The following is a 57,671-nucleotide window of genomic DNA, read 5'->3' as shown; positions in this document are numbered from 1 at the left end:
CTTCTGGAGGCGGATCTTGCTTCCCGCCGGGACGGTCTCGCCGAGCAGGATGTGCGCCTCGTCGTAGATGTGGCGCGGGCCGCCGGCCGAGGGGGCGTTCTCGGGGAGGTTCTCGGCGCCGTACAGCCACGCGTACTTCGAGGTCAGTGGCATGGCCTTCTTGAAGACGCCGTCGACGTACACGTTGATCGTGGAGTCGATGCCGCCACCGCCCGGGGCGTCCGGGATCGAGAAGCGGGTGACCAGGGTGTTCGTGGACGCCCGGGTGGTGAACTCGACGTACTCGCCGGTCGCGTCCAGGTTCACCGCCTTGCGGCCGGATGCCTCGCCGGCGATGTCGCCGACCGTCCGGTTCGGGCCGACGACCTGGGCCCCGCCACCGGCCGTGCCGTCCTCCGCCTCGTACATGTCGTACGGCATGTTCGCACCGCGGCCGACGAACAGCGCCTGAGAGGCGGTGTTGTTAGCGCGCTTGACCGGCAGTTCGCCGGCGTCGTCGGCGAGGACCGTCCTCACCGTGTACGACCCGTTGGCGGCGGTCCACGGGCCGAGGGTCACCACTGTGGAGGCGCCTGCGGCGAGGCTGCCGCTGTAGGAGCCGGTCAGGGTCTTGACTGTGGCGCCCTGCTTGTCGAGCAGGTTCAGGGTGATGCCGTGGCTGCCCGCCGAGGTGGCCTGGTTGCCCTGGTTCTTCACCGTCGCCTTGAAGGAGACGGTGTCCCCGGCGGACGGGCTGGACGGGGTGGTCGTGACCGAGGTGGTGACCACGTCGGCGCTGGTGACCGGCTTGACCACCAGGGCGGTGGGGCTGGTGTGGGTGTTGTTGGTCTCGTTCTGCTCGACGACCGCGTTCGCCTCGTCCGTGACCGCGCTCAGCTCGTAGGATCCGGCCTCCCGCGCTCCGATGGAGGCGCTGACGGTGGTCTGGGCCCCGGCGGCGAGGGCGCCGACCTGTGCGGTGGCGACCTTCGTGCCGCCCAGGCGCAGTGCGACGGCGCTGGCGGGCGCGGCGGCCGGGCCGCTGTTACGGACCGTGGCGCTGACCGTGATCTGGTCCGACTCGACCGGGGCGGCCGGCGACGTGGTCAGGCCGGTCACCTCCAGGTCCGGGTTGGGCGCGGGCACTCCCATGACCTGGAACTCGGCGAGCTGGCCCGCCGAGGAGCCGGAGTTGGCGGTGAACTTCAGCTGTACGTCGGCGACACGTGCGGTGACCGGGACGGTCACGGTGTTGCCGCCGGCCGGGTCGAAGGTGTAGCTCTTCGCGGTGACCAGGCTCGTGAAGCCCGACGCGTTCTGCTCGCGGCCGAGGACCTCGATGGTCTGGTTGCGCGCGCCCCAGGCGGTGTCGGGGTTCAGCTTGAGGACGAGGCGGTCGAGGTCGGCGTTGGAGCCGAGCTTGACGGTGAGGGTCTGGGGGTAACTGCCGCCGGCGCCCTCCCAGTAGGTGCTCGTGTTGTTGTCGTTGGCGTTCGCCGCGACGAAGCTGTGGACCGTGGAGGAAGCGCTGATCGCCTTGCCGACGGCCAGGTTCGAGCCCGTGGAGCCGGTGCCGTTGCGGGTGACGGTGTTGCTGTTCACGGACTGGTTCCCGGCCGCGTCCCTGGCCCTGACGTGGTACGTCACGGTCTGGTTCGCCGGTCGGTTGTCCGTATACGTGGTGACGTTGCCCGCCACGCTCGTCAGCAGCGCGCCGTTCGCGTAGACGTCGTAACCGGTGACACCCGTGTTGTCGATGGAGGCGCTCCAGACCAGCTTCACCTGACCGGTCACCGGCTCGGTGAACGCCAGGTTCGCCGGAGCCGTCGGCGCCTGCGTGTCACCGGAGTCGGCCCGCCGGGTGACGGTGTTGCTGTCGGCGGACTGGTTGCCGGCCGCGTCCTTGGCCCGCACGTAGTACGTCACGGTCTGGTTCGCCGGGCGGTTGTCCGTGTACGTGGTGACGTTGCCCGCCACGCTCGTCAGCAGCGTGTTGTTCGCGTAGACGTCATAGCCGGTGACACCCGTGTTGTCCGACGAGGCGGTCCACGTCAGCTTCACCTGACCGGTCGCCGGCTCGGTGAACGCCAGGTTCGCCGGAACCGACGGCGCCTGCGTGTCACCGGTGGCCGGTCCGTAGACCTCCAGCTCGGAGAGCTGAGCGGCAGGCTGCGTGGTGTTCGCCGTGACCAGGATCCGGATGTACCGTGCCGTCGTCTCGCCGAAGGGGATCGTCACGGAGTTCTGGCCGGAGGGGGTGAACTCGTACGCCTTGGAGGCGGTGAGGTCGGTGAAGTCCGTGCCGTTCGCGCTGCTCTGGACCTTCAGGGTCTGGCTGCGCGCGCCCCAGCCGTCGGGCAGGCGCAGGACGACGCGGTCGACGCGGACGGAGGAGCCGAGGTCGGCCCGGAGCCACTGGGGCAGCTCGTTGTTGCGGCTCTCCCAGTACGTGGCCTTGTTGCCGTCGTTGGCGTTGCCCGCCGCGTACACCTCGGTGTGGCTGCTCGCGGTCAGGGTCTTGCCGGCCGCCAGGTTGGCAGAGGTGCCGTCGGCGGCGTGGACCTCCAGCTCGGAGAGCTGGGCGGCCTGCCAGCCGGTGTTGGCGGTGATGTCGACGCGCACGAAGCGCGCCTGGACAGCGGGGAAGCCCACCGTGACGGTGTTGCCGGAGCCGGGACTGAAGGAGTACGTGGCCGAACTCTTGAGGGTGGTGAAGCTGGTGCCGTCGGCGCTGCCCTGGACGGAGAGCGTCTGGTTGCGGCTCTCCCAGCCCGCCGGGAGCTTGAGGACGACCTCGTCGACGCGGGTGCTCGTACCGAGGTCGGCCTGGACCCACTGGGGAAGGTTCGAGCCGGAGCTCTGCCAGTACGTCCCCTGGTTGCCGTCGGTGATGTGCGCGGCCCTGTACTCCGGCAGTGCGCTGCTGGCCGCAGCGGGGTCGCCCACCGCGATGTTGGGGCCTCCGGCGGCCTGTGCGGTCATCAGGGGACCGCCCAGCGCCAGCAGGCTCGTCGCGATCACGGCGCTCATGCTCCGCGATCTCCAGTTGTGCAGTGTCATCTGTCCTCGATCTCGGCCTCGCAGACGGGGCTGCGTGGCGCGGCTCGTCGGGTCGACCTCACACCCACGGCCACGGGTCGGGGTGAGGGTCGGGGCGGGGGGCCGGCCACCGCCGTGGCCGACCCCCTGGTGACGACGCCTCGGGCGCCGTCACCGGTGTCACGGGTTGTTGATGACGAACTGGGATCCGGGCTCGACCAGGATGTTGCCCTGGGCCGAGTTGGTGATCGTCACGTTCGACAGGGTGGCGCTGCCTCGGGCGCCGCTCATGGCGAGGATGCCGGAGCCGTTGTTCGACTTGTCGATGCGGACGTTGGTGATCTTGACGTTCGGCATCTCGCCGCCACCGGTCTTGAACTGGATGCCGTCGTACGTCGAGTCGACGATGTCCGTGTCCTTGATGGTGACGCCGGGGATGGGCTGGCCCTGCGCGAACAGGGTGATGGCGCCGAACTCCTGGTCCTCGTTCCAGAACGCGCCGCCCGTGCGGTACAGGGCGTTGTTGGAGATGAGGGTCTGCCCGGAGAAGGGCAGCGGGTCGTGGTCGGTCGCCAGCATGATGCCGGGATAGTTCATGGTGTCGGCGATGATGTTGTTCTCGATGGTGTTGCCGAAGCCGCCGTACACCGCGATGCCGTTGGCCCGCCAGGGCAACTGGATCGTGTTGTTGCGGAAGTGGTTGTTGGAGCCGATGTCCACCGAGGTGTCCTTGACGTACTTGCTCGCCCAGACGGCCAGCGCGTCGTCACCGTTGTTGCGGAAGGACGAGTTGAAGACGGTGGAGTTACGGGTGCCGTTGGCGAAGTTGATGCCATCGGCGTAGGTGTTGCGGACCCGCATGCCGCTGAACTCGACGCCGTCACCGGGCCCCCACAGCTCGGGGATGTTGGAGTAGTCGCGGCCGGCCCAGACGCCGACGTTGGCGTGCTCGATCCAGACGTTGCTGATCTTCGTGCCCTTGCCGAAGCGGCCGTTGAGACCGACGCCGCCCTCCTGGTTGCCGTCGCCGCCCCGGATGGTGCCGGAGCCGAAGATGGCGATGTCGGAGATCTGGGTGTTGTGGTCGATGTCGAAGCCGAAGTTGCCCTCGTGCGGGTGGTTGATGCCGCCCGCCTGGTGCGGCGGGGTCAGGGTGTAGAGCTGCGAGTGCCACATGCCGGCGCCTCGGATGGTCACGTCACGGATGCCGACCGTGTTGTAGACCCCGCGGTTCAGCGGGTCGTCGGTCAGGATCTTCTGCTCCTGGCGCCACTGGCCCGCCGGGATCCACACGCACGGGATCTCGCCCTTCTGGTCGGCGGTCACCGCGCGCTGGATCGCGTCGGTGTCGTCGAGACCGTCGTTGGGCACCGCACCGTAGGTGGTGATCGAGACGCAGCCGGCCGGCTGGGCCGCCGGGGGCGCGACCTGCTCCAGGTCGATCAGGTCGATGATGTAGAAGGAGGCCGTGTCACCGGCGTCCCGCTGGAGGCGGAACTTCGTGCCGGCCGGGTAGGACTGGGCCAGCAGGGCGTGGGACTCGTCGAACAACCGGCGCGCGTCGGCTCCGGGCGTGTTCGTCAGGCCCTCGGGGTCGTCGGTCGTCCCGTAGAGCCAGCTGTGCTTGGACGACAGGGTCAGCTTGCGGACGAAGACGTCGTTCGCGTAGAGGCTGATCGTCGCCTGGGTGCCGCCGCCGGACGGGGCGTCCGGGATGGAGTTGCGTACGACGATGGAGTTGGACGCGTTGGTGGAGGTGAACTCGACAAACTCGCCGGTGGAGTTCAGGCGGACCGACTCGCGGCCCGAGGACTCGGTGGCGAAGTTGGTGTGGCCGAAGGTCCGCTTGGCGTCGGCGGTGAGCAGGGTGCCCTGGTAGCGGGCGTCCTCCGCCTCGTACTCCGTGTACGGCACCGCGGCGCCCCGCCCCACGACCAGCGAGCGGGTGAAGACGTTGTTGTTCTCGTTCGTCTCGGCCACGGCCGCGGTGGCGTCGGCCGTCGCGGTGAGGTTGACCCCTCCGCCGGCCGCGGTCCAGGTACCGGAGATCGCCACGGTGACCGACTGCCCTGCGGCGACCGCCGGGGTGGTGCCGTTCAGGGTGGTCGTTCCGGCGGCCAGCCGGGTGACGGTGCCGGCGGCGACACCGGTGGTGCCCCGGTTCTGGACCGTGGCGGTGAAGGAGACCTGGGCGCCGACCGCCGGGGAGGACGGGTTCGGGGTGATCGCGGTGACCGTGAGGTCGGGGCCCGGCGCCTGGCCGACGACCAGCTTGGAGGAACCGGTCCGGCTGTTGTTGGTGTCGTCCTGCTCCACGACGGTGTTGGCCGGGTCGACGACCGCCGACACGGTGTAGCTGCCCATGGCCCGCTTGCCGACCGGGATCTTGACGGTCGTGGAGGCGCCCGCCGCGAGCGCGCCGACCTGCGCGCTGCCCGCCACGGCGCCTTCGAGGCTCACGTTGAGGGAGGTGGCCGGCGAGGCGGCGGTGCCGGCGTTGCGGACGGTCGCGCTGACCTCGACGGGGTCCGTCTCCGAGGGGGAGGAGGGAGTCCACACGAGGTCGGTGACGGTGAGGTCCGGGTTGGGGGCGGCGGCGCCCACCACCTCGAACTCGGCGACCTGGGCGCCGTAGCCGCTGGAGTTGGCGAAGAACTTCAGCTGCACGTCGGCGTACCGGCCGGTCACCGGGATGGTGATCGTGTTGCCGCCGGACGGGCTGAAGGCGTAGTCGGCGCGGGCCTTGAGGCTCGTGAAACCGGTCGCGGACTGCTCGCGTCCGAGCACCTCGACGGCCTGGGTCCGCGGACCCCACGCCTGGTCGGGATTGAGCTTGATCCGGACCGCCTCGATGTCGGCGTTGGCGCCCAGCTTCGCCGTCAGGGTCGCGGGGAAGCCCGCCGACTCCCAGTAGGTGGCGGTGTTCCCGTCGTTGGCGTTGGCCGCCACGTACGACTGGGTGAACGAGGAGGCCTCGATCGGCTTGTTCCGCGCCAGGTTGGTGCCGGTTGGCGGCGGATCGACCGGGCCGCCGCCGTCGTCCTCGCCGAAGACCTCTAGCTCGGACAGCTGGGCCGCGTTCCAACCGGTGTTCGCCGCCACCTGCACACGGATGAAGCGCGCCGTGGTCGCGGTGACGGGAATGCTGACCGTATTGGCCTGGGCCGGGTCGAAGGTACGTGCCCCGGATCCGGCGAGCGCGGCGAACGAGGACCCGTCCGTGCTGCCCAGCACGCTCAGCGTCTGGACGCGTGAACCCCACGAGGCCGGCAGCTTCAGCGCGACCCGGTCGACCTCGGTGCCGGCCCCCAGGTCGACCTGCACCCACTGCGGGAACGCCCCGTTGGGGCCCTCCCAGTAGGACGCCTGACTTCCGTCCGTCACATTACCCGCGACGTAACTGCCGTTCGTGCCACCCGCGGTCGCGGGCTTGCCCAGGGCGAGGTTGGGGCCCTCGGCGGCGTGGGCGGGAGCGGGGAGCATCCCCACACCTATCAGCCCTGCCATCACCGAGCCGACGATCACTCGCCGCCCGTGGTTTCTCGATCGCATGAAGTCCTCTTGATTCCTCACCCGGACAGCCGACCGTGACGCGCCACGCCCGCGGCACGAACAGCACCGGGAAGGAGGCGAGCTGGGGGGCGGATACACCAGGGCGAATGTCGACAGAGCCCTCGCACAACACCTTCCACCCTCAAAGAGGGAACATCCAGGTGTCAGCAAGTATTTTTGAGTTGTTCAGTCAATCTTTTGCGATGACCAGGTGACAGGTTTCCGCCAGGTCACCACTTTGTCAACGGGGCCGACACAACTGGCCTGTTGGAGAGGACGCGCGCCTGGTCAGCGCTTTGGACGGTCGGCCACCGCGGACACGGCGGATCCCCCGCAGCCTCGCCTAGTACTGCAACGGTCTTTAGCCTGATGGTGGGCAGGTTCGGGTGGCGTGTGGCCGCGTCGTTGGTAGTGGCTGATGCGGGCTTGGTGCTGTCGTCGACGACATCGGTGGGACCAGTGCAGGACGTGATCGATCGAGGCCGGCCGGCGGTGGGTGAGGCGGTGGATCAGGCGTCGCAGTTCGGGAAGGCTCAACGGGACGAGGCCGGAGGATCCGTCTGCTTCGCCGGTGTCGAGCTCGCGTGCCCGCAGGACGGCCAGGCAGGCGTGGGCAGCCATAGCCAGGGTGATGTGGCGATGCCAGCCGGGGTAGTGGCGGGACCTGGTAGTCGTCCAGGCCGCACTCCTGCTTTGCCGTCTGAAAGCATTCCTCGACCGCCCATCGGGCGCCGGCGACATGGATCAACTGGTCGAGCGTGGTGTCGGTGGGGCAGTAGGCGATGTAGTAGGAGATCTCCTCCGGGCGGCTCACGCTGCGGCGGGCGATCACCCAGTGCCGGCGGTCCTCCCAGTGCCAGTGCCAAACCTCGACCCGGGCCCAGTCGAAGGCACGGGGCCCGGGGGAGCCGTTGCCGCAGGAGCGGCATTTCCACTTCTGCCGGGACAGATCGTGGAACAGGTCGTGAACGGGGTGATCGATGGCCCGCGAGTCACGACGGTGCCGTGCCGGGTGGTGGCCAGGGCATGTAAAGACACCAGCCCGTTCCAGCTCGCTCCGTCAGCTCTTGGAGTAGCCGCATCCGGCGTCCACGGTCACCCACCCGAACGGGATCTTCTCCGTGATCGCCTGGCGGACCATAGCCGGGCGATGGCGACCTTGGTCTCGGAGACGACCGTGTCGTCGATGCCGGCCCGGCGGCAGCGTTCCCGGTCGTCGGTCCAAGAGACAGGCAGGTAAGGGCACCGGTCGATCAGAGTTGCGGCCACGCCCGGCGGCATAGGCGAGGAACATTCCGACCTGACAGTTCTTCATCCGTCCCGCGGTTCCGGAGTGCTGCCGCTAGACCCCGGCCGAACAGGTCTCCTTCTTCAAGAACCCAGTGTCGTCCACGTTCAGCACCGCCTCCCCGTCGCCGAGATGCTCCACCGCGAACTCACGCACGTCGTCCAGAACCTCGTCCGCATCCCAGTCGATCCGGTTCAGCAACCGGTGGATCCGGTCCGGCCCGCACACCCGGCCTCCTCCGCCAACGTCCAGCCGTTCTTCCGCTCCAGCGGGGCGACCAGCCCCCGCATACGCCAATGCCGCCTCACGCGGCTCCGACCTGGCAAAACGGTGCACGAACCGGTCATGCAGAGCGCCCCGGAGCCGGCCTCGCATGCCGAAGATGAACGGATCCGCCACGCGCTTTCGGGCACAAGAAAAGGGCCAGACCCGTCAGGTCTGGCCCTCGAAATGGCCCGTGCGGCCGCTCACTCCCAGCGTGGAACAACGCCCGGCCCGGCCCGGCCCGGCTCGATTCAGGCGCTGGACGGCGGCGCGGTCGAGCCCCGCACCACCAGCTCCGGCTCGAAGAGCAGCTCACCGGGGGATGCCTGCGCCCCCTGGATCTGTGCGCACAGGAGGTCCACGGCGGCCCGCCCCATCGCCTCGATCGGCTGCCGCACCGTCGAAAGCGGCGGCTCGGTGCAGTTCATGAAGGCCGAGTCGTCGAAGCCGAGTACGGACACGTCGGCAGGAACGGTGAGTTGCCGCCGGCGAGCCGCTCGAATGGCGCCCAGGGCCAGCGGGTCACTCGCGCAGATGACGCCGGTCACCCCGCGGTCCCACAGCCGCCCCGCGGCCGCCTGTCCCCCTTCGAGCGAGAACATCGAGCGCTCCACAAACTCCTCCGGCAGCTCCGTCCCCCCCGCCGCCGCGGCCGCCCGCGCCGCGGTCAGCTTCCGACGCGAGGGGATGTGGTCCTCGGGACCGATGACCAGCCCGACACGCTCGTGCCCCAGCGAGGAGAGGTGACGCCACGCCTGCTCCACCGCGGCGATGTCGTCACAGGAGACGCAGGGAAAATCGAGACCCTCGATGGGCGCGTTGACCAGGACGACGGGGATCTTGCGCTCCGCCAGCTGCCGGTAGTGCTCGTGCGGCGCGTCGGCCTGCGCGAAGAGGCCTCCGGCGAAGATCACTCCGGACACCTGCTGCTGCAGAAGCAGCTCGACGTAGTCGGCCTCGGAGACACCACCCCTGGTCTGCGTACAGAGCACCGGCGTGAGCCCCTGCTGCGCCAGAGAACCGCCGATGACCTCGGCGAAGGCCGGGAAGATGGGGTTCTGCAACTCCGGCAGGACCAGGCCCACCAGCCTGGCCCGCTCCCCCCTCAGCTGCGTGGGCCGCTCGTAACCGAGGACGTCCAACGCGCTGAGCACAGACTGGCGGGTGGTCTCCGAGACCCCCGGCTTGCCGTTGAGGACTCGGCTGACCGTGGCCTCGCTGACCCCCACCTTTTTCGCTACCAGAGCAAGTCGTCGCGTCACGAACGCAACTGTAGCGCAAAGGAAGTCAGGAAGTTACATACTTCTTACCGTAATCGCAGCGCATTCGTGCGTCGTCATGCCTGGATATCCCACCTCGCGAAGAGGTACGGGACGCGGCCTTCTCCGAACCGTCCGGAACCGTCGGCTCTAGCGCTCACCCACGGCGCGGGCAAAGATAGAACAACTCGGGATCCCCCGGATCCAGACCATGGAGAAGCCCGACCGGCAGCCAGCCGGCCCCTTCCAACAACCCCTGCATCGGCCGGTTGGACACGTTGGTCGAAGTGAACAGCTTCTCGGTGGTGCACGAGGCCGCTGCCTCGTCCAGCAGTCGACGCCCCACACCGCTCCGGCGCGCCGTGGGCGCCACCATGAGCATCGTCACGAAGCCCTGCCCGAAGAACGTGCACTCCACCACGCAGTAGCCGAGAAGACCGCTCTCACCCTCCGCCACGGCGGCCGCCCCGCCCTCGCACCACCTTCGAATGCTCGCCCGCCGCTCGGCGTCACCACCGTCGGCAACCACGTCGACGCCGCACAGCGCCGGCTCGTCCGACGGGCGTACCCGCCGCACGACGATCCCGCCCCCACTTTTCGTCATCACACCCGCCATACTGCCGTCCCTTCGGTGAACAAGCGCCGCGCCGACGTCTCGCCGTAGCGGTCAGTACGGCCGGACACGACGGTGCGGTCCTTCCTCGGCGGCGATCCTCCGCTCAGGTGGACTCCCGCACCACCAGTTCGTTCGGCATGATCACCGGTTCGCGGGCCTGCCCCGCCAACAGGCCGAGCAGGAGGCGGACGGCAGCCGACGCCTGGTCCGCCATCGGGCTGCGCACCGTGGTGAGCGGCGGGGCACTGTAGGCAGCGGCCTCGATGTCGTCGAAACCGACCACGGCCACGTCGTCCGGTACGCGCCGCCCCCTCTCCCTCAGCGTCCGAAGGGCGCCTATCGCCATCAGGTCGTTGGCCGCGAACACCGCGTCAAGGGATGGTTCGTCGGTAAGGAGCTGCTCCATCGCCTCGGCGCCGGAGATCCGAGTGAAGTCGCCCAGCGCCACCAGCGGGCGCTGTCCGGTCTGGCGGAGCGCCTCACGGTAACCCGCGAGACGTTCGCGGGCGTCGCCGAGATCCAGGGGTCCGGTGACGGTGGCGATGCGCTTACGTCCCCGGTCCAGAAGATGGCGCACGGCGAGGTCCGCGCCGCCTGCGTTGTCCAGGTCCACGTAGGGCACGTCCGTGGCCGCGGTACGGCCGAGGGAGACCATCGGCAGCCCGGTCCTGGCCAGCACGGCGGGCAACGGGTCGGCGCCGTGCAGGGAGAGGAGCAGGACGCCGTCCACGTTGCCGGCGGCCACATGGCTTTCGACGCGGGCCCTGCTGCGGTCGGATTCCGCGAGCATGAGCACCACCTGCTTGTCGGCCGCCTCCAGCTCGCGGCTGGCGGCCCGCACCACGGTGGAGAACAGCGGGTCGTCGGAGAGCACGCCCTGCGGCGGGTCGGAGACGACCATCGCGACCGCGTCCGTCCTGCGCGTCACCAGTTTGCGGGCCGCCGCGTTGGGGACATACCCCAGTTCGCGTACGACGCGCATCACCGCGTCCCGGATCTCCGGCGCCACGGTGTGTTCACCGTTGACCACCCGCGACACGCTCGACTTGGACACTCCGGCACGTGCCGCGACCACGTCCAGCGTGGGCCGCTTCGTCCCTGAACGCCTCGCCGCCACCGGTTCCATCGTCCACCCCCGTCTGCTGTCCCCGTCCCGACCCGACCCTATGAAATACCCGTGCGACCGCAATCCCCCGGTCGTGGAAAGGGTCAGTAGGCAGACGCGGCTGTGGTGCTCCGGTGGTGGCGTGGCACGGGCCCGCGCCGATCAGGGAGCGCTCCCTCACGAGGGGCGGCGCGGACAGGCGCGGGGCGCGGTACACACGGCGGCGGATCCGCTGGTCGAAAGCCATCTTCCCGTCCGCTCGAATACCACAAATGGCCTTCTGAAAAGCCTTTCTGATGTGCCATCAGATCAGGGGGACCTGTTCCTCGCCCCGCGTCGGAACCCTTGACACCCCTCCATGACGGCAGCAGTCTCCCCCTCAGGGAGCGCTCCCCGGCCTCCCTGCCCCGTATCCGCTTCGAGGAGCCGCCATGAGTCCGATGCACCGCCGTCTGGGCCTGCTCATAGCCCTCGCGGTCACCCTGCTGTCGCTCGCCGGCCTGCCCGGCCCTCCGCCCGCCCACGCCGCCGACACCCTGCTCTCCCAGGGCAGACCGGTGACGGTCTCGTCCACGGAGAACCCGTTCGCCGGCGCCAACGCCGTGGACGGCGATCCTGGCACCCGCTGGTCCAGCGCCTTCGCCGACCCCCAGTGGATCCAGGTCGACCTCGGCGCTGCCGCCAAGATCAGCGAGGTCACCCTGAACTGGGAAGCCGCCTACGCCAAGGCGTTCCAGGTCCAGGTGTCCGCCGACGCCCGCACCTGGTCCACGGTCCACGAAACCACCGCCGGCGCCGGCGGCAGTCAGCGCCTGAGCGTCTCGGGCACCGGCCGGTACGTCCGCGTGTACGGCACGCAGCGGGCCACCCAGTACGGCTACTCCCTGTGGGAGTTCCAGGTGTACGGCACCAAGGACAGCGGCGGTGACCAGGATCCCGCCCCCGGAGAAAGGCTGCTGTCCTACGGCAGGACCGGCGCGGCGTCCAGCTCGCAGAACGACGGTCACTGCTGGGAGTGCACCCCGGCCCGCGCCTTCGACCGCGACCCCGCCTCCCGCTGGGCGACCAGCCCCACGAACGGCTGGACCGACCCCGGTTGGATCTCCGTCGACCTGGGCGCGACGGCGCAGATCAGCAAGGTGGTGCTCCAGTGGGACGCGGCCTCCGCCAAGGCGTTCCAGATCCAGGTCTCGCCCGACAACACGAACTGGACCCCGATCTACTCGACCACGACGGGCACCGGGTTCAAGCAGACCCTGACCATGTCCGGCACCGGCCGGTACGTCCGCGTGTACGGCACGCAGCGGGCCACCCAGTACGGCTACTCCCTGTGGGAGTTCCAGGTGTACGGCACCGGCGGGGCCCCGATCACCCCGCCTCCGCTGCCACCCGACCCCGCCAACCCGCCCCGGATCGTCTGGCAGGACGAGTTCAACACCCCGGCGGGCACCAAGCCGGACCCGGCCAAGTGGTCCGCGGACCCCGGCACCGGCCCCAACAACGAGCTGGAGTACTACACCAACCACGACAACGCGAGCATGGACGGTGCGGGTCACCTCGTTCTGGAGGCACGTAAGCAGGCCACGCCCGGCACCTCGTGCCCCACCGACCCGCTCACCGGGAGCGGCACGTGCCAGTACACATCCGCGCGGATGAACACCGGCAACAAGTTCGAGTTCACCTACGGCAAGGTCGAGGCGCGGATCAAGGTGCCCAAGGGCAACGGTCTGTGGCCCGCCTTCTGGATGATGGGCGCCGACTTCCTCGACGGCCGTCCGTGGCCGTACAACGGCGAGGTCGACATCATGGAGGTTCTCGGCAAGGACGTGAAGACGTCGTACTCGACCGTCCACGCGCCGGCGTACAACGGCGGCGGCGGGATCGGCGCCCCCTACAAGCTTCCGGGGGACGTCGACTACTCCGACGACTTCCACGTGTGGGCCGCCCACTGGGACAGCAAGGGCATCGTCTACAGCCTCGACGGCCGGACCGTCCTCACCCTCGACAAGGCCCAGATCGAGCAGACCCGCGGTCCATGGATCTTCGACCACCCCTTCTACCTGATCCTCAACCTCGCCGTCGGCGGCGACTGGCCCGGACCGACCGACGCCTCGACCCCCTTCCCGGCGAAGATGCTGGTGGACTACGTGCGGGTCTACCAGTGACACGTCGCGTGACCGTCACCGGATGAACTCCGTCGGCCGTCACCGGCCGGCGGGCGACCATGGACCACGTGGCCGGGATCAGCGATCCCGGCCACTCCGTGTCCCCCGCAGGCGCACAGCCCGTGGCCCCGGAGGCCGGGGAGGACGGTGGCGCGGTTCGCGGTCCACCAGCCGTGACACAGCAGGACCGCGGGCAGACCGACCGCGCTGTCGCCCTGCCGATCCGTGGAGGTCGTCAACGCCGGCGCCCCGCCCCTTGCTCCCATGGAGATGGCGCTCACGGCCCACGCTGCCCCACCTGTCGACACCCGCCCCCTCCTGCCGCACGGCGCGGCAGATTCACCCGCGCGATCATGTCCTGCACGCGGCCGGGTGTGGCTGATCCAGTGCATCCCCAAGGTTTGCTCACTCAATTTATTAATGAGTTAATGGCGCTTCGGAGACCGCAGTGGGGGACGGGCTTGCTCGCTGCCGGTCCGCCGCCCTCCCTTCTGGTGGCGCCAGGCAACGGCCGTGCGCTATACCGTTACTAATCGTTTACCGACACGGGGGCCAGCCATGCCGACCACCACATCCGGGACCGCCCCGAGCGACGGGAGGTCCCGGCCGACTGCCAACGACGTCGCGAAGGCGGCGGGCGTGTCACGGTCGGCGGTGTCGTTCGCGTTCAACAGCCCCGAGAAGCTTTCGGTGGGCACCCGGGACCGCATCCTCGGAGTGGCCAAGGACCTCGGTTACGTGCCGAACACACTGGCCCGCATGCTCAAGGCCGGACAGACGCAGTCGCTGGGCGTGCTGCTGCCGCAGAACCTCGCTCGCGTGATGGAGAACCCGTACTACTCCCGCTTCCTCACCGGCGTGGGACAGGTCTGCGACGAGCAGGGGTACACCCTGCTGCTCACCCCACCCCTGCGGGACTCGATGCTCAAGGCGATCCCGTACGCGGCGGTCGACGGCTTCATCGTCTGCGGCCTGGAGCACGACCGCGGGGAAGTGGCCGAGCTGCGCCGGCGCGGGATCCCCTTCGTGCTCGTCGACAGCAGTCCCCACGAGGGGGTCTCCAGTGTCGATGTCGACGACGAGGGTGGCGCGTACGAGGCCGTCCGGCACGTCCTCGATCTCGGGCACCGGCGGATCACGCTGCTGTCGATCGACCCGGGCCCCGAACGGGCCGAACGCGGCTACCGGGGTCCGCTCGCCCGCCGCATGGCCGGTGTGGCCCGCGCCCTGGAGGACTCGGGGACGGGGCTCGATGACATCGAGATCATCGAGGTCCCCGCCACACGGATGGACGGCTTCAAGGCCACGAAGAGGTTCATGTCCTCCCGGCCCGCCACCGCGATCGTCACCATGTCGGACATCCTCGCCTTCGGCGCCGTGGACGCCCTGCACGACATGGGTCTGGAGATCCCCCGGGACGTTTCCGTCACCGGCTACGACGATCTGCCCGACGCCTCGTGGATGAGGCCCCGCCTGACGACCGTGCGGCAGGCGATCACGACCAAGGGCCGTACAGCGGCGGACCTGCTGTTCTCGGCCATCCGGGGAGAGGACCAGCATCCCCATCAACTCCTTGGCACCCATCTGATCGTGAGGGATTCGACAGCCCACCCCCACACGGCGGCCTGACACCGCCCCACCCCTCCCCGCCCGCCGTCCCGGCGCGGCGGGGTTTTTCGTCTCCGCAGGTCAACACCGCTTTCAGCGGCGCAAAGCATGTGCATCAAGGAAAGGATGAACACCGCCACCCACGTTACAGAAACGTTAACTAACTCATGTTAATAACCTGCTAACGTCTGCGGCATCACAGAGCTCGCGAGGGGCTCATCCCGCCATCCGGAGCGAATCCGCTTCGGTCCGGCGAGGGAGCCCACCGCGACCCGGCCTCCCTTCACGACCCCTATGTGCGGGAGGTGCATGATTGCGAGCTGTCGCCGGTTCCGCCCCGCTCCGGCGGCAGCACCCGGGCCGCCCTTCCGGTCAGACCTTCTCCGAGGAGTTCACCATGCGCCGTGGTCTTGCGGCAGCCGTCGTCGTAGCGGCTCTCTCCATCACTGCGACCGCCTGCTCCGGCGGCAGCAGCGGCTCTTCCGACAGCTCCGGCCCGGTGACGATCACCTGGTGGGACACCTCCGACGCCACCAACGAGGCGGGCACCTTTAAGGCCCTGGTCAAGGACTTCGAGAAGGCTAACCCTGACATCAAGGTCAAGTACGTCAGCGTCCCCTTCGGCGACGCGCAGACCAAGTTCCAGACCGCGGCCGGCAGCAAGGGCGCCCCCGACGTCCTGCGCGCGGACGTCGGCTGGACCCCGGGCTTCGTCGAGGCCGGTTTCCTCGCCCCGCTGGACGGCACCACCGCCGCGGCCGAGAACGGCAAGTTCAAGAAGAACCTGATCGAGCAGGCCACGTACCAGGGCAAGCTCTACGGTGTTCCGCAGGTCACCGACACCCTGGGCCTGATGTACAACAAGGAACTGTTCGCCAAGGCGGGCATCACCAAGGCCCCGGCCACCTGGGACGAGCTCAAGACGGACATGGCCAAGGTGAAGGAGAAGACCGGCGTCGACGGCTTCGCCTTCAACCCCCAGGCCTACTACGCCATGCCGTTCCTGTACGGCGAGGGCACCGACATGGTCGACGCGGCGAAGAAGCAGGTCACCCTGAACTCGCCGGCCGCCGTGAAGGGCATCGACACCCTGAACTCGATCCTCGCCGCGCCCGGCGTGCGCAAGCTCGACACCACCAGCAACGCGTACGCCAACATCATGGACGCGTTCAACAGCGGCAAGGTCGCGGCCATCATCCAGGGCCCCTGGGAGAACGCGAACGTCTTCAAGGGCGCCGCCTTCAAGGACAAGAACAACCTCGGCATCGCCGCCCTGCCTGCCGGCAGCGCCGGCCAGGGCGCGCCGCTGGGCGGCCACAACCTCGTGGCCTACGCCGGCTCGGACGCCAAGCACCAGGAGGCGTCGCAGAAGTTCATCGCCTTCATGACCTCCGCCGACTCCCAGACGAAGGTCGCGCTCGCCAACGGCACCCTGCCGACCCGCGACGACGCCTACACCGCCGAGGTCAACGCCAACCCGGGCATCGCCGGCTACTCGCCGCTCCTGGCCGCAGGCAAGCCGCGCCAGCCGCTGGCGCAGTACTCCTCGCTCTACACCCCCTTCGAGACCCAGCTCATCAAGATCGTCTCGAAGCAGGAGGGCACCAAGCCCGGCCTGGACAAGGCCGCCGCCGAGGCGAAGAAGCTGCTGCCGGAGTTCAGCACCCAGTAACACCCCCCTGCGGGCTGCCCCTGCCACGCCCGGGGCAGCCCGCCCGGCTGACGCTCCTTTTCCTTCCTTGTCCCATGAGGTGCCGAGATGACCACAGTCGTCGAGGGCAAATCCGCCCGCCAGAGCCACCACGGCCGGGGCTCCGGCCGCGGCCCGATGCAGCTCATCAAGAACTCCTACAACCAGTACTGGTACGCCTGGGCCATGTGCGTGCCCGTCGTGCTGGTGCTGCTCACCGTCGTGGCGTACCCCCTGATCCAGGGCATCTACCTGACGTTTACGGACGCCACCAGCCTGAACGTCGGACGCACCATCGGCGTCAACGAGATTCCCGACTCCTACTCGTGGGTCGGGCTGAAGAACTACACCGAGATCCTCACCGGCTCCAACAACCAGTTCTGGCCGCACTTCGTGTGGACCGTGATCTGGACCGTCGCCTGCGTCGCTCTCACCTACGCTCTCGGCCTGGGCCTCGCCGTCGCGATCAACCGGCAGATCAAGGCCCGCGGTTTCTACCGCATGCTGCTGATCCTGCCCTGGGCCGTGCCGACCTTCGTGACGATCTTCGCCTGGCGGCTGATCCTCGCCGACGACGGCGTCGTCAACCAGATCCTGATCGGCCTCGGGCTCGACGGGCCGTCCTGGCTCAGCGACCCCTTCGCCCAGAAGGTCGCCGCGATCGCCGTGAACATCTGGTGTGGCTTCCCCTTCATCATGATCTCCATGCTCGGCGGCCTGCAGTCCATCCCCCGCGAGCTGTACGAAGCAGCAGAGATGGACGGCGCCACCCCCTGGCAGCGGTTCGTCAACGTCACCCTGCCCGGCCTGCGGCCCGTCAGCAGCACCGTGATCCTGCTCGGCGTGATCTGGACCTTCAACCAGTTCAACGTGATCTTCCTGCTCTTCGGCGGCAACAGCGACAGCGTCCAGATCCTCGTCACCTACGCCTACCGGCTCTTCTTCGGCCAGCAGCCCCAGGACTACGCGCGCTCTGCGACCGTCGGCATCCTGTGCCTGTCACTCCTCGTGGTCTTCACGAGCGTCTACCGCCGCTGGCTCAAGCGCAACGACCAGGGGGCCCTCTAAATGACCAGCACGACCACCCCGCCCGCCGGGGGCGCCCAGGCCCTGAACGACCCCCGCCGACTGCTCAGCCGCCGCAGCCGTAAATCCTCGGTCTCCCTGCACGCCGTCCTGGCAGCCTCGGCCTTCATGGCCGTCTTCCCGGTCCTGTGGATCTTCTACATCTCCCTCGGCCCAGACAAGAACGACTACCAGCACCCCTCCCGCATCCTGGGCAACGCGACGCTGGACAACTACACCCACGTCCTGAAGAACACCGGCTTCGGGACCTGGATGCTCAACAGCATCATCGTCGCCGCCGGCACCATGCTCATCGGCGTCCTCATCGCCGCCAGCGCCGCCTACGCGGTGTCCCGGATGAAGTTCCTCGGACGCGGCTCGCTGATGTACACCTTCCTGCTCACCCAGATGTTCCCGGTCGCCGTCCTCATGGTCCCGCTCTACAAGATCATGGGCAGCCTTGGCCTCCTGGACACCTACGGCGGGCTGGTCATCATCTACTGCTCGACCGCCGTCCCGTACTGCGCGTGGCTCCTCAAGGGCTACTTCGACACCATCCCGGTCGAGATCGACGAAGCCGGACGCATCGACGGCCTCTCCCCGTTCGGCACCTTCTGGCGCCTGATCCTGCCCTTGGCCCGGCCCGGGCTCGCCGTCGCCGCGTTCTACACCTTCATCACCGCCTGGGGCGAGGTCGCGTTCGCGTCGAAGTTCATGCTCACCGAGGAGAAGTACACCCTCGCCGTCGGCCTGCAGAGCTACATCAGCCAGTTCAACTCCCAGTGGAACTACCTGGCCGCCACCTCGGTCCTGATCGCTATCCCCGCCGGCGCGGTGTTCTACATCGTCCAGCGCCACCTCGTGGCCGGCCTCACCGCCGGCGGCACCAAGGGCTGAACCGCCCCGCTGCCCGCCGTGCTCGCCCTTCCGACTCATCCTGTCCACGCCGGCGCACCGCTTCGCCGCGCCCTGACGTGAGGACTCCCGTCATGACCCAGTCGCTCGTCGCTGCCCAGACCGCGCACACCAGCCCCGTAACAGGCTGGTGGCGGGAGGCGGTGATCTACCAGGTCTACCCCCGCAGCTTCGCCGACGCCAACGGCGACGGCATGGGCGACCTGCCCGGCATCACCAGCCGCCTGCCCTACCTGCGCGACCTCGGCGTCGACGCCGTGTGGCTGTCGCCGTTCTACTCCTCCCCGCAGGCCGACGCCGGCTACGACGTCGCCGACTACCGGGTCGTCGACCCGATGTTCGGCACCCTCGACGACGCCGTCGTCCTCATCGGCGAAGCACACCGTCTGGGCCTGCGCATACTCGTCGACCTCGTCCCCAACCACTGCTCGGACCAGCACCAGTGGTTCCAGCAGGCCCTGCGCGAGGGACCCGGCTCCCGCCTGCGCGAACGGTTCCACTTCCGCGACGGCCTGGGCGAGGACGGCGAGCTGCCGCCCAACGACTGGGAGTCCGTCTTCGGCGGCCCGGCCTGGACCCGCACGAAGAACCCCGACGGAACCCCGGGCCAGTGGTACCTGCACCTGTTCGCCCCGCAGCAGCCCGACTTCAACTGGGAACACCCTGCGGTCCGCGACGAGTTCGGATCCATCCTGCGCTTCTGGCTCGACCTGGGCGCCGACGGCTTCCGCATCGACGTCGCCCACGGCCTGGTCAAGGCCGATGGCCTGCCCGACCTCGGCGACCACGAGCGGATGCGGCTGCTCGGCAACGACGCCGGTCCCTGCTTCGACCAGGACGGCGTCCACGAGATCTACCGCCACTGGCACACCATCTTCGCCGAGTACGCCGACGAGCGGATCGGCGTCGCCGAGGCGTGGGCCCCGACCCTGGAGCGGACCGCGAACTACGTCCGCCCCGACGAACTGCACCAGGCGTTCAACTTCCAGTACCTCGCCACCGCCTGGCAAGCCGAGCCGCTGCGCGACGTCATCGAGGGCACCCTGAACGCGATGCGCCCCGTCGGCGCCCCCGCCACCTGGGTCCTGTCCAACCACGACGTCACCCGGCACGCCACCCGCTTCGCCAACCCGCCCGGCCTGGGCACCCAGATCCGCGAGCCCGGGGACCGCGAACTCGGCCTGCGCCGCGCCCGCGCCGCGAGCCTGCTCATGCTCGCCCTGCCCGGCTCCGCCTACATCTACCAGGGCGAGGAACTGGGCCTCCCGGACGTCACCGACCTGCCCGACGAGGTCCGCCAAGACCCCGCCTACTTCCGCGGCGCCGGCCAGGACGGCTTCCGCGACGGCTGCCGAGTCCCCATCCCCTGGACCACCGAAGGCACCTCCTACGGCTTCGGGACCGGCGGCTCCTGGCTGCCACAGCCCGACACCTGGGGCGAGCTCAGCGTCGAGGCCCAGACCGGCGCCCCGGGCTCCACCCTGGAGATGTACCGTTCCGCCCTCGCCCTGCGCCGCAGGCACCCCGCCCTCGGCGGCGCAGACAACCTGCGCTGGCTCCCGAGCCCCGACGGCGTCCTCATCTTCGAGCGCACCACCGGGGGCGGACCCACGTTCATCTGTACCGTCAACGTCACCGGCGACCCGGTCACCGTCGACACCCCCGGTACGCCCCTGATGGCCAGCGCCCACATCACTGTGGGCAACGCCCGGACCGTCCTGCCCGCGGACTCCACCGTCTGGTGGACCACCGCCTGACCCTCTCGATCTCCTGCTGACGGCTCCGCGACCGCCTGCCCGCGGGGCCGTCAGCAGGCATACCCGCGCACACCCCACCCCCGCGACACAACGAGGTGTTCCATGACGTCACGTTCCACCTCCGCGCGCGGCCGCGGCCGCCTGACCAGAAGGTCCGCCGCCGTGGCCCTCAGCCTGGTGGCCGGCACCGCCGCGATACCGGCCATCGCCGCCGACACCCCGCAGCCCACCACGGTCGCCGTCGCCTCCGACTTCGACAACCAGCTCGGCTGCGCAGGGGACTGGGCCGCCGACTGCGACCAGGCCCAGATGGCTCTGCGCCCCGACGGCACCTGGGCCCTGACCGCCCGCCTCGCGGCCGGGACCTACCAGTACAAGGCCGCCCTCGACCGCAGCTGGGCGGTCAACTACGGCCAGAACGCCGCCCCCGGCGGCGCGAACATCCCCCTCACCGTCCCCGCCGGCGGCGCCGAGGTCACCTTCGTCTACGACCCGGTCACCCACTGGATCACCGACACCCTCAGCACCACCCTGGTCACCGCGCTCGGCACCTTCCAGAGCGAACTCGGGTGCGCGACGGACGGCGCCGCCGACTGCCTGGCCTCCTGGCTGACCGACCCCGACGGCGACGGCATCGCCACCTTCACCACCACCAAGCTCCCCGCCGGCACCTACACCGCCCGGCCCGGCCTCGGACTGCCCGCCCAGCCCACCGGCGAGCCGACCAGCTTCACCGTGGCCTCCGACGGAGCCGAGACCACCTTCGGCTACAGCACCGCCTCCAAGAGGCTGAGCGTCTACCCGGGCAAGCCCAAGCCGAGCCTCGCACCGCGCTCCGGATACTGGCTCGCCCCCGACCTCATCGCCTGGGACACCACCGGCCACCCCGCCGGCACCACCTACCAGCTGGCCACCGCCCCCGACGGCGGGCTCGCCGCCGACGGAACCGGCATCAGCGGCGGTACCACCATCCCGCTCCAGTACGACCCCAAGGGCCTGCCCCAGGCACTGAAGGCCACGTACCCGCACCTGGCCAAGCTCGGCGCGCTCCGTGTCCCCACCGCCCGGGCCGCCGAGGCACGCGAGCTCGTCAAGGGACAGAGCGCGATCGCCGCCCTCGGCCCCGACGGACAGCTCACCGACGCCACCGGACTGCAGACCGCCGGCGTCCTCGACGCGCTATACGCGGACATGGCCAAGCGGGCCACGCTCGGCCCCGTCTTCCACGCCGACCGGCCCACCCTGTCGCTGTGGGCGCCCACCGCCCAGTCCGTGAGCGTCGAGCTCTACGACACCCCCGCCTCCACCACGGCCCGCACCGTGCCACTCACCCTCGACCGCACCACCGGCGTGTGGTCGGTGCGCGGCGAGAAGAGCTGGAAGAACCTCTACTACCGCTACCAGGTCAAGGTGTGGACCCCGGCGACGCAGAAGACCGTCACCAACACCGTCACCGACCCCTACTCGCTGTCGCTGTCGGCGAACTCCACCCGCAGCCAGATCGTCGACCTCGCCGACCGGGCCACCCTGCCCGCCGGCTGGGACACGTCACGCTCCCCCAAGGCCCTGCCCCTGGAGAAGCAGCAGATCCAGGAGATCCACATCCGTGACTTCTCCTCCGCCGACACCAGCCTGCCCACGGACAGGCGCGGCACCTACCTCGCCTTCGCCGACTCCCGCTCGCTGGGCATGAAGCACCTGAAGGACCTCAAGGCCGCCGGCGTCACCACCATCCAGCTCCTGCCTGCCTTCGACTTCGCCGGAACCGCCGAACTGCGCGCCGACCAGGCCACCCCGGCCTGCGACATGGACGCCATGGCGCCCGACTCGTCCGAACAGCAGGCGTGCGTCGCCACCACCCAGGCCCGCGACGCCTACAACTGGGGCTACAACCCCTTCCACTTCACCGTCCCCGAAGGCGCCTACGCCACCGCCCCCGACGGCACCGACCGCATCGTCCAGTTCCGCCAGATGGTCAAGGCCATCCACGACGCCGGACTCAACGTCGTCATGGACGTCGTCTACAACCACACCGCCGCCGCCGGCCAGGACGCCGCCTCCGTCCTCGACAAGATCGTCCCCGGCTACTACCAGCGCCTGGACGCCACCGGCACCGTCACCCGCGACAGCTGCTGCGCCGACACCGCCCCCGAGAACGCGATGATGAACAAGCTCGTCGTCGACTCCGTGACCACCTGGGCCAAGCACTACCGCATCGACGGCTTCCGCTTCGACCTCATGGGCCTCGACCCCAAGCAGACCATGCTCGACGTCAAGTCCTCGCTGGCCAAGCTCACCCCCGGACGCGACGGCATCAACGGCAAGGCCAGCCTGCTGTACGGCGAGGGCTGGGACTACGGCATCGTCGCCAACGACGCCCGCTTCGCCCAGGCCACACAGAAGAACATGGCTGGCACCGGCATCGGCACCTTCAACGACCGGCTCCGGGACGGTGCCCGCGGCGGTGGCGTCTCCGATGCCGACCCCCGCCGCCAGGGCTTTGCCAGCGGCCTGTACACCGCCCCCAACGGCGCCGACGTCAACGGCACGCCCGAGCAGCAGAAGGCCCGCCTCCTGCACGACATGGACCTGGTCAAGATCGGCCTGACCGGCAACCTCGCCCGCTACACCTTCACCACCAGCGACGGCACCCGCCGCACCGGCGCCCAGATCGACTACAACGGCCAGCCCGCCGGCTACACCGCCACACCCGCCGAAGCCGTCAACTACGTCGAGGCCCACGACAACCTCGCCCTCTTCGACGCCCTCGCCTACAAGCTCGCCCCCGACACCACCCCCGCGAACCGCGCCCGCCTCCAGGCCCTCGCGCTCGCCACCAGCACCCTCTCCCAGAGCCCCTCCATGGCCCAGGGCGGCACCGACCTCCTCCGCTCCAAGTCCCTCGACCACAACTCCTACGACAGCGGCGACTGGTTCAACTCCATCCAATGGGACTGCCGCAACGGAAACGGCTTCGGCCGAGGCCTGCCGCTCGCCGAGTCCAACAGTGCCCAGTGGCCCCTCGCCGGGCCGCTGCTGGCCGACCCCGAGCTGCGCCCCGGCTGCGCCGAGACCGGTGCCACCACCGCCCAGTTCCAGCAGTACCTGAAGATCAAGCAGTCCACCCCGCTGTTCTCCCTGGGCACCGCCCACGCCATCCAGCAGCGCCTGACCTTCCCCCTGTCCGGCACCACCGGCGAGAAGCCCGGCGTCATCACCCAGCATCTCGACGGCCACGGCCTGGACACCTACAAGTCCGTCACCGTCGTCTACAACGCCACCCCGAACGCACAGACCCAGACGGTCAAGAACCTCGCCGGCACCCGGCAGTCCCTCCACCCCGTCCAGAGCGGCGGCAGCGACCCGGTCGTCAAGCAGGCGGCCTTCGACCCGGCTACGGGCACGTTCACCGTCCCCGCCCACACCGTCGCCGTCTTCATCCAGAAGTAACCCGCGCCCCAACCGCCGGCCCGGCAGGACAGCGCAACCGCGCCGACCTGCCGGGCCGCCGCGTTGCCCCACCGTGAACCGCCCCCACGCCCCCGCGCCCGCACGGAGAAAGACCGCCGCCGCCTCGGCCGCTGGTGCCCGCACCGCACGACACGCACTCCGCGCAGCGGACATCGGTAACAGTCCGCGCGGATCCTGTCCGAGCCATTGACGACCCCAAGTCACCAAGTTATTAACTGGAGTTACAAACGAGTTAGCGCGGCGGATGCACTCCCGCCCGACCCCTGGCCCGTACAGCAGACGCATGCCTGCTGCAGAGCCGCGCCGCTGGTCACGACGACAGCGCGTCTTCCCTCACCACCCGCGCCGACGGCACCTCCGTCTGCCGGACGGGTGATCCCCATCCCGAGGAGGCACCACCTTGCACGGCACCCCCACGCGCCCCTCCCGGCGCCCCAGAGGACGGACCGCACCCGCGCTCCTGGCCGCGACCGCCATGGGACTGGCGCTCGTCCCCGCCCTCACCACCACCGCCCAGGCCGAGACCACCGCCACCGCCGTCTCGGTCCCCGGCACCTTCAACAGCGAGATCGGCTGCTCCGGCGACTGGGCCCCCAACTGCGGCCAGGCCCAGCTCACCGCCCGCACCGACGGCTCCGGCGCCTGGTCGAAGACCATCAACATCCCCGCCGGCTCCCACGCCTACAAGGCCGCCCTCAACAACAGCTGGGCCGACAACTACGGCGCCAACGCCCAGTACTACGGCGCCGACATCCCCCTGAACATCCCGGCCGGCGGCAAGAACGTCACCTTCGTCTACGACCCGGTCACCCACTGGATCGCCGACGACGTCAACCACAAGATCGTCACCGCCGGAGGGTCCTTCCAGTCCGAGATCGGCTGCGCCGCCGACTGGGCGCCGAACTGTCTGGCCTCCTGGCTCAAGGACACCGACGGCGACGGGATCTACACCTGGTCCACCACCGCCATCCCCGCCGGCACCTGGGCCGTCAAGGCCGCCATCGGCCAGTCCTGGACCGAGAGCTACGGCCAGGGCGGCAGCCCCACCGGCGCCGACATCGGGTTCACCGTCCCCCGGACCGGCTCCGCCGTCGACTTCACCTACAACAGCACCACCCACGTGCTGAACGTGCGGACCGAGCAGCCGCCCGGTCCGCCCCTCGACGGCACCCTCGGCGCCCTCTACACCCCCACCGAGACCACCTTCCGCATCTGGTCCCCCGACAGCTCCCAGGTGTCCGTCACCGTCGGCGGCCAGAGCCACCCCCTCCAGCCCGCGGATGTCAGCGGCTACACCGGCGTCTACCAGGCCGTCGTCCCCGGGAACTGGAAGAACCAGCCCTACCAGTTCCGCGTCGGCAACAACACCGTCCGCGATCCCTACGCCCGCATGGTCAAGCCCGGCACCACCGAGGGCATCGTCATGGACACCGAGTCCATCACACCCGTCGGCGGCTGGGCTCCGCGCCCGGTGATCACCAAGCGCGAGGACGCCGTCATCTACGAGATGAACGTCCGCAGCTTCACCATCGACCCCAGCTCCGGTGTCGACGCGGCCAAGCGCGGCAAGTTCGCCGGCCTCACCCAGACCGGCACCACCCACAACGGCGTCAAGACGGGCATCGACCACCTCAAGGAGCTCGGCGTCACGCACGTCCAGCTGCTGCCGTCGTTCGACTTCAACAGCACCGTGCCCAACTGGGGCTACGACCCGCTCAACTACAACGTTCCCGAGGAGCAGTTCTCCCAGTTCACCGCCCCCGAGGACCGGGTGCGCGAGTTCCAGACGATGGTGAACGAGTTCCACAAGAACGGCATCCGCGTGATCATGGACGTCGTCTACAACCACACGGCGAACAAGGACGTCTTCCAGAACATCACCGGGAAGTACTACCACCAGACCGAGCTGTCCGGCACCGGCAATTCCCTCGACGACGGCAACCCCATGGTCAGCCGCATGATCATGGACTCCCTGAGGTACTGGGTCGACACCTACAACATCGACGGATTCCGCTTCGACCTCCTCGGCGTCCACCAGTACAAGAACGTCGACCAGTGGGCCAAGTACCTCCAGTCCTCCTTCCCCGACCGCACCCTGCAGATCCACGGCGAGCCGTGGAGCGGCGGCGTCGACGACCCGCAGCAGGCGCAGAAGGTCCGCTACGGCACGACGCCCGCTCTCGCCGGCGGCCACGTGGGCGTCTTCAACGGCGCCTACCGCGACGCCGTCAAGGGCGGCACCCGCGACCGGATCCTCGGCTACATGGGCGGCTCCTCCTCCAACGCCTCCGCGATCGCCCTGGGCATGCGCGGCTCCCCGCTGACCACGAAGAGCACGAGCCCCCTGCCCAACCCCTGGGACCCCGCCTTCGCCTACGACCCCGAGCAGACGATCAACTACGTCTCCGCCCACGACGACCTCAACATCTGGGACAAGATCACCTACTCCGGCGTCAACGGCGGCACCACCGGCCGCGCCGGACAGATGAACCGCTTCGCCGCCGGCATGGTCCTCACCTCCCAGGGCATCCCCTTCTTCCACGAGGGCGACGAGTTCCTCCACTCCAAGGTCGTCAACGGCGACTACGAGGCCGCGAAGAACTCCTACGAGGCCGGCGACAACGTCAACGCCGTCCAATGGGGCGAGAAGACCACCAACAACGCGACCTTCCGCTACTACAAGGACGCCATCACGCTCCGCAAGAACACCCCCGCCCTGCGCCTGGGCACCTGGGACGCGGTGAAGGCCCAGATGGCCACCAGCGTCAACGGCTCCGTCGTCACCTCGGCAATCAGCTCACGCGCCGATGCCCCGACCAGCCACGACACAGTCGTGGTCTACAACCCCACGAACAGTCCCGTGAACGTGAACCTGCCCGCCGGCACCTGGAAGAAGGTCCTCGACACCAACGGGACCACCGACTCCACCAGCACCACCGCCGACGGACTCGCCGTCACCGTCTTCAAGAAGCCCTGACCACCCGACCCGTAGTTATGTGCCCGCCGTCCGAGGCGGCGGCGGGCAGCCCGAACAGAGGCGCGAGAAGACCTGGACGGCACCGTGTGCCGGGCGTCGTACGGCGCGAGACAACGGCCCGGGAAGAAAGCGGCCCAAGACGCCTTTGTGCCGACTGGCGTTACGCGACGCGGGCTACGCGGGTTCCGCGTCCTTCGCCGGCGAGGAGCGGCATCATCTCCTGGAACAGGGTGATGAGGTGTTCGCTGGCGAGGTGGGCGTCGAGGGCCGCCTGGTCGCGCCACTCCTCGATGAGGATGATGTGGTGGTCGTCGTCCAGGTCTCGCAGAAGTTCGTAGCGCAGGCAGCCGTCCTCGGCGCGGGTACGCTCCACGACGCTTTCGACGAGAGAGCGGACCTGGTCGGCCTTGCCCTCGACGGCGTTGCTCTCAGCGATGACCATGACAGTGTCGTTCATGGTTCCTCTCCTTCTGGTTTTTGTGGTGGAAGTGGTGGGGCGGCGCAGGGTGGATCAGGTGGCGAGCAGCTGCCGATAGAACTCGGCGGGGTCGGCGGCCAGGGACGACTTGACGTGGGCGCTCCACTCATCGACGACGACCTCGATGAGGCCCTTCTCAACGCCGTCGAGTGCGGCACGGGCGACGTCGGCGGGGTCGGTGAGGGGGCCGTCGTAGTCGGCGCCGGCCATGATGTCGGTGTCGGCGGCCCCCAGGACGACGCCAGTGACGAGCGTGTTCTGGGCTGCCAGCTCCAGGCGGATGCCGTTGGTCATGCTCCACTCCGCCGCCTTGCCCACCGCATAGGCGTTGCTGCCGTCGTAGGAGAACCACGACAGGGCCGAGAGCACGTTCACGATCGCGCCTCCGCCGTTGGCACCCAGGATCGGGGCGAAGGCACGAACCACGTGCAGGTTGCCCCACAGGTGCGTGTCGAGTTCGCGGCGGACGGCGTCGAGCTCGCTGTCCAGGAGGTTGGTGCCGGTGGAGATGCCGGCGTTGTTCACCAGCAGGTCGACGTCGGTGGCCGCCGCCGCGGCGGCCTCGATCGAGGCCGGGTCGGTGATGTCGAGCCGCAGGACCTCCACGCCCGGCAGATCGACGCTGCCCGGCCGCCGGGCGGTCGCGTAGACCTTCGCGCCCCGCTCGGCGAGCTGCGCGGCGAAGTGACGCCCGATACCTCGGTTCGCGCCGGTGACCAGCGCTGTCGCTCCGGAAATGTTCATGTCCTCGTCCCTCTTCGTCGCTCAGACCGGGCCAGACCGGCCCGTCGCCCCCGCGCGGTCTGCGGCGGTACGGGTAACGTAAAACCTGACGTCAACGTGAGGTTCAAGCGGAAGGGAAGTGATCTGTGTCATGCGCATCGGACAGCTCGCCAGGCGATCCGGGGTCAGCGTGCGAGCGCTTCGCTACTACGAGGAGCAGGGACTTCTGGAATCGACGCGGACACCGGGAGGACAGCGCGACTACCCCGACGACGCCCTTGATCGCGTGCAGCTCATCCAGGACCTCTTCGCCGCCGGCCTCTCCAGCCGAACCGTCGTCGAGCTGCTGCCCTGCGTGAGCAGCGGCACCGCGACTCCCGCCATGCTCGACCGGCTCACCACCGAACGCGACCACATCACCGAACGCATCCAGGACCTCTCCCGGGCCAAGAGCAAACTCGACCGCGTGATCGAAAGCGTCATCGCCGCGAACGTGGTGAAGGAGTGACTCCCGCGCCTCTCCACGTCGGACAGCGTCTGCGGTGACGCGCCGCCGAACGCGTGACGCCGGGGCGGCTACCGGCCCACGGACTCACCGACGGGCCGCGGACGCCGGGCCGGAGCACGACAAGCAGCCAACCGGCTCGGGCGGGCGAGACGGCATGCTCGTGGACACGTCGTAGAGACCCAGTGGGCGCGACCGTGAAGCGCAAGGTTGTCATCGGGACGGCCTCAAGGTCGACTGGGCCCGTCCCGCCCGCCGAGACGGACCACCGCTTCGAGCCGATCTATGAATCGTGCACGTTCTTCGTCACCATCATCGAGTTCCGGCCCGTCCACGAACGCCGGCGGGGCCAACGCGGTGGCGAAGGGACAGTCGCACGCGAGTAGATCTTCGACGGTCACTTCGGGCCACTCCATGGAGAAGTGGCCTGACTCCCCCTCCAGCAGGGACGATCTGGCCAGCTGTGACGTGACGCCGGTGTCAACAAAAGGGCAGCGCCCGAGGGGATCGCGGGGTGTCCCTACCGCGATCCCCTCGGGTGTGGAGCTCTCCACGCCGCGTCACTGCACGGTGTCAGGCGCCTCGACGGTGAAGGTCACGATGTCGACTTCGGCGTCGGAGGGCAGGCCGGGGTAGTGGCCTTGGAGGCCGGACTTGAGTTGCTCGATGCTCGTACCGTCATCGAGCCGGGCCTGTGCGGCGGTGAGACGATCGAGCCGGTGGCGTTCCACGCCGGTGACAATGCCGTTCAAGGTGCGGTGAGCTTCGTCGTCCTCGAAGAGGAAGAGTGCGGGGCCCGGGGCGATCGGATCGTCGTGGCGGACGCTGGAGGTCTTCCGCGCGGTGGCGATGTCCTCGTAGTAGCGCTTGTTGAACCGGACGATGCGACGCGCATCCGCATCGGGGAAGAAGTAGGTGTCCGGCAGGAGCTTCCGAATCGGCCGCAGTGCCGGCCCGTCGTCGGTCGGTACCGCGACGAAGACGTCGGGATGGAGGTCGAGAAGCGCCTGGCGGCAACGGCCGCACGGCGGGATGAGGCCGCGCCCCTGATCTCCCGCGGCGGCGATCGTGACGAGCGGGCCGGCTCCCGCCGCTGCGGCGGCCCCGAGGACGACGAGCTCGGCGCACGGCCCACCGGTGAAGTGGTGGACGTTGACCGCCTCATGGATCCTGCCGTCCGTGTCCATCGCCGCTGCGGCCACAGTGTGGTTCGGGCCGCTATCGAGGGCAGTGGCGAGCCGTTCCGCAGCCTCGATGACACGGCGCTCGGAGTCGAAGAGCTTCAAGGAGGCCATGGCACCGACCCTAGACCTGCCGGCCGGACACCTCGACGCATTTGTTCCGATGGGCTTCCCCTCCGCATGGTCAGTGACTTGGCATCGAGATCCTCATGTGAAGGACTCCCGCGTACCAAAGTCCGCTACGACAACCCAAAGGCCGCCGTCCCAGGGTGTTGGGGGCCGGAAAGAGTCGAGGTCGGCCGGTGAATCGCCGTCCGATCGCGCTTCGGCAGCGAGAGCCTCTACGGCCGGCCCGGCATCGAAGGCGCTCCTCTGGAGGGCGGAGTCGACCGGCTGCTTCCGGCCGCGACCGCTTCGTCCCTGTCCCCGAGGTCTCCTCACTCTCCGAGCTGGACGAGATGGCCGAGCACCGGGACCTGCGGGACGAGCCCACCGCGTCGAGGCCAAGCCCAAGAAGCTCACAGAGCAAAGGCCCTCCGTCCTGGCGTCAAAGCCCGCGCGTGATGCCGATCTTGATGTCCTCACACGAGTGGTCCATACGGTCAGACAAGGCACCGCCAGGGGAACGGATCCATCGGTCCCGTTGTCAGAACCGGCGGACCGCCCGGAGCGGCGTTGTCGTAGACACTTACCGAGAAGGCACCAGTCCTGACCCGTTCCTCTGTCGAGTGCACGTGGTGGCCAGTCAGGGGACGCCTGCCGAATCGGCATCCGACGGTGGCTTGGATGCCGTGGTGCCCGTAGCGAGGGCGTGGCGGGTGGACCAGGTCAGGGCTGCGGTCGCGGTCAGGGCGAGGATAGGAACGACGAATCCGACTCGGGGGCCGCCCGGACCGTCGACGAGTCGGCCGACCGCGGCGGCGGAGACGGCGATGCCCGCCGCGCTCGCGGAGTTCGTCCAGGTGAAGGCCTGCGTCAGGACCGACCGGTCCATGACTGCTTGGAGAAGCGTAGAGGAGGCGATGATGCACGGAGCCACGCCCGCGCCGGGGAGCAGGAGGGCGAGGCCGAGCTGCCAGGGCGCGTTGGCCAGGAGCGGCAGCAGTGACGCGCAGGCGAGGAAGGTGAGGATCAGTGGTAGTCGGGCCGCGGGTGGGATGTGTGGGCGGTGTCGCCCGTAGGCCAGACCAGCCAGCAGGCTTGCCGCACTCATCAGCCCGTACAGGAACCCGGCCGCCGCGGCGGCGTGGTGAGCGTCGGCGAATGCGCTCACCGAGACCTGCGTCGAGCCGAAGAAGACGCCCAGGGCCAGGTTGACCGCCAGGAGGGTGGCGAAGTTCCGGGTCCACAGAATCCCCGGGCCTCGGGCGGCCGTACGATCCGGGGCGGGCCTCGCGGCAGGCGCCGGGGCCGTACGGCGCAGCGCCGCGAAGGTCAGTCCGGCGCCGACGACGAGCGCCCCCGCCAGCACCGTGCCCGCGGCCGGGTGGAGCCGGGTTGCCGTCAGCACCGCGAGGGCGGGGCCGAGGAGGAAGGCGACCTCGTTGCTGATCGTCTCGAGCGCGAAGGCCGGAGTGAGTTCGGGCCTGCCGTGCAGCAGGGCGGACCAGCGGGCCGCGGAGAGCGCGCCGAACTGCGGGGTGGTCGCCCCGCCGGCGAGGCCGGCCACCATCAGCGGCAACTCGGGCGCTCCCGTCATGGTCAGCCCGACCAGGGCGGCGATCGCCCCGGCGTGGGCGCACAGGAGGGGGACGAGGACGCGCGGCTGACCGATGCGGTCCATGAGACGGGCCGTCTGCGGGCCCACCAGGGTCTCTGCCACGGCGAACGAGCCGGTGACCAGGCCGGCCGCCCCGAAGGACCCGGTCTGGGCGTGAACCAGCCAGACGATGCCGAGGCCGGCCATGGCCACCCCGAGCCGGGCGGGAGCCGCAACCAGGAAGAAGGCCGCCGCGCCGGGGGTCTGCAGGGCTGAACGGTAGGAGGCGGTCCTCGTCCGAGTGCCTACGGTGTTGCGAGATCCCGTCACGGTTCGGCGGAGATCCGGTGCGGTACGACGGAACCAGTGCCGTGGTGTCACGGCGAACCTTCCGCTGCGCGGTGGGACGGCCGGGGAGGACGGCACCCGTCGCGGGCACGCCTCCCGGCCGCCAGGAGTCGTCCATGATGACGCAGGCGCGGCGGAATCGAAGTCCGCGTCGGCGTCGGCTCCAGCGCCGGCAGAAATGTCGAGTGTTGAGGTGGAGGAATCGAGGTCGAAGATCGGATCGGGCAGAAGATGACACTAGCGGCGACGGAGGGTCAAGAGAAGGCCGCCTCGGAGCAGCAGTCCGGACCGTCCGGCGCACCGGCGCCCGGCTCGACCTCTGGCGCCGTCCAGCGGAATCATCGACGGGTCTGCTCCGCGACGTAGGTGGCGCCCTCACTACCCCGTCGGATGACGGGGGCGACCTGGTCGTCGACGACTTCACCGGGCACCGCCGAAAAGGCCATGCGCCAGGAGGAGACGGCTCCGTAGGCTTCGTCGCCGGGAGCGTGAGAAAGGTGTCTGCCATGACTGGCGATGATGTGCTGGAGATCCTGGACGTGCTTCGGAGGGCCGGCACGGATGTCTGGATCGGAGGGGGCTGGGGCATCGACGCCCTCCTGGGGAGGCAGACCCGCCCTCACCGGGACCTGGATCTCATGCACCGCCATGAACAGGAGCCCGCTCTCCTCTCGGCCCTCGCCGACGCCGGCTTCACCGAAACCCTCGACTGGCGCCCCACGCGTTTCGTCGTCGCAGACGCGTCGGGTCGCGAGATCGACCTGCACCCGCTGGCCTTCGCACCGGACGGAAGCGCCACCCAGGCTTCGCTGGAACCAGAGTGCCCGGACGTCTACCCGGCGGAATGCTTTGTCACCGGCGCGATCCGGCACAGCACCGTTCCCTGTCTGTCCGCCGAGCAGCAGGTCTACTTCCACCAGGGGTACGACCCCACCGACCGGGACCGCCATGACATGGCCCGGCTCCGAGAAGCGTTCGGCGTCGCGACGCACTTCTGAACGCCCTCGCCTGCCGGCCGCCCGGCACTCCGCTATCGGGTGGCCTGCCGACTGCCCGGCGCAAGCGTTCCGCCATCCTCCGAGCATGCAGGGGCCTGCTGGACACCATCCACCGCTTTCCCTTCTCTCGCATGGGGATCACTCCGGCCTTTGCGAGTGCCGGCTTTCCAGACTCCGCCGTTGAAGATGTTCGCGCGGATTGCGTTGCCGTACGTCGTCGTCAGGATGAGGGCGCGGCCCGCGCACCCGCTCCTGGGCCGACGGGCCGCCGCCTGACCGAGGTGGCGATCCTGCCGCGCGCCAAAGGCCGGCCCGGGGCCCGGTGCCACTACGCCGCACACACGGTCGCGTGACGCGAATCACAGGGGACGTTCACCCGGTCCGGGTCCTCCTTCAGGTGTCAACGCCCCCGCGCCGACCACGATCTCGACCATGCTGCTGGGCGATATATAGCGCACAATCCCCGGTTTCCGAAACCGGGGATTCACTCGGAAGATCAGCTCTCCCAGCACAGTCCTGTCCGCCACGCTTCGAAAGCCTTATCCCCTCATGTGTGCTCTTAACGTCCAGGCTGACACCTCGCTCGCCGTCTGCGACCGCCGTCGCATCACCTCCTCACACCCCTGAGGAATCGCGGCATACAGCGAGTACGCGACCGCGCACTTGCCATGACGGCATCCTGAACACCCGTTCCCAGTGGCGTGTGCCCAGATTTCATCCATGCCCGGGAGAGGTCTTCCAGGGCCCACGCATCGAATCAAACGGCACACACCGGAAGAGGTTGTTCTCCGTGTGCGAATCCCCAGATCTTTCGCTGGACTTCTCCACCGTTGCTCTTATGGTCGTCGTCCTGGCATTCGCCTGACCTAGGGAGCTGACCAACCTGCTCATGACTTCGCCCCGCCCCATCGGCGCGCTGCGCCGCAAGGAACTCATGTCTTCCAAGAAATCCACGCAGACCGGACGAGCCGTTCTCCCCGACTTGGTCGCCGGCAGGTGGCTCACGACCGATGAGCTAGCGGGCATGTTGAACGTCGACCCCTCCACCCTCCGTCGTTGGCGCTCGGCTCGACCTCCGCAGGGCCCGCCCTTCGTCCCCGTGTCCGACCGCGTCACCCTCTACAGCGTCCATGACATCGAGCAATGGTTGCGCAGTCGCCGCGTCGTCCCGGGGCAGGCAGTCTGACGTGGCGATAGCAACACCGCCCGCTGCCGCCGAGAGCGTTCCGATCGGTGTCCGACTCACCGCCGACGTTGAGTACCGCCCCAACCGCCCCTCGCCGTACCGGGCCCGCGTGCGCTGGTGGGACCCTGAGACGAAGTCCCGGAGATCCCTCTCCGAGGCCAAGGACACCGAGGACGAAGCGCAGGAGTGGATCACGGCGCTCGTCGAGGCGGCGGAAGCCGGCATCAACCCCTCGCTCGCCACCATGCCTCTGGTCGATTACGGCACCGCGAACATGGAACTCGCGCTCCGTGGACTGGAGCTGAAGACTCTCGACCCTTATCTGGCGGGATGGCGTCTGAGAGTTGTGCCGGCCCTGGGTCACTTGCCGGTCCGAATGATCACGAACGGTGCGGTGGACCGCACCGTGTACCGGTGGATCGCCGACGAATACAGCCGCTCGACCGTCAAGAACACCATCGCCGTCCTCGTACGCGTCATGGAGCAGGCGGTCCGCGACGGCCTGATCAAGGTCAACCCCGCCCGGGTCAGCGGCTGGCAGCGCCAGTACCAGCAGGTCGAGGACGAGCTGAACGATCCTCGCGCGCTCGCTCTACCCGACTGGGATACTCTGCGGGCCGTCGCCAAAGCCCTGGTCGCACGCTCACACGGCCAGTACCAGGGCTGGGGGGACGTGGTCACCTTTGCCGCGTCCACGGCAGCGCGCATCGGCGAGGTCTCTGGGGTCCGCGTCCGGGACATCGACACCGATAGCTGGATCTGGACCGTCCGGCGGCAGACCACTCCCGCCCGTGGCGGGCTCGTCGACAAGGCCACCAAGGGCAAGCGCGCACGGAAGGTGCCCCTCATCGAAGAAGTTCGGCCGATGGTCGCCCAACGCCTGCTGGCGGCCGGCGACAGCCCAGACGCCCGCCTCTTCTTCGGCCCTCGTGGCGGCCGCATCTCCACCGCCGTCCTGCGTGACGCCACGCACTGGGACGACGTCGTGACCGAACTCGGCTTCGAACACCTTCGACGACACGACCTTCGCCACACCGGGCTGACGTGGTTCGCGGACGCCGGGGTCCCCCTGCACGTTCTACGCAAGATCGCCGGGCACGGCTCGCTGACCACCACTCAGCGCTACCTGCACCCCGATGCCGACCAGATCACCGCAGCCGGTGCCGCCCTCTCCGCGCACCTCATGGTGCTCCGTGCACCTCGTTCGCTGCCACTCACGGCAGTCGCCGCCGTCTGACCCGCCCTGACCGTACTGGTCCCCAACTGGTCCCCAAAAACGATCTTGAGGCCGTATCGGATGCTTCCGATACGGCCTCTGACCTGCGTAAAAGCAAGTCGGGACGACAGGATTTGAACCTGCGACCCCTTGACCCCCAGTCAAGTGCGCTACCAAGCTGCGCCACGTCCCGGTGCCCGTCTGACCTGGGGTTTCCCCCGGATCGCCGTGCACGAGAACAATACCGCACTCCGGCCGGTGATCACTAACCACTTCGGCGGGCCGTGTCAGGCGCCGGGGGGCGGCGGGTCCAGTTCCGGGTGGGCCGCGCGGAGGCGGGCCGGGGCGGCCTGGCGCCAGGAGTCGACGAGGACGGCGCGCAGCTCCGCCTCGTCGTCCAGTGCGGCGAGGCGGACGCGGAGCCAGGCGTACGGCTCGTCGTGACCGTGGCGGAGGAAGAACTTGTGGGGTTCGGCGGCGATCAGTTCCTCGCGGTCCTCCTTCGGGCACTTCACGCCCATCACCTCGTCGTCGCCCTCCAGCGCGGCGAAGATCCGTCCGGCGGGGCCGGCGCGGAAGGTGGGCATGCCCCAGGAGAGCTTCTCCACGGTGGCGGGCAGTGACAGGGCGACCCTGCGTGCGTCGTCTGCGGTGACCATGCCCCGACCGTAGGGCGACCGCGGCGGCGGGGCCGCGGGGGTGGGGCCGTCCGGGCAGGGGTGGGGCCGTCCGGCGCCGTCGGTTGTCCGGCGCGGGCTGCGCGAAGGCGCGTTGGCGGGGGTGGTGGGCGCTGTTCGCGCCCCGTGGCGCATCCGGGCGCCGCCCATGGACCGGGGTGCGATGGCATAGGCGCCGGGAAGCCGGCGTTCCGCGTCCGTCCGGCAGGTCACCGGGCCCGCGCGGCGGAGCGGGCACAGCCCGCGACGTCGTGGCCGGTCGCCGGCGGGTGCCGGACGAGGAGAGAGACGGCCTGTGCGATCAGGGACGGCCGGTAAGGCTGTGACCAGGGGTTTCAGCGGGGCGCCGGGCGGCCGGATGACGCGGCCATGACGGGAGGGGGTGGGCGGGGCAGCGGTCGGCGGCTTCTTGTCCGAATCGCACCCGCGCCGCTCACGCAAGGACGCGATCCCGCCGCATTCGGTCCGGATCGGTATCCGACCGTTCCGGCTGACAGAAAGAGCCGAGACGGCTGTGACGGATGGTGCGGCCTTCCCCCGCACGACCGACTCCGTACCCGAAACCTTTGCCCTTGGCATGTAGCAGAGAGAGGCACGGAGGGAATGCCCATCGGGTAGGACTGGTCTGGCGCCTACCACGCATCACCGAGCACTAATCAAACGCCAACAGCTCTGCTTTCAGCCATTGTTCAGGACCGTGTTGAACCGCGCCCGGGAGATCCACACCATGGACTGTCACCCCTCCCGGGACGGAATCACCGCTGCTGCACCACCTGCTCGAACACCCACGCCAACAGGCGTTCCGCAGAGGAGGGCTCGCATGGACGGCTACTTCGCCGGTCGGCTGCACCACCAACTCAGGCAGCAGGTGAGGAGCTTCGCGGAGACCGAGGTCGCACCGCGCGTTCCCGCCATGGAGGCGACCCGTTCCGTCCACCACGACCTCTCCCGGCACATAGCGCGGCAGGGCTGGATCGGCGCGACGATCGGCCGGGACCTCGGCGGGATGGGCGTCGGACACCTCGGCAAGACGATCATCATCGAGGAGCTGTCCCGGGTCAGCGCGGCCATGGGCGCCATGGTGCAGGCGTCCCAGCTGGGCGTCGCGAAGATCCTGCACTTCGGGAGCGACGAACAACGCAAGACGTGGCTGCCGCCGATCGCCGCGGGCGAGTGCCTCCCGACGATCGCGGTCACCGAACCGGAATCGGGCGGCCATGTGCTCGGCATGTCGGCCACCGCCGTCCGTGAAGGCGACGAGTACGTCCTGAACGGCCGAAAGGTGTACGTCGGAAACAGCCATGTGGGTGACCTCCATGGCGTCGTCGTCCGTACCGGACCCGGCTCCAAGGGGCTCACGGCCTTCCTCGTGGAGGCCGATCGGCCCGGTCTACGGGTCGGTGACGAGAAACCGACGATGGGACTGCACGGTTTCGGTTTCGGTGAGCTGATCCTGGAGGACTGCCGCGTTCCGGTCGCCAACCGGCTCGGCGCCGAGGGGGACGGCCTGGCCGTCGCGTACTCCTCCAGTGTGCTGTACGGGCGGGCGAACCTGACCGCCGTCGCGCTCGGCATCCACCAGGCGATCCTGGACGACACGGCCCGCTTCTGCGAGGAACGGCACCGCTACGGCGAACCGCTGCACGCGCTGCCCTCGGTGAAGCTCAAGCTGGGGCAGGTGCAGTCGCGGCTGATGACGGCGCGGCTCGCCGCGTACCACGCCGTGCACCTCCTCGACCGGGGGTTGCCCTGCGACGCGGAACTGATGAACGCGAAGCTGGTCAACGTCGAGTCCACGCTCGACTCGGCGCGCAACGCCATGGAGATCCACGCGGCGGCCGGTCTGTTCACCGACCGCCCGGTCGAGCGCTACCTGCGGGACGCCCACCACATCTTCGCGCCCGCGGGGACGTCGGACGTCCAGCTGCTGCGACTGGCGGAGGTGGCGCTCGGGGCGGGCAAGGGCCAGTGGTCGGAACGGCTCGCGGACGCCGTGCGGATGGCCCCGGTGCCGTGACCGGGCCGGGGCGGGAACACGAGGCGTCCCCCGGGGAGCCGCACGCTCCCCGGGGGACGCCTCGCCGTGTACGTCGCCGTACGTCGCGCGCCACACGACCTGCCTCCCGCGCCGCGCGCCTTGTGTCCCGCGCGCCTTGTGTCCCGCGCCCGCACGGCGCGTGCCCGCACGGCGCGTGCCCGCACGGCGCGTGCCCGCGCGCCTTGTGTCCCGCGCCCGCACGGCGCGTGCCCCGCGCCTCGTCAGAGGCGGCCCTCCTCGCGGCGGTGGATCTGCTCCACCAGCTCCGCGGCGAGCGACTTGATGGTCTCCAGTCCGGCCCGGCCCCACGGCCGGGGCTCGGTGTCCACCACGCAGATCGTGCCGAGGGCCGTGCCCGTCCGGTCGATGAGGGGCGCGCCGAGGTACGAGCGGATGCCGATCTCGTCGACCACCGGGTTCCCGGCGAAGCGCGGGTAGTCGCAGACGTCCTCCAGGACCAGCGCCTTGCGGCGGACGACGACGTGCGGGCAGTAGCCGTGGTCGCGGTCCATGTAGCGGCTCACGGCGCCGGAGGAGGCGACGGCCCCGAGGTCCGCTCCCGAGTGCAGGCCGGTCGGGGTGTGCAGACCGGCGAAGAACTGCCGGTTCTCGTCGATGAAGTTGACCATCGAGTAGGGCGCGCCGGTCACCTCGGCGAGCCGGTCGGCGAACGCGTCGAAGGCGGGTTCCGGCCGCTCCCCCAGGCCCAGTTGGCGCAGTCGCCGCACGCGCGCCGGCGCCTCCTGGTCCACGGGGGTCAGCAGCAGGTATCCGGTCGGGTCGTAGGTCATGTGGGTGCTCCGTAGCTCGGCACCGGCGCGGGGGCCGGATCGGCGGCCAGCAGGTGCTGGACCAGGGTGACCAGGGTCTGGATCCCGGAGCCGGCGATCCGGGCGTCGCAGAGCACGACCGGCACCTCCGGATCGAGGTCGATCGCGGCCCGGACCTCTTCGGGTTCGTAGCGGTAGGAGCCGTCGAACTCGTTGACGGCCACCACGAACCGGATGCCGCGCCGCTCGAAGAAGTCCACGGCCGAGAACGAGTCCTGGAGGCGCCGCGTGTCGGCGAGGACGACCGCTCCCAGCGCCCCCTCGGACAGTTCGTCCCACATGAACCAGAAGCGCTCCTGTCCGGGGGTGCCGAACAGGTACAGCACGTGCCGCCGGTCGAGACTGATCCGCCCGAAGTCCATCGCCACCGTGGTGGTGGTCTTGGACTCGATGCCCTCCAGGCTGTCGGTGGCGGCGCTCACCTGGGTGAGCACCTCCTCCGTGCTGAGCGGTTCGATCTCGCTCACCGCGCCGACGAAGGTCGTCTTGCCCACGCCGAAGCCGCCCGCGACGAGGATCTTCAGGGCGGTCGGGAAGACGTCCTCGTCCTCGGCCCGGCGTTCAGAGCCGTCGTCGTAGGCCATCGAGCACTGCCTCCAGCAGGGATCGGTCGGTGGTGTGGTGGTCGTACCGAGGGGCCCGGGCGGTCAGCGCTCCGCAGTCCACGAGGTCCGAGAGGAGCACCTTGGTGACCACCGCGGGCAGGCGTAAGTGCGCGGCGACCTCCGCCACGGACGTCGGCCCGTCGCACAGCCCGAGGGCCACGGAGTGCTCGGGCCCGAGGGGTGCGGGGGGCGCCGCGCCCGTGGCCATGACCTGGGACAGCAGATCGAGTGCGGCCGTGGGGCGGGTGCGGCCGCCGCTCACCGTGTAGGGGCGGATGAGACGGCCGGCCGCGTCGTCGAGCCACGGCCCGTCCTGTCGGGACGGCACGCGTCAGCGCCCCCGCACGCCCGGCGCCGCGGCGGTCTGCCTGGCCGGGGTGACCAGGTAGGGGCGCACGCTCTTCACCAGCATCGTCATCTCGTAGCCGAGGACGGCGGCGTCCGTCTCACGGCCGGCGATGACGGCGAGGCAGGTGCCGGAGCCGGCCGTGGAGACGAACAACAGGGTGGTCTCGAGCTCGACGACGACCTGGCGGACCTCGCCGTTGTCGCCGAACCGCGCCCCGGCGCTGCGTCCGAGTGAGTAGAGGCCTGAGGCCAGGGCCGCCAGGTGGTCGGCGCTGTCCGGGTCGAGGCCGTGGACCGATTTCACCAGGCCGTCCGAGGAGAGGAGAACCGCGCTGCGGGTGTACGGCACCCGTTGGACCAGGCCGCTCAGCAGCCAGTCTAGATCCGAGGAATGGCCGGTCGGCACATCGCTCGCCATGGTGCATCTACTCCTTGTGGGCTTCGTCGTGACGCTGCGGTTCGGTGGGGCCTGCGTAGGCGGAAGACGCCGGCATGGACTCGGCGAGCCCGATGCCGCGCTGGAACGCCGCCATGAGTCCCGGGTCGTGCAGGACGGGTTCGTCGTGGCGTCGCCGCACGGGTTCGTCGCGCAACTGCGGGACGAGGTGCTCCTGGGCGCGGCGCTTGGGCAGCAGGGGGCGCCCTTCGAGGTCGTGAGCGGTGTCGCCGTCCGCCGTCTCCTGCGGCAGCGGCAGCGGGGCGGCGGGTGGGGTGTCGTACCGGTCGTCGAGCGACGCGCGCGGTCCGGGCGGCCCGGACCGCACGGGCGGTCCCGTCGGTGCGGGCGGTCCCGTCGGTGCGGGCGGGGACCCGGCGGGGTGGGATCCGACCGGGGGGGACCCGGCGGGGTGGGGTCCGGCGGGGGTGGAGCCTGTGGGACGTCCGCCGCGTACGGGGAGGGGGGCCACCAGCCGCTCGGGGGCGGGTGACGCCGCGGCGTGGCGGGGCTGGCGGGGCAGGCGGTCGGCGGCGGTGGCCGCGGCGGGCGCCCCGACGGGGCCGTCGTACCCGGGCCGGCCGGCCGGTCCACGTCCGGCGGCGGGCGCGGGGACGGCAGGTCTCGCTCCCGGTACGGCGACGGGTCCCGGGCCCGGCACGGCGGCCGGTCCCCGTGCCGGCACGGCGTCGGGGGCCGACCGGGGTGGGGCGGTGGGCGCCGGCCCCGGTGGGGTGGGGCCCGGAAGGGCCTGCGCGGGGACGGCGGCCGGCATGGGCGCCGCGCCGGACGCCGCGCCCGCCGCCGTACCGCTCTGCTGCCGGTCCCCCTGGTGGGGGTGGTCCGGGTCGGCGCCGAGGAGTCCCTGCGGCACGACCAGGACGGCCTGGACGCCGCCGTAGATGTTGGACTGGAGCCGTACCGCGATGCCGTGCCGGCGGGCCAGCGCGGAGACCACGTACAGGCCGATGCGGCCGTCCTGGAGGAGGTGGGCGACGTTGACCTGGTCGGGGTCGGCGAGGAGGGCGTTCATCTTCTCCTGCTCGGCCAGCGGCATGCCGAGGCCGCGGTCCTCGACCTCGACGGCGAGCCCGGCCGTGACGTACTGGGCGCGCAGCAGCACGGTGGTGTGCGGGGCGGAGAACAGGGTGGCGTTCTCGACCAGTTCGGCGAGGAGGTGGATGACGTCGGCCACGGCGTGGCCGCGCAGGGTGCCGTCGATGGGGGGGACCAGCTTGACCCGGGGGTACTGCTCGACCTCGGCGATGGAGGAGCGCAGCACCTCGGTCATGGTGACCGGATTGGACCACTGGCGGCGGGAGATGGCGCCGCCGAGCACGGCGAGGTTCTCGGCGTGGCGGCGGATGCGGGTCGCCAGGTGGTCGACGTGGAAGAGGCCCTTGAGCAGTTCCGGGTCCTCGACCTCGTTCTCCAGCTCGTCCAGTAGCTGGATCTCGCGGTGCACGAGGGACTGGAGCCGTCGGGCGAGGTTGACGAAGACCTCGACCTTCTGTTCGTTGCCGACGCTGCTGGAGAGCCGGGACGCCTGGACGACGGCCGCGACGGCGGCGTCGTGCGAGCGGCTGAGCTCGTGCGCGAGCAGGTCGAACTCGTCGCCTCCGGGACCGGGGGGCGGAGTGTGCCGCACGGGGGGGCGCTCGCCGCGTCTCAACTGCTCGACGACCACGCGCAGTTCGTTCTGGGCGCGGGCGGTGGAGCGGCGCAGGGCGTGGCAGCGGTCCAGTACGGAGCGGGCCGCGCGGTCGGCGCCGAGCGCGGCGCCGACGACGGCGGCCACGGTCAGGGCTCCGGAGCAGGCGAGCGCGGCCCAGAGCGCCGCGGAGGGCCGGGCCCCGGTCCAGCGGAGGGTGAGGACGACCGCGGCGGCGCCGCCGAGCGCGGCCACGGCGGCCGGCAGGACGGAGGCGCGCAGCAGGTGCGGGCGTATGCGGGCTTCCGGGGGCGGCGCGGCGGGGTGCGTCCTGCCGGTGCCCGGCAGGTGGCGGGCGCCTGACCGGCCGTGGCGCCCGCCGCCCTCACGGCGGTCGGGCCGCGCGGCGGGTGCGCGAAGTGGAGACATCAGCGTCCTTGGTACGTGGGTCCCAGGGAATCGGCATAGTGCGGCATCAAACGGGCGTTCGGCATCGGACGGGGGTGGATGAACCCCCGCTCGATGAGCCCACCGTTGATCACCGGACACACACGGTAGTCGCCCACCGTTCTCGGGTGGTGGGCTGTTGTCAAACTTGCCCGCCAGGCGTCCCGCTCTGGTATGAGGGGTCGTACGGGAGGGCGAAAATGCCGCGGGGCGGCAGGACCCGCCCGGAGCACCCGCGTGCGCCGCCCCACCGGCCGGGCTCCGGTGGACGCCCCGCGCGCCTCCCGTGGCAGGCTTGGTCCGACCGCGCCGGCACGAGGGCTTCACGGGCGCGGAGGAACGGCGGGGGCATGACGGAGCAGGACACAGTCGGGACGTACCTCGCGGGTTACGCCGGGATCCTCACGGCCGCCTGCGCCACCGGCCGGCGGCTGACCCGCGGCGAGCGCGAGGCGCTGCGCGCGCAGGGCGAGCGGGCGGCCGAGGCGGGGGTGGGGCTGCGCGTCCTGGTGCGGGCGCACCTCGCCGCCGCCCAGGACGTGCGCGCCGATCTGCGCGGCGCGGCCGCCGACCACCTGCTGGCGGCGGTGGAGGAGGCGGTGGACGCCTTCGCGGAAGGCCATGAGCGGGCGCAGCGGCTCGCGATCCGCCGGGAGGAGGCCGCGCGGCGGGAGTTCATCGACGACCTGCTCCACGGCCGCAGTGGCCTGGGGCACGTGGCGGAGCGGGCGGAACGTTTCGGGCTGCTGCTGTCGCACACCCACGCGGTCGCCGTCGCCGAGGGCCCGGAGCCGTACGACGACGGGTTCGCCGAGACCCGCCGCGTCGAGTCGTCCCTCGCCGCGCGCTTCGGGGACCGCCGGATCCTGCTGACCACGAAGGACGGCAGGCTGATCTGCATCGCCCCGGGCGACCAGGACGACGTCCTGACCTACTTCGCCAAGCAGGCGTACGCGGCGACGGACGGCGGCCGCGTCGCCATCGGCCGGTCGCACCCGGGGGTCGGGGGCGTCGTCCACTCGTACGAGGAGGCGCTGAACGCCCTCGCCCTGGCGGAGCGCATGCACCTGGAGGGCCCGGTGCTGCGCGCCGCGGACCTGCTGGTGTACCCGGTGCTGACGCGCGACCGGCAGGCGATGGCGGACCTCGTCCGTACGGTGCTCGGTCCGCTGCGCGCGGCGCGCGGCGGCGCGCGGCCGCTGGTCGACACCCTCACGGCGTACTTCGACACGGGGTGTGTGGCCGCCGAGGCCGCCCGGCGGCTCTCCTTGAGCGTACGGGCGATGACGTACCGGCTGGAGCGGATCCACCAGCTGACAGGGGCGGATCCGGGGGACCCCGTCCACCGCTACACGCTCCAGACGGCCGTCATCGGCGCGCGTCTGCTGGGCTGGCCGGACGAGGAGATCTGAGAGCGGGCGGTGTGCGCCGGTGCCCGGGGCTGCGGCGGCGCCGGGACACGCGCCGGCGCCCCGGCGCACCACGCGCCGGCGCACCACGCGCGGGCCGCGGGGCGGACGGGCGATGGGGCGGTGGGACGGGCGGCCGGTCCGTGCCGTGACGGCCGCCCGGGCACGCCGCAGGCCCCCGGCGAACGCAGTCGCCGGGGGCCTGCCGAAGCGTCGCGGCCCGTGAGCGCGGTCGGCGGCTCCGGCCCTCATCGGGCCGGAGCCGCCGACCGGCCGCGGTGTCCGCCGCGGCTCCCCCGTGGCCCCGTGTCTCCCCCGTGGTCGGCGGGGGCTCCGCGCTAGTCGGCGATCTCGATCCTGCCGTTGGCGGCGGCCGGGGCCGGGTCGGCCGCCGGGGTGCCCGCGCCGCCGCGGGTGGTGATGCCCTTCAGGAGCTGGGCGAGGTCCACGCCGGTCGTGGAGCCGAGGAGCTCCAGCCCCTGGGCGACGTTGTCGGCGACCGCGCGGGGCAGCTTGCCGGCGCCGTCGGTGGAGATGACGGTCATCTTGTCGATCGCGCTGAGCGGCTCGGCGGCCTTGGCGACGACCTGCGGCAGCACCTCGACGAGCATCTGGAGCACGGCCGCGTCGCCGTACTGGGCGAAGGCGTCGGCCTTCTTGCGCATGGCCTCCGCCTCGGCGGCGCCCGTGGCGGCGATCGCGGCGGCCTGCGCCTCACCCTCGATGCGTACGGCGTCGGCGAGGGCGGCGCGGTGCGCCTTCTCACCCTCACCGGTGAGCCGGGAGCGCTGGGCGTCCGCCTCGGCCTCCTTGACCAGGGCGATGCGCCGGGCCTCGGCCTCCTGCTCGGCCTGGTAGCGGGCGGCGTCGGCGGGCTTGCGGACCTGGGTGTCGAGCTGGCGGTCGGTCAGCGCGGCCTGCCGCTCGGCGACCTTCTCCTGCTGGCTGAGGATCTCCTGCTGCCGGTCGGCCTCGGCGAGCGGGCCGGCGGCCGCGGCCCTCGCGGCGGCCTCGTCCGTCTCGGCCTTGATCTCGGCCTGCTTGAGCGCGAACGTCCGCTGGGCGATCGCGATCTCCTCCTCGGCCTTCAGCCGGGCCTGCTCGGAGGCGCGGCGGGCGACCGCCTCGGCGATGTCGGCCTCCTGCTTGGCGCGGGCGGCCTCCGGCCGGCCGAGGTCCTCCAGGTAGGAACCCTCGGTGGTGATGTCCTGGATCTGGAACGCGTCGAGGACCAGGCCCTGGCCGGAGAGGCTGGCCTCCGCCTCCTCGGCGACCTGCCCGGCGAACGCGGCGCGGTCGCGGATGATGTCCTCCACGGACATGCGGCCGACGATGGAGCGCAGCGCGCCCGACAGCACTTCCTGGGTGAAGCCGACGATGCCGTCCTGCTGCATCAGGAACCGCTGGGCGGCGGCCCGGATGGAGTCCTCCGTGCCGCCGACCTTGACGATCGCGACGCCTTCCAGGTTGGCCTTGACGCCGCGCAGCGTCACGGCGCCGCGCACGGCGACCGGGATGTGCCGCGAGGACAGGTCGAGGGTGAACTTCTGCTGCACGAACGGGACGACGAAGACGCCGCCGCCGACCACGACCTTCTGCCCGCTGTTGTCGGTGAAGATCCGGCCCGTGTCCGGGTCGGTGGACTTCTTGCCGCGCCGGCCGGTGATGATGAACGCCTCGCTGGGGCCGGCGACCTTGTACCGGGTTATGACGACGAGGCCCAGCAGGACGAGGAGTACGACGACTCCCACCACTGCGGTGACGACTGGACTCATGATGGTTCCCCCTGACCTCCTTGCGGAGGGCGGATCGGATGGACGGGTGGGGAAGGAGAGGTGCCGGGGCCGTCAGCGGTCGACGGGGCGCACGCGGACGGAGCCGGCGGACAGCGCCGCCTCCACCCACACCTCGGCGCCCCGCTGGACCGGCACGGCCGACCGGGCGGCGAACTTCACGGGCTGGCCGGCGAGCCACAGCAGCACCTCGCCGTAGCCGTCGGCCGGAATGGCGGTGACGACGGACCCGGCGCTGCCGACGAGGTCGTCCTCGCGGGGGGCGGCCGTGCCGCGGTCGTCCATGAGGCTGCGGCTGAGCTTCCAGGTCAGCCACGCGGCGCCGAACCCGGCGATGACCCCGGCCGCCGTGGCGACCCCGGCCCCCGTTCCCGTGGCCCCGAGGACGATCGCCCCGGTGAAGCCGAGCATCGACACGAACCCGGCGACGACGGGCAGCGAGAGCCACCCGTCGAAGAGGCCGTCCAACGCCCCGTCGAACATTCCTTCCAACACACCGTCCAGGGCCAGCGACGCGACGAGAAGGACGATCCCCGCGATGCCGAGACCGAGGAAAAGACCCATGCGCGCACACCTCCCTGGTTTCGGGTGTTCTTCTCTCAGTGATCGGATTGTCTCATCGGTGCCCGTGCGCCTGCACTGCCGTCGACCGGCAGTCTTGATGCGCCTTTGATGCCGACCTCGCACGCGGGCCCGACCCCCGCTCCGCTCAGCTGGTCTTCCGGTTCGTGAGGTGCGGTCCGATGTAGCCGACGACGACCTTCCCGGTGGTACCGCGGCTGTCGTCGTGGAAGTAGATCCGCGGGGATATCGACCCCTTCGAGCCGAGCTTCAGGTGTGCCTCCATCAGCATGCGTCCGCTCGGGTCCACCTCCACCGGCACGGGGAAGACGCGTTCCTCCCCCCACATCGCCTTGGTGGCCTCGTTCTCGCTCATGGCGACCTGCTTCACCGGGAAGATGAGGGCGCCGGCGACCGGTGCGTTCCGGCAGAAGTGGTAGTACCCGCCGGAGATGGCGCCGTCCCGCTGAGCGGACGCGTAGGAGTCCAGCGAGCGCAGTCCCTGCCACGCCTTCGCCGCCCACGTCCGGGCGAGTTCGTGGTCGTCCAGCGCGATGGCGGTCCTGCGGTCGGCGGTCACGCGTATGTGCGCGATCTCCTGGATGCGCGCCCACAGCTCCTCGAAGGAGCTCGGCTGCGCGGCCGCCTGGTCGAGGACGACCGTCTCCTCGTGCCGCCCCTGACCGTGGAGCCGCTGGCGGAGGACCCGCGCCTCGCTCTGCGCGCGCTCGACGTTCTCCAGGGCGACGGTGTGGTCCTCCATCTCCTGGTGGAGTTGCTCCGCCGCCGAGTGCAGCTGGACCTGGAGAGCCTGGATCGTGCGTTCGGCGAGGTCCTCGCGGCGGCGCGCCTCCGACAGGTCCTGGTCGGCGTCGGCCAGGAGCTCGGTCAGGACGGTGACCTCCTCCTTCAGGGCCGCGAGCTCCTTGCCGAGGGCGGTGGCGTGCGCGCGGGCCGCGTCCTGGGCGGCGCGCCGCACGCCCTGCTTGCGCTGCCGGTCGTCCGGGAAGACGAGGGTGCGCAGCCGGGCCGGCAGCTGCGTCCCGAGGGCCTGCTGGTGGACGCCGCGGGCGATCAGCCGGTACGCGGTGTCCTTGGGGTCGCAGAGGCGCGCACCGCTGAGAAGGCGGTGCCGGGGGGCGTCGGCGGCCCAGGCCGGGTCGACGTCCTGCAGGTAGGTGCGTACGGCGCCGGGGGCGACGCGGTAGTGCTCGCCGACCGCCTCGCGGAAGGCGACCACGGCGTCGGCGTCGGTCAGCAGGTGGAGCGACGCGTCGCCCGCGCACTTGGGGAGCAGCTGCCGCATCCGCCGGGTCCAGACCTCGTCGGGTTGGACGGGGCGCGCGGCGACGACGGCCGGGAGCCGGCGGTCGGGGTCGCACAGGACGTCGACGAGGTGGTCGACGTCCGCCGCCGTGACCTCGTGGGGGCGGGTCGTGAGGTGGGCGAGGCCGTCGCGCGGGTGCAGGACGTCGACCAGTTGCTCGACCAGCGCCGGCCGCGCCGGGCTCAGCGCGGTGGTCCCGTTGTCGAAGCACTCCAGCGTGACGGCGACGGACTGCGGCTCGTCGGCGGAGTCCGGGGAGACCGCGGCCACCGTGACCCGCCATGTCGCGTCGTGCTTGTCCTCGCGCAGCTGGATCCTCAGCGCGCGCTCCGCGCCGTCCAGGCGGTACAGGGCCTGCGAGGTCAGGACCGTGTGCCCGTTGAGGTGGTGGGTGCCGGTCTCCAGCGGGGCGCGGTCGAACTTCCTGTGCAGCCACTGGGCGGTGACGCGCCGGACCTCCGGGATGATCTCCGTACCGGCCGGGACGTCCAGGACGGACCGGTGGACGAGGGGCGCGGCGCCCAGCACGTCGGGGGCGGACTTCCGGGCGGCGGGCACGGCCGGTCCACCGGCTTCGGCCGGGGCGGCGGAGCCGGCGGGTTCGGCGGGTTGGGCGGTGGGCGCTTCTGGCGCGGAGGGACCGTTCAATGCGAGTCGTCCACTTCGGGGAGATGGGCCCCACTCGGCAGCGCGCGGTAGGGCCGGGGCCGTTCGGGCGGTCCTGCGGTACGACGTCGGACCGCCGCACGGGGGGGGCGGGACGGTCCCGGCCGGGGCCGCCTCGCCGGGGGACCCGGCGCCACCGCGGCCCTGCCTACGGCCTCCTCGGCGCCCGTCCACCTCCCCGGCGGCCCGACTGGTGCACATCCTGCCGGACGGACCGGCGCGGCGAGCCCGATTCCGCGAAGTGGGCACGACTTCCGCTGTGGGCACGCCACATGACGGATCGTCAGGGCCAGTGACGGAGGTACCCCGCCTACGGCTGGGGGGCCGGGTCCGGGTCGGAGGCCGGGGCGGCGGTGCCGAGGGGGCGCGAGCGGCGCCAGTGGTGGGTCAGGGGATGGGAGACGGAGCGCCACCACGGGTCCACGGGGAGCTCGGCCGCCGGCTCGAAGGGCCGGCCGGGGCGGGGGAACGCGACGCGCTGCCCGGCTTCCGCGGCCGCGTCACGGGTCCACTCCCCCGGCTCCGCCCAGGCGTGCGGGGCGAGGTTGAAGGTGCCCCAGTGGATGGGGAGCAGCACCCCGCCGGGCCCGCCGCCCTGGAGGTCGAGGTGGGCGCGCACGCCCTCCTCGGGAGTCATGTGGATGTCGGGCCAGAAGTCCGAGTACGCGCCGATCTGGATCATGGTGACGTCGAAGGGGCCGTGCGCGGCGCCGATGTCGCGGAAACCGGGGAAGTAGCCCGTGTCGCCGCTGTGGTAGACGCGGTGTTCCGGGCCCTCCACGGCCCAGGAAGCCCAGAGCGTGTGCTGCTGGTTGCGCAGTCCGCGGCCGCAGAAGTGGCGGGCGGGGGTGGCGGTGAGGCGTACGTCGCGGATCCGCGTCGACTCGTTCCAGTCCAGCTCGCGCAGGCGGGAGGGGGACACGCCCCACCGCTCCAGGTGGGCGCCGACGCCGAGCGGGGCGGCGAAGAGGGTCTCCGTGCCGGCCAGGGCGCGGACGGTCGGCAGGTCGAGGTGGTCGTAGTGGTCGTGGGAGATCACGACGACGTCGACCGGGCCGAGCGCGGCGAGCGGCGCCGGGACGGGATGGAGCCGCCGGGGGCCGGCGAAGGCGAAGGGGGAGCAGCGCTCGCCCCAGACCGGGTCGAACAGGACCCGCAGCCCGTCGATCTCGGCGAGGACGCTGGAGTGCCCGGTCCAGGTCAGGCGCAGACCGGTGGCCGGGGGCGCGGCGAGGTCGGCGGCGGTGTCCGGGTGGAGGGGTATCGGGCGCGCGGGGGCGCGGCGCAGGCGCTCCTCCTTGCGGAAGTAGACCTTCGCGAACTCGGTCGCGGAACCGGACGGCCGGTGGCCGGCGGCGCCGCCCGGGTTGCGGAAGGCCCCGTCGGCGAAGTTCGGCGAGCGGCGGATGCGCTCCAGCCGCTCGCCGGCGGCGTCCGCGCCGAAGGCGGCCGGCCGCAGGGAGCGGAACCGGGCACGCAGCGGGCGGGGAGCGTCGACGCCGGTCACAGCACCTCCAAGGGGCTCGGGGCTTCCATTATGGGCCGACGGTACGACCGGCACCCGGGGGTTTCGGGGAAGCGGACGGGAGGGTACCGCCGGCCGTCCGGGATACTGTCCCGCGCTGAGGGTGGACGACGGGGCGGGTGACGTGACGAGAGTGCGGCTGGGCGCGGCCGAGCGGCGTGAGGAGCTGCTGCGGGCGACCGTCGAGCAGATCGAGGGACGGGGGCTCGCGGCGGTGCGGGTCGCGGACGTGGCGGCGGCCCTGGGCGTGAGCGGGGCGCTGGTGCTGTACCACTTCTCGACGAAGGAGCGGCTGGTCGCCGCGGCCTTCGCGTACGCGGCGGAGGGCGACCTCGCGGAGTTGCGGCGGATCCTGGGGCGGCGGGCCTCGGCGGCGCGGCGGCTGCGCGCGGCGGTGCGCTGGTACGTGCCGAGCGGGCAGGCGAAGGGGTGGCGGCTGTGGATCGAGGCGTGGGCGGCGGCCCCGCGCGAGCCGGCGCTGCGGGAGGTCGCCGCGGGGCTGGACCGGCAGTGGAAGGCGGCCCTGGCGGAGGTGTTCGCCGAGGGGGCGGCGGCGGGTGAGTTCCGGTGCGCCGACCCCCGTGGCGCGGCCCGCCGGCTGACGGCGCTGCTGGACGGGCTCGCGGTGCAGATGACGGTGTACCGGGGGTCGCTGGCCCGCGGGACGATGCTGCGCTGGGCGGACGAGGCGCTCGCCCGCGAGCTGGGCGCCCCGGCGCCGGCGTAGCGGGCGGGACGGAGGCCGGTGGGACGGACGCCGGCGGGACGGGCTGGACGAACGCCGGCGGGACGGGCGGAAGCGGTGCGCCTCTGATGCCTGCCTCGGCTCCGAGACGCCGGGGTGCGGGCGTTCGCGGTACCTCCGGGCGGGCGGGTGACCGCCGCGCCGGTGGGCGCCGGCGCGGCGGTCACGCGCGGGGACGCGCCCCGTGGGCCGCGTCCCCGCGCGTGCCCCGGTTACAGGGGCAGGAGGTCCGGGCGCTTGGCGGAGACGCGGTCGCCGGAGCTCTGGCCGCGCAGGCGGCGACCGATCCAGGGCACCAGGTACTCGCGGGCCCACTGGATGTCGTCGCGCCGCCCCTCCAGGGTCCCGCGCGGCGGGAGCGGCGGCCACGCCTGGTCCGGGTCGGCCGGGACCTCCAGGCCGAGGACCTGCGCGGCGCGCAGGGCCACGCGCGTGTGGCCCTCGGGCGACAGGTGCAGGCGGTCGTGGTCCCAGGCGCGCCGGTCCTGGACGGTCCGCAGGGACCACAGGTCCAGGACGGGGCAGCCGTACCGGTCGGCGATGGCGCGCACGTGGCCGTTGTACGTGGCGATCTTGCCGCGCAGGTGGCGCAGGACCGGCACGCCGCGCGTGTCGAAGCCGGTGGTCACGAGGACCGTGCCGATGTGGGAGGTCAGGTCGACGACCGCCCGCTCGAAGCGCTCGGCGACGTCGTCCGGGTCGCTGCCGGGGCGGATGATGTCGTTGCCGCCGGCGCAGAAGGTCACCAGGTCGGGGGCGAGGGCCTTCGCCCTCGGGACCTGTTCCGCCACGATCTGGTCGAGGAGCCTGCCGCGCACGGCGAGGTTGGCGTAGCGGAAGTGCCCCTCCTCGGGGATCCGGTCGGCCAGCAGGACCGCCAGGCGGTCGGCCCAGCCGACGAAGCGCCCGTCGGGACCCGGGTCCCCGACGCCCTCGGTGAAGCTGTCGCCGATCGCCGTGTACGACCCGATCACGTCGTTCTCCCCCATCGTCGAATCGTCTGCCACGGCAGCACATCTTCCTCCGCGCGGTGTGGCCTACGCGACCGTAGGAGGGGTTGACGGGGCGTGATCTCCGCCACCGCGACGCCGCCCGGCACCCTGAGGGGTGCCGGGCGGCGTCGTGCGGCGGTGCGGGGCGCGCGGAGCGCCGGGCGTCAGATGCTGACGCCGTGGCCCCGGAGGTACGCCAGCGGGTCGATGTCCGAGCCGTAGCCGGGGCTGGTGCGGATCTCGAAGTGCAGGTGCGGGCCGGTGGAGTTGCCGGTGGAGCCGGAGAGGCCGATCTGCTGGCCGCCGCCGACGGTCTGGCCGGCGGAGACGGAGAGGGAGGAGAGGTGGGCGTACTGCGAGTAGTTGCCGTCGGCGTGCTTGATGACGACCTCGTTGCCGTACGCGCCGCTCCAGCCGGCCGAGACCACGGTGCCCGGGCCCACGGCCTTGACGGTGGTGCCGGAGGAGGCGGTGAAGTCGACACCGGTGTGGTAGCCGGAGGACCACATGGAGCCGGAGGCGCGGTACGGGGTGGAGACGCCCGCCGAGACCGGGGCGGTGAAGCCGGAGGAGCTGCTCTGCGCGGGGGCCTGCTGCTCGACCTTGGCGGCCTTCTGCGGGGCGGCCTGCTGCGGGGCGGCCTTCGCCGGCGCCGGGGACGAGGCGGCGGAGCGGGAGGCGCGGGCCTCGGGACGGGCCTGGTCGGCCTTGTCCGGGTTCTTGGCGCCGAGGGTCAGCTTGAGGCCCGGGTGGATGAGCGCCGGGTCGCCGCCGATGACGTCGCGGTTGTCGGCGTACAGCTTCTGCCAGCCGCCCTTGACGTTCTTGTTGTGCGCGATCTTCGCCAGGTAGTCGCCGGCCGCGACGGTGTACACCCGCGCGGCGGGCTTGGCGGCCTCGGTGACGGACGCGACGGCGGCCTGGGGGGCGGTGGCCGGGGCGGCCGCGGGGGCGGCGGCGTTGGCTCCGGTAGCGCCGATGAGCGGGAGGGCGATGGCGGCGCCACCGGTACCGGCGGCGACGAAACCGCGGGTGAGCGGGCTGGACTTGGGACGGCGGTGCTTACCCTTGGCGGGCATGGCTATTTCCTCTCCGGCGCCTGCGAGGTGAGCTGTCGGGTTCGGGCTGGAGCTGCCCGGCCGCGCCGGTGGCGCGACTTCACCCCTAGCCGTACGGGAATTCCCGTACGGCGGACTACCTGGTTCCCCCGCTCCTGCCACACGTTGGGTGAGTGCGAATTCCGGGGCGGCGGCAGGATTCGGCGATCCGCCCGGCTGGTCGGGACCGTAAACGAGTCAGGACGCCGGGAACAAGCGGATGGTTGCGCCCGTGCATTCGCCCTTCGGAATTCGCGCCGGAATTCCGGTCACCCTCCGTGGATTGCGGATCATGTGTTCCCGTGCTGCGCAGGCCATTTCGGCGCCGCGGTCGGCCACGGTCCGTCACTTCTATGACGCTGCTCACGCACCGAAGGCCATCTCCCTTGTTTACGGGGCGTGTTACCACTTACGTCGCGAATACGGACAGAAGCCACCGAACGTGATCAAGGCGACCATCGGCCCACCCCTCACCCATCCGACCGCCCGCACCGACGGCGGCCACCGCCGGACCGATGCGCGAAAGGCGGCGAACGGGGACAGAACGACCCGACGGACGGGCGCCCCGCAGGGCTCCGCGCGCCCGCTCCGCAGGGCGCTGACCACGGGCGGGGCCGCGCGCGGGCGACAGGAGTGCGACCCGCATGGTGATCTTCACCGGGGGAAGCGATGTCGTATCGTCTGATCCGCGACATCGTCGGCGGCCGTCGCCGACGCGAGACACGGAGGAGCCCCCGTGACGCAGCAGCTGCCGGACGTCCCGCCGACCGCCGAGCCGGAGCTCACCGGCGTGCGCAACTTCCGCGACGTGGGCGGGCTGCCGACCGTGGACGGGCGCCGGGTGCGCGACGGTGTGCTGTTCCGCAGCGGGCACCTCGCGCACGCCACCGCCGAGGACGCCGTCCTCCTCGCCTCGCTCGGACTCCACACCGTCTTCGACTTCCGCAACGCGGCCGACCAGGCCCTGGAGGGGCCCGACATCGAGCTGCCCGGCGTGCGGAACGTCAACATCCCGCTGACCGACCCGGCCGACGGCGCCGAATTCTGGCGGATGGTGCGCGACGGCGACATCGAGCAGCTGCGGGACCTCCTCGGTGACGGCAAGGCCGCGGCGCGGATGCGGTACGCGTACCGCAGCATCGTCGCCGACCGGACCGCCGAGCACAGCCGGGTGCTGCACGCCCTCGCCGAGGACAGCGTCCCCGCGCTGATGCACTGCGCGGCGGGCAAGGACCGGGCGGGCCTGTCCGTGGCGGTGGCACTGCTGGCCGTCGGTGTCGAGCGGGACGCGATCGAGGCGGACTACCTCAAGTCGAACGACCCGCGCCGCCGGTACAAGGTGCACCGCAGCGACTCCTCGCCCACCGGGATGTCCCCGGAGGTGATGGAGCTCCTCGCGCCGCTCTTCGACGCGCGCGTCGAGTACCTGGCGACGGCGTACGAGACGATCGAGGAGCACTGGGGCTCGACCAAGCGGTACCTGAGCGAGGGGCTCTCGCTCGACGGCGCGACCCGCGAGCGGCTGCGCCACCGCCTGCTCACCGACTGACGGGCGGGGCGGCGGCGCGCCCGCGTGGCCGCCGCGCCACCACCACCCGCCGCAGCCGGGTCAGCGGTTGCCGACGGCCTGCTTCACCAGGGTGCGACCGAAGTCCCAGATGAGGCCGCCGCCGCTGTGGGCCTCGTCCATGACGGCGGTGAACGCGGCGACGAACCGCTCGACGTCCCCCTCCGTGAGGACCAGCGGCGGGATCAGCTTGATCACTTCGAGCCGGTCGCCGGAGACCTGGGTGAGGATGCGGTGCCGCTGGAGCAGCGGCACCACGACCATCTGCGCGAACAGCCCCTTGCGGGCCGTCTGCAGCATCGTCCAACGGCTGCGCAGCCCCAGCGACGTGGGCCTGCCGAACTGCAGGCCGATCATCAGTCCGCGGCCCCGCACGTCGTGGAGCATCTCGTACCGGCCGACGAGCTCCGACAGCCGGGACTTCAGCAGCGCGCCGGTGCGGCGGGCGTTTCCGACGAGGTCCTCGCCCTCCAGCACCGCGAGGACGGCCAGCCCGGCCGCCATGGCCTGGGCGTTGGCCCCGAAGCTGGCGGAGTGGACGACGACGCGGTCCATCGACGAGTAGACCTTCTTGAAGATCCAGTCCTTGCCGAGCGTGGCGCCGACCGGGACGTACCCCCCGGACAGGGCCTTCGCGACACACACCAGGTCGGGCTCGACGCCCGGCTCGTGCTGGTGGGCGTAGAAGTCACCGGTGCGGCCCAGGCCGGTCTGGACCTCGTCGACGATGAGCAGGGCGCCCCGGCGGTGCAGCAGCTCCCGGGCGGCCCGCAGGAAGCCCGGCGGGGTCTCGTGGACGCCCTTGCCCTGGATCGGCTCCACGATGAGCGCGGCCACGTCGCCGCGCCTCAGCTCCCGCTCCAGGGCGTCCAGGTCGCCGAGGCCGATCGCCGTGTCGGGCAGCAGCGGGGCGAAGCCGTCGCGGAAGCACGCCTCGCCGTTGACGGACAGCGCCCCGGTGGTGAGCCCGTGGAAGGCGTGCGCGCAGTACAGGACGCGCTCGCGGCCGGTGGCGCGGCGGGCGAACTTCAGCGCGGTCTCCACGGCCTCGGTGCCGCTGTTGCCGAAGTACACCCGGTCCAGCCCGGGCGAGTGGGACAGCAGCCGCTCGGCGAGGAGGCCGGGCAGGGGGGCGCAGTCGAAGCGGGTGAGGTCGGGCAGGTCGGCGTCGATGACGTCGTGGAGGGCGCGGCGGACCACGGGGTGGTGTCGGCCGAGACCCATCACGCCGAAGCCGGCGAGCATGTCGAGGTAGTCGTTCCCCTCGCCGTCCCAGAAGTGGGCACCCGCCGCCCGCTCGTACATCCTGTCGAAGCCGAGGGTGCGCAGCATGCGGGGCAGCTGGTGGTTGAGGTGGCGACTGTGCAGCTCGTAGCGCTCGCCGGCGCGTTCGGCGAGCAGCTTGCCCAGGTCGAAGTCGGTGGTGGTCATGGCTCGCTCCGCACTCCGTTCCGCAGGTCGTTCGGCGGCTCCGTGGGCCGCGGTACGTGGTCCGTCCCGCCACCCCGGCCGGGGTGGCGGGACACGGGGCCCGGTGGTCCGCCCGGCGATGCCGTCGGGGTGGGCCCGCTGCCGGCCGGCGGGCGGCGCGGGGGCCGCGTCGACGAGACGTGGCCCGGCGGGGGGCGACGACCGTGCGGCCGGCGCCGTACCGGGCGGGCAGCCGTGGCGGGTCGACATGTCCCGCGGCTCGACCGCGCCGGGGTCCGGGCCGCGCGGCCGCCGGTCTTCGCGGCCGCGCCGACGAGGAGGGCGCGGACCCCCGGCGGCCGGCAGGTCGCATGGCCCGCCGGTCGGCGCCCGGAGGGCACGGGGTGCTCCGACGCCGTCCGGGAACGTCACGCCGGGGGCCCTTCCCGGGGGCCCTTCCCGGGGGCCCTGCCGGGGGGCGCGGTCACGGCGCGGCGCCGCGTCGCGGCGGTCGCGTCCAGCGTGGTCGCGTCGTCAGGCCCCGTCGTCTCACGCCCGGTCGCCTCACGCGCGGTTGCCGGCGACGGACTCGCGGGCGGCGCGCAGGGACTCGCGCAGTGAGCCCATGGTGGCGAGGACGGCGGTGGGCTCGTAGCCGCAGTGCGCCATGCAGTTGGCGCACCGGGGGTCCTTGCCGCGGCCGTACGCGTCCCAGTCCGTCTCCTCGACGAGTTCCCGGTAGGTGGGGACGTATCCGTCGCTCATCAGGTAGCAGGGGCGCTGCCAGCCGAAGAGGGAGTAGTTGGGAATGGCCCAGGCGGTACAGGGGAAATCGACCTTCCCCTCCAGGAAGTCGAGGAAGAGCGGGGAGTGGTTGAGCCGCCAGCGCCGCCGGTTGCCGCCGGAGAACGCCTTGCGGAAAAGTTCCCTGGTCTGTTCCACGCCGAGGAAGTGCTCCTGGTCGGGCGCCTTCTCGTACGCGTAGGCCGGGGAGATCATCATTTCGTCGACCCGCAGGTCGTCGTTGAGGTAGTCGAGGACCTCGATGACGGTCTGGGGGGTGTCGGTGTTGAAGAAGGTGGAGTTGGTGGTGACCCGGAATCCCCGCCGCTTCGCCTCCTTGACCGCCTCGACCGCCTCGTCGAACACGCCCTCCTTGGCGACCGACTCGTCGTGGCGCTCGCGCAGCCCGTCGATGTGCACGGCGAAGGCGAAGTAGGGCGAGGGGGTGAAGTCCGCGATCCTCTTGCGGAGCAGCAGGGCGTTGGTGCAGAGGAAGACGTACTTGCGCCTGGCCACCAACTGGGCCGTGATCTCGTGGATCTGGGGGTGCATCAGCGGCTCGCCCCCGGCGATGGACACCATCGGCGCGCCCGACTCCAGGACCGCTCCCACCGCCTGCGCGACGGGCATGCGCTGCTTCAGGACCCCGGCCGGATGCTGGATCTTGCCGCACCCCTCGCACTTCAGATTGCAGGCGTAGAGGGGCTCCAGTTCGACGATGAGGGGGAACTTCTCCCGCTTGCGGAGCCTCTGCCCGAGCAGATAGGTCCCGACCCGGACTGACTGGCGGAGTGGCATGGCCATCCGGCTACCTCCTGGGGAGTTACAGGGAACGGTGCCATTCATGGAACGCGGGAAGGACGGCACGAAGGACACGGAAGGCCGATATTCCCCCGCGCACCGTCCCGATCCGGACCAGTTCGTGCTCCGGGGCGTCCACGACCACCCGGACGGCGGCAATGGGGCGGGGGCCGACGGCCAGCGCCGCCCGCAGGGAGGCCGCGGACTCCATGTCGACGGCGAGCGCGCCGGTGGCACGCAGGTCCGCCCGCTCCCCGCCCCGGACGACGTGGTCGGAGCCGGTCAGCGGCCCGGTGTGGACCGTCCGTCCCGGCAGCGCCCTGGCCAGTGCGGCCACCAGCGCCTCGGGGGCCGTGCAGGGGGTGGCGCCGTGCGGGCCGCGCGTCTCGTCGGCGACGACCACGTCGCCGGGGTGCATGCCCGGGGCGAGCCCGGCGCAGAAGCCGGAGGCGACGACGGAGGCCCCGCGCAGGGCGCCGTCCCGCAGGGCGTCGGACACGGCGCGGTGGGCCCGCGCGGGGCCCATGCCGGTGCGCAGGACGGTGACCGGACCCGGCGCGCCGTCCACGCCGCCGCGGGCCCGCGGCCGCCCGCCACCGCGCAGCGCGAACCGCTCGATGCCGAGCGCGCAGGCGACCAGCAGCGGCGCCGCCGGTTCCCGCGCCCGTCGGGCGGCCACTCAGCGGCCCTTGCCGAAGGACGGCTCGCCGCGCACGTACCGGCCGAGCGCGGTGAGCGGGAAGACCTGGCGGTACAGGTGGTAGTTGATGGAGAAGTCCCACGGGAAACCGGTCCCGGTGAAGTACGGCTCGTCCCACGACCCGTCCTCCCGCTGCGTGCGGGCCAGCCACGCCACGCCCCGGCCGACGGCCGCGGAGT

Annotated in this window: 41 protein-coding genes, 1 tRNA gene, 2 pseudogenes and 1 riboswitch (2 of these 45 running past the window's edge); of the genes and pseudogenes, 17 read left to right on the top strand and 27 right to left on the bottom strand. The window is 71.1% G+C overall.

All coding sequences use genetic code 11. From position 1 onward, the window contains the following. The 6 genes and pseudogenes from NRO40_RS25655 to NRO40_RS25630 all read right to left on the bottom strand — a co-directional run. Window positions 1-3,039, bottom strand: partial view of a discoidin domain-containing protein gene (locus NRO40_RS25655; RefSeq protein ID WP_456243087.1) — the 5' portion only. The gene continues 1,251 nt to the left of window position 1, outside the view; only the first 3,039 of its 4,290 coding nucleotides appear in the window; its start codon is at window positions 3,037-3,039; its stop codon lies beyond the left edge, outside the window. 159 nt (window positions 3,040-3,198) lie between these two features. Beyond that, a complete protein-coding gene (locus NRO40_RS25650; protein ID WP_058945062.1) occupies window positions 3,199-6,570 on the bottom strand; it encodes a CARDB domain-containing protein in 3,372 nt (1,123 codons plus the stop codon). 1,060 nt (window positions 6,571-7,630) lie between these two features. Next, window positions 7,631-8,233: pseudogene (locus tag NRO40_RS30850) on the bottom strand (transposase). A gap of 140 nt (window positions 8,234-8,373) precedes the next feature. After that, window positions 8,374-9,384, bottom strand: a complete 1,011-nt coding sequence (locus NRO40_RS25640) for a LacI family DNA-binding transcriptional regulator (protein WP_058945063.1) — start codon at window positions 9,382-9,384, stop codon at window positions 8,374-8,376. A gap of 154 nt (window positions 9,385-9,538) precedes the next feature. Continuing rightward, window positions 9,539-9,997, bottom strand: a complete 459-nt coding sequence (locus tag NRO40_RS25635; RefSeq protein ID WP_058945064.1) for a GNAT family N-acetyltransferase — start codon at window positions 9,995-9,997, stop codon at window positions 9,539-9,541. Between the two features lie 103 nt (window positions 9,998-10,100). Then, window positions 10,101-11,123 (bottom strand): LacI family DNA-binding transcriptional regulator, encoded by a 1,023-nt coding sequence (locus NRO40_RS25630; RefSeq protein ID WP_058945065.1) that lies wholly within the window; start codon window positions 11,121-11,123, stop codon window positions 10,101-10,103. A gap of 410 nt (window positions 11,124-11,533) precedes the next feature. On the opposite strand from NRO40_RS25630, the gene NRO40_RS25625 reads away from it, so the two are divergent. The 9 genes and pseudogenes from NRO40_RS25625 to NRO40_RS25585 all read left to right on the top strand — a co-directional run bounded on the left by NRO40_RS25625 (window position 11,534) and on the right by NRO40_RS25585 (window position 26,750). After that, a complete protein-coding gene (locus NRO40_RS25625) occupies window positions 11,534-13,267 on the top strand; it encodes a discoidin domain-containing protein (RefSeq protein WP_058945066.1) in 1,734 nt (577 codons plus the stop codon). A gap of 558 nt (window positions 13,268-13,825) precedes the next feature. Continuing rightward, on the top strand, window positions 13,826-14,896 hold the full coding sequence (locus NRO40_RS25620) for a LacI family DNA-binding transcriptional regulator (protein WP_058945067.1): 1,071 nt from the start codon (window positions 13,826-13,828) through the stop codon (window positions 14,894-14,896). Window positions 14,897-15,272: 376 nt separating this feature from the next. Next, window positions 15,273-16,547 carry an extracellular solute-binding protein gene (locus tag NRO40_RS25615; protein WP_257375514.1) on the top strand — a complete coding sequence of 425 codons (1,275 nt, stop codon included), beginning with the start codon at window positions 15,273-15,275 and terminating at the stop codon, window positions 16,545-16,547. Between the two features lie 87 nt (window positions 16,548-16,634). Further along, window positions 16,635-17,633, top strand: coding sequence for a carbohydrate ABC transporter permease (locus NRO40_RS25610; protein ID WP_058942581.1), 999 nt, complete (start codon window positions 16,635-16,637; stop codon window positions 17,631-17,633). Continuing rightward, on the top strand, window positions 17,634-18,527 hold the full coding sequence (locus tag NRO40_RS25605) for a sugar ABC transporter permease (RefSeq protein ID WP_058942582.1): 894 nt from the start codon (window positions 17,634-17,636) through the stop codon (window positions 18,525-18,527). 92 nt (window positions 18,528-18,619) lie between these two features. Then, window positions 18,620-20,302, top strand: a complete 1,683-nt coding sequence (locus NRO40_RS25600; RefSeq protein WP_058942583.1) for a glycoside hydrolase family 13 protein — start codon at window positions 18,620-18,622, stop codon at window positions 20,300-20,302. A gap of 102 nt (window positions 20,303-20,404) precedes the next feature. Further along, a pseudogene (locus NRO40_RS30845) lies at window positions 20,405-21,076 on the top strand (pullulanase X25 domain-containing protein); the annotation flags it as partial. Window positions 21,077-21,091: 15 nt separating this feature from the next. Beyond that, window positions 21,092-23,752, top strand: a complete 2,661-nt coding sequence (gene pulA, locus NRO40_RS25590; RefSeq protein WP_408057094.1) for a pullulanase-type alpha-1,6-glucosidase — start codon at window positions 21,092-21,094, stop codon at window positions 23,750-23,752. Between the two features lie 421 nt (window positions 23,753-24,173). Beyond that, a complete protein-coding gene (locus tag NRO40_RS25585; RefSeq protein ID WP_157901876.1) occupies window positions 24,174-26,750 on the top strand; it encodes a pullulanase X25 domain-containing protein in 2,577 nt (858 codons plus the stop codon). A gap of 160 nt (window positions 26,751-26,910) precedes the next feature. On the opposite strand, the gene NRO40_RS25580 is transcribed toward NRO40_RS25585, so the two are convergent. Beyond that, complete coding sequence (locus tag NRO40_RS25580) at window positions 26,911-27,207, bottom strand: putative quinol monooxygenase (RefSeq protein WP_058942586.1); 297 nt, start codon at window positions 27,205-27,207, stop codon at window positions 26,911-26,913. Window positions 27,208-27,261: 54 nt separating this feature from the next. Next, window positions 27,262-27,972: an SDR family oxidoreductase gene (locus NRO40_RS25575; RefSeq protein WP_058942587.1), complete on the bottom strand. Its 711-nt coding sequence runs from the start codon at window positions 27,970-27,972 to the stop codon at window positions 27,262-27,264. A gap of 130 nt (window positions 27,973-28,102) precedes the next feature. Here NRO40_RS25575 and NRO40_RS25570 point away from each other — a divergent pair, with 130 nt between their 5' ends. Then, window positions 28,103-28,459, top strand: a complete 357-nt coding sequence (locus tag NRO40_RS25570) for a MerR family transcriptional regulator (protein WP_058942625.1) — start codon at window positions 28,103-28,105, stop codon at window positions 28,457-28,459. A gap of 557 nt (window positions 28,460-29,016) precedes the next feature. On the opposite strand, the gene NRO40_RS30640 is transcribed toward NRO40_RS25570, so the two are convergent. Both NRO40_RS30640 and NRO40_RS25560 read right to left on the bottom strand, forming a co-directional pair. After that, window positions 29,017-29,751 carry an ASCH domain-containing protein gene (locus NRO40_RS30640; RefSeq protein ID WP_058942589.1) on the bottom strand — a complete coding sequence of 245 codons (735 nt, stop codon included), beginning with the start codon at window positions 29,749-29,751 and terminating at the stop codon, window positions 29,017-29,019. Between the two features lie 631 nt (window positions 29,752-30,382). Then, entirely contained in the window at window positions 30,383-31,666 is a 1,284-nt protein-coding gene (locus NRO40_RS25560; RefSeq protein ID WP_058942590.1) for an MFS transporter, read from the bottom strand. 524 nt (window positions 31,667-32,190) lie between these two features. Here NRO40_RS25560 and NRO40_RS25555 point away from each other — a divergent pair. The 3 genes from NRO40_RS25555 (at window position 32,191) to NRO40_RS25545 (ending at window position 35,105) form a co-directional block, all read left to right on the top strand. After that, complete coding sequence (locus NRO40_RS25555) at window positions 32,191-32,682, top strand: nucleotidyltransferase domain-containing protein (RefSeq protein ID WP_058942591.1); 492 nt, start codon at window positions 32,191-32,193, stop codon at window positions 32,680-32,682. An 889-nt stretch (window positions 32,683-33,571) separates the two neighbouring features. Beyond that, entirely contained in the window at window positions 33,572-33,868 is a 297-nt protein-coding gene (locus tag NRO40_RS25550) for a helix-turn-helix transcriptional regulator (RefSeq protein WP_306674886.1), read from the top strand. Between the two features lies 1 nt (window position 33,869). Beyond that, the gene (locus tag NRO40_RS25545) at window positions 33,870-35,105 is read left to right on the top strand and encodes a tyrosine-type recombinase/integrase (protein ID WP_232791097.1); all 1,236 of its coding nucleotides are present in this window, start codon (window positions 33,870-33,872) and stop codon (window positions 35,103-35,105) included. A 98-nt stretch (window positions 35,106-35,203) separates the two neighbouring features. On the opposite strand, the gene NRO40_RS25540 is transcribed toward NRO40_RS25545, so the two are convergent. Together NRO40_RS25540 and NRO40_RS25535 are read right to left on the bottom strand one after the other, a co-directional pair. Then, window positions 35,204-35,277, bottom strand: a tRNA-Pro gene (locus NRO40_RS25540). A 94-nt stretch (window positions 35,278-35,371) separates the two neighbouring features. Continuing rightward, window positions 35,372-35,743, bottom strand: coding sequence for an MmcQ/YjbR family DNA-binding protein (locus tag NRO40_RS25535; RefSeq protein WP_058942592.1), 372 nt, complete (start codon window positions 35,741-35,743; stop codon window positions 35,372-35,374). A gap of 838 nt (window positions 35,744-36,581) precedes the next feature. Between NRO40_RS25535 and NRO40_RS25530 the strand changes: the two genes are divergently transcribed. Continuing rightward, entirely contained in the window at window positions 36,582-37,778 is a 1,197-nt protein-coding gene (locus NRO40_RS25530) for an acyl-CoA dehydrogenase family protein (RefSeq protein WP_058942593.1), read from the top strand. 242 nt (window positions 37,779-38,020) lie between these two features. Here the strand turns inward: NRO40_RS25530 and NRO40_RS25525 are convergent, their stop codons facing one another. From NRO40_RS25525 to NRO40_RS25505, 5 genes are read right to left on the bottom strand one after another with little or no spacing between them, the layout of a single operon-like run. Beyond that, entirely contained in the window at window positions 38,021-38,590 is a 570-nt protein-coding gene (locus tag NRO40_RS25525; protein ID WP_058942594.1) for a GAF domain-containing protein, read from the bottom strand. Then, complete coding sequence (locus NRO40_RS25520; protein WP_058942595.1) at window positions 38,587-39,213, bottom strand: GTP-binding protein; 627 nt, start codon at window positions 39,211-39,213, stop codon at window positions 38,587-38,589. The genes NRO40_RS25525 and NRO40_RS25520 overlap by 4 nt, the downstream gene beginning before the upstream one ends. Beyond that, the gene (locus NRO40_RS25515; RefSeq protein WP_058942596.1) at window positions 39,191-39,562 is read right to left on the bottom strand and encodes a DUF742 domain-containing protein; all 372 of its coding nucleotides are present in this window, start codon (window positions 39,560-39,562) and stop codon (window positions 39,191-39,193) included. The genes NRO40_RS25520 and NRO40_RS25515 overlap by 23 nt, the downstream gene beginning before the upstream one ends. Window positions 39,563-39,565: 3 nt before the next feature. Continuing rightward, window positions 39,566-40,000, bottom strand: coding sequence for a roadblock/LC7 domain-containing protein (locus NRO40_RS25510; RefSeq protein WP_079047113.1), 435 nt, complete (start codon window positions 39,998-40,000; stop codon window positions 39,566-39,568). Window positions 40,001-40,007: 7 nt separating this feature from the next. Then, the gene (locus tag NRO40_RS25505) at window positions 40,008-42,098 is read right to left on the bottom strand and encodes a sensor histidine kinase (RefSeq protein ID WP_257375513.1); all 2,091 of its coding nucleotides are present in this window, start codon (window positions 42,096-42,098) and stop codon (window positions 40,008-40,010) included. A gap of 368 nt (window positions 42,099-42,466) precedes the next feature. Here NRO40_RS25505 and NRO40_RS25500 point away from each other — a divergent pair, with 368 nt between their 5' ends. Then, complete coding sequence (locus NRO40_RS25500; RefSeq protein WP_058942598.1) at window positions 42,467-43,528, top strand: PucR family transcriptional regulator; 1,062 nt, start codon at window positions 42,467-42,469, stop codon at window positions 43,526-43,528. A 335-nt stretch (window positions 43,529-43,863) separates the two neighbouring features. Here the strand turns inward: NRO40_RS25500 and NRO40_RS25495 are convergent, their stop codons facing one another. From NRO40_RS25495 to NRO40_RS25480, 4 genes are all read right to left on the bottom strand, one after another. Then, the gene (locus NRO40_RS25495; RefSeq protein WP_058942599.1) at window positions 43,864-45,300 is read right to left on the bottom strand and encodes a flotillin family protein; all 1,437 of its coding nucleotides are present in this window, start codon (window positions 45,298-45,300) and stop codon (window positions 43,864-43,866) included. A gap of 72 nt (window positions 45,301-45,372) precedes the next feature. Then, entirely contained in the window at window positions 45,373-45,882 is a 510-nt protein-coding gene (locus NRO40_RS25490) for a hypothetical protein (RefSeq protein WP_058942600.1), read from the bottom strand. Window positions 45,883-46,027: 145 nt separating this feature from the next. Continuing rightward, entirely contained in the window at window positions 46,028-47,764 is a 1,737-nt protein-coding gene (locus NRO40_RS25485; protein ID WP_058942601.1) for a hypothetical protein, read from the bottom strand. A 418-nt stretch (window positions 47,765-48,182) separates the two neighbouring features. Further along, the gene (locus tag NRO40_RS25480) at window positions 48,183-49,379 is read right to left on the bottom strand and encodes an MBL fold metallo-hydrolase (protein WP_058942602.1); all 1,197 of its coding nucleotides are present in this window, start codon (window positions 49,377-49,379) and stop codon (window positions 48,183-48,185) included. 142 nt (window positions 49,380-49,521) lie between these two features. Between NRO40_RS25480 and NRO40_RS25475 the strand changes: the two genes are divergently transcribed. Beyond that, window positions 49,522-50,124 carry a TetR family transcriptional regulator C-terminal domain-containing protein gene (locus NRO40_RS25475; RefSeq protein ID WP_058942628.1) on the top strand — a complete coding sequence of 201 codons (603 nt, stop codon included), beginning with the start codon at window positions 49,522-49,524 and terminating at the stop codon, window positions 50,122-50,124. Window positions 50,125-50,354: 230 nt separating this feature from the next. Here the strand turns inward: NRO40_RS25475 and NRO40_RS25470 are convergent, their stop codons facing one another. After that, the gene (locus tag NRO40_RS25470; RefSeq protein ID WP_107115110.1) at window positions 50,355-51,131 is read right to left on the bottom strand and encodes an SGNH/GDSL hydrolase family protein; all 777 of its coding nucleotides are present in this window, start codon (window positions 51,129-51,131) and stop codon (window positions 50,355-50,357) included. Window positions 51,132-51,298: 167 nt separating this feature from the next. Continuing rightward, a complete protein-coding gene (locus NRO40_RS25465; protein WP_058942604.1) occupies window positions 51,299-52,213 on the bottom strand; it encodes a M23 family metallopeptidase in 915 nt (304 codons plus the stop codon). A 2-nt stretch (window positions 52,214-52,215) separates the two neighbouring features. Continuing rightward, window positions 52,216-52,374: riboswitch (cyclic di-AMP (ydaO/yuaA leader) on the bottom strand. A 593-nt stretch (window positions 52,375-52,967) separates the two neighbouring features. Here NRO40_RS25465 and NRO40_RS25460 point away from each other — a divergent pair. Further along, window positions 52,968-53,780: a tyrosine-protein phosphatase gene (locus NRO40_RS25460; RefSeq protein WP_058942605.1), complete on the top strand. Its 813-nt coding sequence runs from the start codon at window positions 52,968-52,970 to the stop codon at window positions 53,778-53,780. Between the two features lie 60 nt (window positions 53,781-53,840). Here the strand turns inward: NRO40_RS25460 and NRO40_RS25455 are convergent, their stop codons facing one another. The 4 genes from NRO40_RS25455 to shc all read right to left on the bottom strand — a co-directional run. After that, window positions 53,841-55,229: an aspartate aminotransferase family protein gene (locus NRO40_RS25455; protein ID WP_058942606.1), complete on the bottom strand. Its 1,389-nt coding sequence runs from the start codon at window positions 55,227-55,229 to the stop codon at window positions 53,841-53,843. A 543-nt stretch (window positions 55,230-55,772) separates the two neighbouring features. Continuing rightward, complete coding sequence (gene hpnH / locus NRO40_RS25450; protein WP_058942607.1) at window positions 55,773-56,795, bottom strand: adenosyl-hopene transferase HpnH; 1,023 nt, start codon at window positions 56,793-56,795, stop codon at window positions 55,773-55,775. Window positions 56,796-56,814: 19 nt separating this feature from the next. Next, window positions 56,815-57,471, bottom strand: coding sequence for a phosphorylase family protein (locus NRO40_RS25445; RefSeq protein WP_058942608.1), 657 nt, complete (start codon window positions 57,469-57,471; stop codon window positions 56,815-56,817). Further along, a protein-coding gene (gene shc, locus NRO40_RS25440; protein WP_058942609.1) for a squalene--hopene cyclase crosses the window boundary here: on the bottom strand, window positions 57,472-57,671 show its 3' portion. Its footprint extends 1,798 nt past the window's final position; the window shows 200 of its 1,998 coding nt (coding positions 1,799-1,998); its start codon lies beyond the right edge, outside the window — the gene reads right to left on this strand; its stop codon occupies window positions 57,472-57,474.

This window comes from Streptomyces changanensis, assembly GCF_024600715.1.
Classification (GTDB): Bacteria; Actinomycetota; Actinomycetes; order Streptomycetales; family Streptomycetaceae; genus Streptomyces; species Streptomyces changanensis.
This window is presented reverse-complemented; position numbering and strand designations above follow the sequence as displayed.

Bases quoted from the DNA above. Each gene is read 5' to 3' on its own strand.
- NRO40_RS25615 (WP_257375514.1), top strand. From the start codon at position 15,273: ATGCGCCGTGGTCTTGCGGCAGCCGTCGTCGTAGCGGCTCTCTCCATC.
- NRO40_RS25530 (WP_058942593.1), top strand. From the start codon at position 36,582: ATGGACGGCTACTTCGCCGGTCGGCTGCACCACCAACTCAGGCAGCAG.
- NRO40_RS25620 (WP_058945067.1), top strand. From the start codon at position 13,826: ATGCCGACCACCACATCCGGGACCGCCCCGAGCGACGGGAGGTCCCGG.
- NRO40_RS25650 (WP_058945062.1), bottom strand. From the start codon at position 6,570: ATGCGATCGAGAAACCACGGGCGGCGAGTGATCGTCGGCTCGGTGATG.
- NRO40_RS25465 (WP_058942604.1), bottom strand. From the start codon at position 52,213: ATGCCCGCCAAGGGTAAGCACCGCCGTCCCAAGTCCAGCCCGCTCACC.
- NRO40_RS25490 (WP_058942600.1), bottom strand. From the start codon at position 45,882: ATGGGTCTTTTCCTCGGTCTCGGCATCGCGGGGATCGTCCTTCTCGTC.
- NRO40_RS25470 (WP_107115110.1), bottom strand. From the start codon at position 51,131: ATGGGGGAGAACGACGTGATCGGGTCGTACACGGCGATCGGCGACAGC.
- NRO40_RS25635 (WP_058945064.1), bottom strand. From the start codon at position 9,997: ATGGCGGGTGTGATGACGAAAAGTGGGGGCGGGATCGTCGTGCGGCGG.
- NRO40_RS25625 (WP_058945066.1), top strand. From the start codon at position 11,534: ATGAGTCCGATGCACCGCCGTCTGGGCCTGCTCATAGCCCTCGCGGTC.
- NRO40_RS25600 (WP_058942583.1), top strand. From the start codon at position 18,620: ATGACCCAGTCGCTCGTCGCTGCCCAGACCGCGCACACCAGCCCCGTA.
- NRO40_RS25520 (WP_058942595.1), bottom strand. From the start codon at position 39,213: ATGGCCTACGACGACGGCTCTGAACGCCGGGCCGAGGACGAGGACGTC.
- NRO40_RS30640 (WP_058942589.1), bottom strand. From the start codon at position 29,751: ATGGCCTCCTTGAAGCTCTTCGACTCCGAGCGCCGTGTCATCGAGGCT.
- NRO40_RS25525 (WP_058942594.1), bottom strand. From the start codon at position 38,590: ATGACCTACGACCCGACCGGATACCTGCTGCTGACCCCCGTGGACCAG.
- NRO40_RS25550 (WP_306674886.1), top strand. From the start codon at position 33,572: ATGACTTCGCCCCGCCCCATCGGCGCGCTGCGCCGCAAGGAACTCATG.
- NRO40_RS25505 (WP_257375513.1), bottom strand. From the start codon at position 42,098: ATGTCTCCACTTCGCGCACCCGCCGCGCGGCCCGACCGCCGTGAGGGC.
- NRO40_RS25610 (WP_058942581.1), top strand. From the start codon at position 16,635: ATGACCACAGTCGTCGAGGGCAAATCCGCCCGCCAGAGCCACCACGGC.
- NRO40_RS25570 (WP_058942625.1), top strand. From the start codon at position 28,103: ATGCGCATCGGACAGCTCGCCAGGCGATCCGGGGTCAGCGTGCGAGCG.
- NRO40_RS25605 (WP_058942582.1), top strand. From the start codon at position 17,634: ATGACCAGCACGACCACCCCGCCCGCCGGGGGCGCCCAGGCCCTGAAC.
- NRO40_RS25555 (WP_058942591.1), top strand. From the start codon at position 32,191: ATGACTGGCGATGATGTGCTGGAGATCCTGGACGTGCTTCGGAGGGCC.
- NRO40_RS25580 (WP_058942586.1), bottom strand. From the start codon at position 27,207: ATGAACGACACTGTCATGGTCATCGCTGAGAGCAACGCCGTCGAGGGC.
- NRO40_RS25510 (WP_079047113.1), bottom strand. From the start codon at position 40,000: ATGGCGAGCGATGTGCCGACCGGCCATTCCTCGGATCTAGACTGGCTG.
- NRO40_RS25630 (WP_058945065.1), bottom strand. From the start codon at position 11,123: ATGGAACCGGTGGCGGCGAGGCGTTCAGGGACGAAGCGGCCCACGCTG.
- NRO40_RS25575 (WP_058942587.1), bottom strand. From the start codon at position 27,972: ATGAACATTTCCGGAGCGACAGCGCTGGTCACCGGCGCGAACCGAGGT.
- NRO40_RS25455 (WP_058942606.1), bottom strand. From the start codon at position 55,229: ATGACCACCACCGACTTCGACCTGGGCAAGCTGCTCGCCGAACGCGCC.
- NRO40_RS25535 (WP_058942592.1), bottom strand. From the start codon at position 35,743: ATGGTCACCGCAGACGACGCACGCAGGGTCGCCCTGTCACTGCCCGCC.
- hpnH (WP_058942607.1), bottom strand. From the start codon at position 56,795: ATGGCCATGCCACTCCGCCAGTCAGTCCGGGTCGGGACCTATCTGCTC.
- NRO40_RS25495 (WP_058942599.1), bottom strand. From the start codon at position 45,300: ATGAGTCCAGTCGTCACCGCAGTGGTGGGAGTCGTCGTACTCCTCGTC.
- NRO40_RS25500 (WP_058942598.1), top strand. From the start codon at position 42,467: ATGACGGAGCAGGACACAGTCGGGACGTACCTCGCGGGTTACGCCGGG.